The 57,369-nt window shown below is 72.3% G+C and carries 48 protein-coding genes (2 of these 48 running past the window's edge); 26 read left to right on the forward strand and 22 right to left on the reverse strand.

Annotation, left to right across the window (positions count from 1 at the left end):
* From ABZ444_RS10460 to ABZ444_RS10490, 7 genes are all read left to right on the forward strand, one after another.
* Window positions 1-118: the 3' portion of a hypothetical protein gene (locus ABZ444_RS10460; RefSeq protein ID WP_357994707.1), read on the forward strand. The gene continues 86 nt to the left of window position 1, outside the view; only the last 118 of its 204 coding nucleotides appear in the window; the start codon falls outside the window, past its left edge; the stop codon is at window positions 116-118.
* Window positions 119-190: 72 nt separating this feature from the next.
* A complete protein-coding gene (locus ABZ444_RS10465) occupies window positions 191-673 on the forward strand; it encodes a (2Fe-2S)-binding protein (protein WP_357994708.1) in 483 nt (160 codons plus the stop codon).
* Window positions 674-723: 50 nt separating this feature from the next.
* On the forward strand, window positions 724-3,069 hold the full coding sequence (locus ABZ444_RS10470) for a xanthine dehydrogenase family protein molybdopterin-binding subunit (RefSeq protein ID WP_357994790.1): 2,346 nt from the start codon (window positions 724-726) through the stop codon (window positions 3,067-3,069).
* A complete protein-coding gene (locus ABZ444_RS10475) occupies window positions 3,066-3,920 on the forward strand; it encodes a xanthine dehydrogenase family protein subunit M (protein ID WP_357994709.1) in 855 nt (284 codons plus the stop codon). The genes ABZ444_RS10470 and ABZ444_RS10475 overlap by 4 nt, the downstream gene beginning before the upstream one ends.
* Before the next feature lie 76 nt (window positions 3,921-3,996).
* On the forward strand, window positions 3,997-4,695 hold the full coding sequence (locus tag ABZ444_RS10480) for an SRPBCC family protein (protein ID WP_357994710.1): 699 nt from the start codon (window positions 3,997-3,999) through the stop codon (window positions 4,693-4,695).
* Window positions 4,696-4,784: 89 nt separating this feature from the next.
* A complete protein-coding gene (locus ABZ444_RS10485) occupies window positions 4,785-7,418 on the forward strand; it encodes a CDP-glycerol glycerophosphotransferase family protein (protein ID WP_357994711.1) in 2,634 nt (877 codons plus the stop codon).
* Window positions 7,415-8,476 carry a glycosyltransferase gene (locus ABZ444_RS10490; protein WP_357994712.1) on the forward strand — a complete coding sequence of 354 codons (1,062 nt, stop codon included), beginning with the start codon at window positions 7,415-7,417 and terminating at the stop codon, window positions 8,474-8,476. Before ABZ444_RS10485 ends, ABZ444_RS10490 begins: the two co-directional genes overlap by 4 nt.
* Here ABZ444_RS10490 and ABZ444_RS10495 read toward each other — a convergent pair.
* The 3 genes from ABZ444_RS10495 to ABZ444_RS10505 are packed head-to-tail and all read right to left on the reverse strand — an operon-like array spanning window position 8,473 to window position 11,889.
* The gene (locus ABZ444_RS10495; protein ID WP_352362740.1) at window positions 8,473-9,504 is read right to left on the reverse strand and encodes a sulfotransferase; all 1,032 of its coding nucleotides are present in this window, start codon (window positions 9,502-9,504) and stop codon (window positions 8,473-8,475) included. The two genes, ABZ444_RS10490 and ABZ444_RS10495, sit on opposite strands and share 4 nt — an antisense overlap.
* A 21-nt stretch (window positions 9,505-9,525) precedes the next feature.
* Window positions 9,526-10,383 (reverse strand): CDP-alcohol phosphatidyltransferase family protein, encoded by an 858-nt coding sequence (locus ABZ444_RS10500; protein ID WP_357994713.1) that lies wholly within the window; start codon window positions 10,381-10,383, stop codon window positions 9,526-9,528.
* Between the two features lie 48 nt (window positions 10,384-10,431).
* Complete coding sequence (locus ABZ444_RS10505; protein ID WP_357994714.1) at window positions 10,432-11,889, reverse strand: glycosyltransferase; 1,458 nt, start codon at window positions 11,887-11,889, stop codon at window positions 10,432-10,434.
* Window positions 11,890-12,028: 139 nt separating this feature from the next.
* On the opposite strand from ABZ444_RS10505, the gene ABZ444_RS10510 reads away from it, so the two are divergent.
* Entirely contained in the window at window positions 12,029-12,538 is a 510-nt protein-coding gene (locus ABZ444_RS10510) for a GNAT family N-acetyltransferase (protein WP_357994715.1), read from the forward strand.
* A complete protein-coding gene (pseI, locus tag ABZ444_RS10515) occupies window positions 12,535-13,578 on the forward strand; it encodes a pseudaminic acid synthase (protein ID WP_357994716.1) in 1,044 nt (347 codons plus the stop codon). Before ABZ444_RS10510 ends, pseI begins: the two co-directional genes overlap by 4 nt.
* Here the strand turns inward: pseI and ABZ444_RS10520 are convergent.
* A complete protein-coding gene (locus ABZ444_RS10520; RefSeq protein ID WP_357994717.1) occupies window positions 13,571-14,545 on the reverse strand; it encodes a hypothetical protein in 975 nt (324 codons plus the stop codon). The genes pseI and ABZ444_RS10520 overlap by 8 nt on opposite strands.
* Entirely contained in the window at window positions 14,542-15,270 is a 729-nt protein-coding gene (locus ABZ444_RS10525) for a glycosyltransferase family protein (protein WP_357994718.1), read from the reverse strand. The genes ABZ444_RS10520 and ABZ444_RS10525 overlap by 4 nt, the downstream gene beginning before the upstream one ends.
* Window positions 15,271-15,375: 105 nt before the next feature.
* Between ABZ444_RS10525 and pseB the strand changes: the two genes are divergently transcribed.
* Complete coding sequence (gene pseB, locus ABZ444_RS10530; RefSeq protein WP_357994719.1) at window positions 15,376-16,353, forward strand: UDP-N-acetylglucosamine 4,6-dehydratase (inverting); 978 nt, start codon at window positions 15,376-15,378, stop codon at window positions 16,351-16,353.
* Window positions 16,353-17,477 (forward strand): aminotransferase class V-fold PLP-dependent enzyme, encoded by a 1,125-nt coding sequence (locus tag ABZ444_RS10535; RefSeq protein ID WP_357994720.1) that lies wholly within the window; start codon window positions 16,353-16,355, stop codon window positions 17,475-17,477. Before pseB ends, ABZ444_RS10535 begins: the two co-directional genes overlap by 1 nt.
* A 12-nt stretch (window positions 17,478-17,489) precedes the next feature.
* Here the strand turns inward: ABZ444_RS10535 and ABZ444_RS10540 are convergent, their stop codons facing one another.
* From ABZ444_RS10540 to ABZ444_RS10550, 3 genes are read right to left on the reverse strand one after another with little or no spacing between them, the layout of a single operon-like run.
* A complete protein-coding gene (locus ABZ444_RS10540) occupies window positions 17,490-19,370 on the reverse strand; it encodes a glycosyltransferase family 2 protein (RefSeq protein WP_357994721.1) in 1,881 nt (626 codons plus the stop codon).
* Window positions 19,371-19,399: 29 nt separating this feature from the next.
* The gene (locus tag ABZ444_RS10545; RefSeq protein WP_357994722.1) at window positions 19,400-21,064 is read right to left on the reverse strand and encodes a hypothetical protein; all 1,665 of its coding nucleotides are present in this window, start codon (window positions 21,062-21,064) and stop codon (window positions 19,400-19,402) included.
* Entirely contained in the window at window positions 21,061-21,990 is a 930-nt protein-coding gene (locus ABZ444_RS10550; protein WP_357994723.1) for a hypothetical protein, read from the reverse strand. Before ABZ444_RS10550 ends, ABZ444_RS10545 begins: the two co-directional genes overlap by 4 nt.
* Before the next feature lie 162 nt (window positions 21,991-22,152).
* On the opposite strand from ABZ444_RS10550, the gene ABZ444_RS10555 reads away from it, so the two are divergent.
* The 10 genes from ABZ444_RS10555 to ABZ444_RS10600 all read left to right on the forward strand — a co-directional run bounded on the left by ABZ444_RS10555 (window position 22,153) and on the right by ABZ444_RS10600 (window position 33,412).
* Complete coding sequence (locus ABZ444_RS10555) at window positions 22,153-22,401, forward strand: acyl carrier protein (protein WP_357982574.1); 249 nt, start codon at window positions 22,153-22,155, stop codon at window positions 22,399-22,401.
* The gene (locus ABZ444_RS10560; RefSeq protein ID WP_357982577.1) at window positions 22,376-23,134 is read left to right on the forward strand and encodes an SDR family oxidoreductase; all 759 of its coding nucleotides are present in this window, start codon (window positions 22,376-22,378) and stop codon (window positions 23,132-23,134) included. The genes ABZ444_RS10555 and ABZ444_RS10560 overlap by 26 nt, the downstream gene beginning before the upstream one ends.
* Window positions 23,134-24,453: an AMP-binding protein gene (locus tag ABZ444_RS10565; protein ID WP_357994724.1), complete on the forward strand. Its 1,320-nt coding sequence runs from the start codon at window positions 23,134-23,136 to the stop codon at window positions 24,451-24,453. The genes ABZ444_RS10560 and ABZ444_RS10565 overlap by 1 nt, the downstream gene beginning before the upstream one ends.
* Window positions 24,450-25,478 (forward strand): acyl-protein synthetase, encoded by a 1,029-nt coding sequence (locus ABZ444_RS10570; RefSeq protein WP_357994725.1) that lies wholly within the window; start codon window positions 24,450-24,452, stop codon window positions 25,476-25,478. The genes ABZ444_RS10565 and ABZ444_RS10570 overlap by 4 nt, the downstream gene beginning before the upstream one ends.
* Window positions 25,478-26,746 (forward strand): acyl-CoA reductase, encoded by a 1,269-nt coding sequence (locus ABZ444_RS10575; protein WP_357994726.1) that lies wholly within the window; start codon window positions 25,478-25,480, stop codon window positions 26,744-26,746. Before ABZ444_RS10570 ends, ABZ444_RS10575 begins: the two co-directional genes overlap by 1 nt.
* Window positions 26,747-26,938: 192 nt before the next feature.
* Window positions 26,939-29,113 carry a hypothetical protein gene (locus ABZ444_RS10580; protein ID WP_357994727.1) on the forward strand — a complete coding sequence of 725 codons (2,175 nt, stop codon included), beginning with the start codon at window positions 26,939-26,941 and terminating at the stop codon, window positions 29,111-29,113.
* A gap of 105 nt (window positions 29,114-29,218) precedes the next feature.
* Entirely contained in the window at window positions 29,219-30,469 is a 1,251-nt protein-coding gene (locus ABZ444_RS10585; protein ID WP_357994728.1) for a glycosyltransferase, read from the forward strand.
* A complete protein-coding gene (locus ABZ444_RS10590) occupies window positions 30,456-31,154 on the forward strand; it encodes a class I SAM-dependent methyltransferase (RefSeq protein WP_357982596.1) in 699 nt (232 codons plus the stop codon). Before ABZ444_RS10585 ends, ABZ444_RS10590 begins: the two co-directional genes overlap by 14 nt.
* Window positions 31,155-31,248: 94 nt before the next feature.
* The gene (locus tag ABZ444_RS10595; RefSeq protein WP_357994729.1) at window positions 31,249-31,923 is read left to right on the forward strand and encodes a polysaccharide deacetylase family protein; all 675 of its coding nucleotides are present in this window, start codon (window positions 31,249-31,251) and stop codon (window positions 31,921-31,923) included.
* A gap of 28 nt (window positions 31,924-31,951) precedes the next feature.
* Window positions 31,952-33,412, forward strand: coding sequence for a hypothetical protein (locus ABZ444_RS10600; RefSeq protein ID WP_357994730.1), 1,461 nt, complete (start codon window positions 31,952-31,954; stop codon window positions 33,410-33,412).
* A gap of 22 nt (window positions 33,413-33,434) precedes the next feature.
* On the opposite strand, the gene ABZ444_RS10605 is transcribed toward ABZ444_RS10600, so the two are convergent.
* The 4 genes from ABZ444_RS10605 to guaA form a co-directional block, all read right to left on the reverse strand.
* Window positions 33,435-33,899: a response regulator gene (locus ABZ444_RS10605; RefSeq protein ID WP_352318742.1), complete on the reverse strand. Its 465-nt coding sequence runs from the start codon at window positions 33,897-33,899 to the stop codon at window positions 33,435-33,437.
* Window positions 33,896-35,518: a CHASE3 domain-containing protein gene (locus ABZ444_RS10610; RefSeq protein WP_357994731.1), complete on the reverse strand. Its 1,623-nt coding sequence runs from the start codon at window positions 35,516-35,518 to the stop codon at window positions 33,896-33,898. The genes ABZ444_RS10605 and ABZ444_RS10610 overlap by 4 nt, the downstream gene beginning before the upstream one ends.
* Window positions 35,515-36,693, reverse strand: coding sequence for a fused response regulator/phosphatase (locus tag ABZ444_RS10615; RefSeq protein ID WP_357994732.1), 1,179 nt, complete (start codon window positions 36,691-36,693; stop codon window positions 35,515-35,517). Before ABZ444_RS10615 ends, ABZ444_RS10610 begins: the two co-directional genes overlap by 4 nt.
* A gap of 287 nt (window positions 36,694-36,980) precedes the next feature.
* Window positions 36,981-38,528, reverse strand: coding sequence for a glutamine-hydrolyzing GMP synthase (guaA, locus tag ABZ444_RS10620; protein ID WP_357994733.1), 1,548 nt, complete (start codon window positions 38,526-38,528; stop codon window positions 36,981-36,983).
* Between the two features lie 97 nt (window positions 38,529-38,625).
* Between guaA and ABZ444_RS10625 the strand changes: the two genes are divergently transcribed.
* Window positions 38,626-39,579: a hypothetical protein gene (locus ABZ444_RS10625; RefSeq protein WP_357994734.1), complete on the forward strand. Its 954-nt coding sequence runs from the start codon at window positions 38,626-38,628 to the stop codon at window positions 39,577-39,579.
* Here ABZ444_RS10625 and ABZ444_RS10630 read toward each other — a convergent pair.
* From ABZ444_RS10630 to ABZ444_RS10645, 4 genes are all read right to left on the reverse strand, one after another.
* Window positions 39,524-40,408: an SDR family NAD(P)-dependent oxidoreductase gene (locus tag ABZ444_RS10630; RefSeq protein WP_357994735.1), complete on the reverse strand. Its 885-nt coding sequence runs from the start codon at window positions 40,406-40,408 to the stop codon at window positions 39,524-39,526. The genes ABZ444_RS10625 and ABZ444_RS10630 overlap by 56 nt on opposite strands.
* 39 nt (window positions 40,409-40,447) lie before the next feature.
* Window positions 40,448-41,938, reverse strand: coding sequence for a DUF885 family protein (locus tag ABZ444_RS10635; RefSeq protein WP_357994736.1), 1,491 nt, complete (start codon window positions 41,936-41,938; stop codon window positions 40,448-40,450).
* Window positions 41,939-41,948: 10 nt separating this feature from the next.
* Window positions 41,949-43,190, reverse strand: a complete 1,242-nt coding sequence (locus ABZ444_RS10640) for an MFS transporter (protein ID WP_357994737.1) — start codon at window positions 43,188-43,190, stop codon at window positions 41,949-41,951.
* Between the two features lie 117 nt (window positions 43,191-43,307).
* Window positions 43,308-44,306 (reverse strand): LacI family DNA-binding transcriptional regulator, encoded by a 999-nt coding sequence (locus ABZ444_RS10645; protein WP_357994738.1) that lies wholly within the window; start codon window positions 44,304-44,306, stop codon window positions 43,308-43,310.
* Window positions 44,307-44,356: 50 nt separating this feature from the next.
* On the opposite strand from ABZ444_RS10645, the gene ABZ444_RS10650 reads away from it, so the two are divergent.
* The gene (locus ABZ444_RS10650; protein ID WP_357994739.1) at window positions 44,357-45,070 is read left to right on the forward strand and encodes an alpha/beta fold hydrolase; all 714 of its coding nucleotides are present in this window, start codon (window positions 44,357-44,359) and stop codon (window positions 45,068-45,070) included.
* Window positions 45,071-45,405: 335 nt separating this feature from the next.
* On the opposite strand, the gene ABZ444_RS10655 is transcribed toward ABZ444_RS10650, so the two are convergent.
* Genes ABZ444_RS10655 through ABZ444_RS10670 form a run of 4 tightly spaced genes read right to left on the reverse strand, consistent with a single transcriptional unit; the run spans window position 45,406 to window position 49,920 of the window.
* Window positions 45,406-46,146, reverse strand: coding sequence for an MBL fold metallo-hydrolase (locus ABZ444_RS10655; protein WP_357994740.1), 741 nt, complete (start codon window positions 46,144-46,146; stop codon window positions 45,406-45,408).
* A 5-nt stretch (window positions 46,147-46,151) separates the two neighbouring features.
* Window positions 46,152-46,757, reverse strand: a complete 606-nt coding sequence (locus ABZ444_RS10660; protein WP_357994741.1) for a TetR/AcrR family transcriptional regulator — start codon at window positions 46,755-46,757, stop codon at window positions 46,152-46,154.
* Window positions 46,758-46,759: 2 nt separating this feature from the next.
* Complete coding sequence (locus ABZ444_RS10665; protein ID WP_357994742.1) at window positions 46,760-48,418, reverse strand: GMC family oxidoreductase; 1,659 nt, start codon at window positions 48,416-48,418, stop codon at window positions 46,760-46,762.
* Window positions 48,415-49,920 carry a succinic semialdehyde dehydrogenase gene (locus tag ABZ444_RS10670; protein ID WP_357994743.1) on the reverse strand — a complete coding sequence of 502 codons (1,506 nt, stop codon included), beginning with the start codon at window positions 49,918-49,920 and terminating at the stop codon, window positions 48,415-48,417. The genes ABZ444_RS10665 and ABZ444_RS10670 overlap by 4 nt, the downstream gene beginning before the upstream one ends.
* Window positions 49,921-50,044: 124 nt before the next feature.
* Between ABZ444_RS10670 and ABZ444_RS10675 the strand changes: the two genes are divergently transcribed.
* Window positions 50,045-52,201 carry a protein kinase gene (locus ABZ444_RS10675; protein ID WP_357994744.1) on the forward strand — a complete coding sequence of 719 codons (2,157 nt, stop codon included), beginning with the start codon at window positions 50,045-50,047 and terminating at the stop codon, window positions 52,199-52,201.
* Between the two features lie 32 nt (window positions 52,202-52,233).
* A complete protein-coding gene (locus ABZ444_RS10680; RefSeq protein ID WP_357994745.1) occupies window positions 52,234-54,270 on the forward strand; it encodes a beta-propeller domain-containing protein in 2,037 nt (678 codons plus the stop codon).
* Window positions 54,271-54,306: 36 nt separating this feature from the next.
* Here the strand turns inward: ABZ444_RS10680 and ABZ444_RS10685 are convergent, their stop codons facing one another.
* Together ABZ444_RS10685 and ABZ444_RS10690 are read right to left on the reverse strand one after the other, a co-directional pair.
* Window positions 54,307-56,043: a glycerol-3-phosphate dehydrogenase/oxidase gene (locus tag ABZ444_RS10685; RefSeq protein WP_357994746.1), complete on the reverse strand. Its 1,737-nt coding sequence runs from the start codon at window positions 56,041-56,043 to the stop codon at window positions 54,307-54,309.
* Window positions 56,044-56,112: 69 nt separating this feature from the next.
* Window positions 56,113-56,883, reverse strand: coding sequence for a DeoR/GlpR family DNA-binding transcription regulator (locus tag ABZ444_RS10690; protein WP_357982655.1), 771 nt, complete (start codon window positions 56,881-56,883; stop codon window positions 56,113-56,115).
* A gap of 128 nt (window positions 56,884-57,011) precedes the next feature.
* Between ABZ444_RS10690 and ABZ444_RS10695 the strand changes: the two genes are divergently transcribed.
* On the forward strand, window positions 57,012-57,369 hold the start of the coding sequence (locus tag ABZ444_RS10695) for an SIS domain-containing protein (RefSeq protein WP_357994747.1). 515 nt of this gene lie beyond the right edge of the window; only the first 358 of its 873 coding nucleotides appear in the window; the start codon lies at window positions 57,012-57,014; the stop codon falls past the right edge of the window.

The following is a 57,369-nucleotide window of genomic DNA, read 5'->3' on the forward strand; positions in this document are numbered from 1 at the left end:
CATCCTCGTCGTGACCCGCGAGCTCAGGGACGCGCTGGTCCTGGTCGGGCTGACCGTGGTGGGGCTGGCCTTCGCGGGGGTGGTGGCGATCATCGCGCGGGTGGTCCGCGGCAAGTAACCCTTGACCGGGAAAAACACCGGCGTAGTTTCGGGTGTGTCCGCCTTTCCCCCTGCTCCTGAGGGAGGACGTATGCCCCGAATCACCGTCACCGTCGACGGGATCAAGTACGAGGAGGACGTCGAGCCGCGGCTCCTCCTCGTCCATCTACTACGTGAGCGGCTCGGCAGGACCGGCACCCCGGTCGGCTGCGACACCAGCAACTGCGGCGCGTGCACGGTGCTGCTCGACGGCAAGAGCGTGAAGAGCTGCTCCGTGCTCGCCGTGCAGGCCGACGGCGGCGACGTCGTCACCGTCGAGGGCCTGGGCGCGAACGGGTCGATGCACCCGATGCAGCGGGCCTTCCACGAAGAGCACGCGTTGCAGTGCGGCTACTGCACCCCCGGCATGGTCATGGCCGCGATCGACCTGGTCCGGGAGGACCCGGAGCCGTCGGAGGAGTCGATCAGGCACGGGCTGGAGGGCAACCTGTGCCGCTGCACGGGCTACTGCAACATCGTGTGCGCGGTGAAGCGCGGCGCGCAGGAGATGGGGCAGGCGGTGAGGACGCAGTGAGCGAGCTGAGCCCCGAGGCCGTCGCCGGGCAGATCGCCGACAGCGGCCAGATCAACGAGCCGGCCGGCGTGCACGAGGTGGGCCGGCCGCGCCGGCGCAAGGAGGACGCCAGGCTGCTGACGGGGCGTACGCGCTGGACGGACAACCTCTCCAGGCCCGGCACGCTGCACGTGATGTTCCTGCGCAGCCCGATGGCGCACGCCCGGATCACCCGGGTGGACGTGTCGGCGGCCCGCGGCCTGCCCGGCGTGGTGGCCGCGTTCAGCGGCCAGGACTTCGCCGCCGAGCAGGGCAGCCTGCCGTGCGCGTGGCCGGTGACCGACGACGTCGTCATCCCCGACCACCCGCCGATGGCCACCTCGGAGGTCCGGTACGTCGGCGAGGCCGTGGCCTGCGTGGTCGCGACCGACCGGTACCGGGCGGCCGACGCGCTGGAGGCCATCGAGGTCGACTACGAGCCGCTGCCCGCGGTGCTCGACATGACCGAGGCGCTGTCGCCGGACAGCCCGAAGGTGCACGAGGCGGGCAACCAGGCGTTCTCCATGAAGATCACCTCTGGTGACGTCGACGCGGCGTTCGAGGGCGCCGCCGTCGTCGTCGACCGGACGTACGTGCAGCAGCGGCTCATCCCGACGGCCATGGAGCCGCGGGCGGTGCTGGTGGACACCGACGGCGACTCGTTCACGATGTGGACCTCCACCCAGATCCCGCACATCCTGCGCGTCATGCTCGCGGTGGTGACCGGCATCCCCGAGCACGACCTGCGGGTGATCGCCCCCGACGTGGGCGGCGGGTTCGGCTCGAAGTTGCAGGTCACCGCGGAGGAGGTGCTCTGCCTGCTGATGGCGCGCCGCCTGGGCCGGCCGGTCAAGTGGACGGAGACCCGCTCCGAGGGCAACCTGACCGTGCACCACGGCCGCGACCAGCTCCAGCACATCCGGCTCGCGGCCGACGCCGACGGGCGCATCCGGGGCCTGCAGGTCGACCTGCTGGCCGACATGGGCGCGTACCTGATGCTGGTGACTCCGGGGGTGCCGCTGCTCGGGGCGTCCATGTTCAACGCGATCTACAAGATGGACGCGTACGAGTTCGGCTGCAGGGGCGTGTTCACCACCAAGATGCCCACGGACGCCTACCGCGGCGCGGGCCGTCCGGAGGCGACGTTCGGCATCGAGCGGACGATGGACGAGCTCGCCGCCGAGCTGGGCCTGGACCCGCTGGAGGTGCGCCGGCGCAACTGGATCAGGCACGAGGAGTTCCCCTACACGACGATCTCGGGGCTGACCTACGACTCGGGCAACTACGAGGCGGCCACGGAGCGGGCGCTGTCGCTGTTCGGCTACGACAAGCTGCGGGCCGAGCAGGCCGACCGTCGTGACCGGGGCGATCCGGTGCAGCTCGGGATCGGGGTCAGCACGTACACGGAGATGTGCGGGCTGGCGCCGTCGCGGCTGCTCGGGGCGGCGAACTTCGGGGCGGGCGGCTGGGAGCACGGCTCGGTGCGCATGCTGCCGACCGGCAAGGTCGAGGTCATCACCGGCACGTCCCCGCACGGCCAGGGGCACGTGACGGCGTGGAGCCAGATCGTGGCCGACGCGCTGGGCGTGCCGTTCGAGGACGTGCGCGTGCTGCACGGCGACACGGCCGTCGCGCACAAGGGCATGGACACCTACGGCTCGCGCTCGCTGGTCGTGGGCGGCATGGCCGTGCTGCGGGCGTGCGAGAAGGTCAGGGAGAAGGCCAGGAAGCTGGCCGCCCACATGCTGGAGTGCTCGCCGGACGACCTGGAGTTCGACGGCGGCGTGTTCAAGGTGCGCGGCACCGGGTCGGGCCGGACGATCCAGGAGCTGGCCTACGCCGCCTTCCAGGCGCACGACCTGCCCGACGGCGTGGAGGCGCGACTGGACTCCGACGCCACGTTCGACCCGGACAACTACTCCTTCCCGCACGGCACGCACCTGTGCGCGATGGAGGTGGACACCGAGACGGGCATGACCCGGATCCGCTCGTACGTGGCCGTGGACGACGTCGGCAAGGTGGTCAACCCGCTGATCGTCGAGGGCCAGGTGCACGGCGGCATCGCGCAGGGCGTGGCGCAGGCGCTGTTCGAGGAGGCCGTCTACGACACCGAGGGCAACCTGCTGACCGCGACCATGGCCGACTACCTGCTGCCGTCGGCGGCGGACCTGCCGACGTTCACGACGGACCGTACCGAGACCCCCGCGACCGGCAACCCGCTGGGCGTCAAGGGCGTCGGCGAGGCGGGCACGATCGCCTCCACCCCGGCGGTGGTGAACGCGATCGTGGACGCGCTGCGGCCCTACGGCGTCGGCGACATCCGGATGCCGTGCACGCCCGAGCGTGTCTGGCGAGCGCTGGAAGGAGCGCGGCGATGATCCCCGCACCGTTCGACTACGTGCGTCCCGACTCGCTCTCGGCGGCCTGCGCGGAGCTCGCCGCCGACGAGGACGCCAAGGCGCTGGCCGGCGGGCAGTCGTTGCTCCCGTTGTTGCGGTTGCGGCTGGCGTATCCGTCCAGGCTGGTGGACATCGGCCGGCTGCCCGGCCTGAACGGCGTGCACGACCGGGGCGACCACGTCTTCATCGGCGCGCTGGCCACGCACGACGAGGTCATGCGGTCGCCGGTGGTGAACGCCGGCGCCCCGCTGGTGGCGCTGGCCACGGCCAGGGTCGCCGACCCCGCGATCAGGCACCGGGGCACGTTCGGCGGCTCGCTGGCGCACGCCGACCCGGCGGGTGACCTGCCGGCCGTGGTGCTGGCGCTGGACGGCGTGATCGTGGCCGCGTCGGCGCAGGGCGAACGGGAGATCCCGGCCGCCGAGTTCTTCGTCGACTACCTGGAGACGTCTCTGCGCGCCGGGGAGATCCTGGTCGGCGTGAAGGTGCCGAAGCTGGGCGAGGGCTGGGGCTTCCACTACGAGAAGTTCCACCGGACCGCGCAGTCGTGGGCGATCGTCGGCGTGGCGGCCGCGGTCAGGCGCGCCAACGGCTCGATCGCCGAGGCCAGGGTCGCGCTGACGAACATGGGCCCGACCCCGGTGCGCGCCCGCGCGACCGAGACCGCGTTGCGCGGCGTCGAGCTCGGCGACCGGGTGCGGCAGGCGTGCGAGGAGGCGGCGGAGGGCACCTCGCCCCCCGCCGACCTGCACGCCCAGCCCGACTACCGCCGCCACCTGGCCCGGGTGCTGACCCATCGGGCAGTGCGCGCGGCCGCCGGGACCCCCTGAGTGAGGCGGGGGCGCCTCTTCCGGGGCGCCCCCGCCCCGACGTAGTGTCGCAACCAACCTCGGAAGGAGCGGATCGATGGCGATGCGGTTCGAGCACGAGTTCACTGTCCCGGTTCCGGTCGAGCAGGCGTGGGCGGTGCTGCTCGACGTCGAACGGGTCGCGCCGTGCCTGCCCGGGGCGACGCTCGACATCTTCGAGGGCGACGAGTTCACCGGCCGGATGAAGGTCAAGGTCGGCCCGATCACCGTCACCTACCGGGGCTCGGCCAGGTTCGAGGACGTCGACAAAGACGCCCACACGCTCACCATCCAGGCGTCGGGCAAGGAGGCCAGGGGCTCCGGCACGGCCTCGGCCACGGTCAGGGCGCGCATGGCGCCGGCCGAGGAGGGCACGTCGGTGGCGGTGGAGACGACGTTCAACGTGACCGGGCGGCCGGCGCAGTTCGGGCGCGGGGTCATGGCCGAGGTCGGGGCCAAGCTGATCGACAGGTTCGCCGGCAACCTCGCCCAGCTGCTCTCCGAGCCGATGGTGGAGCCGGTCGCATCCCAGGAGCAGCAGCCGCAGGAGGAAGAGCGGCACCTGAGCGCGGTGCCCGTCCCCGAGCCGGACGTGCGGCCGGCGGGCACGCTGCGGACCTCGCGCACGCCCGACGAGGAGGCGCTCGACCTGATGGAGATCGCCGGGCAGCCGCTGCTCAAGCGGCTCGCGCCGATCGCGGGCGGCCTCCTGGCGCTCATGGTCCTCATCTGGGTGATTCGTCGTCTTATGCGCTGATTTTCAGCAAAAACCACATAAAGTCCGGTCAGTTCCCGCCGCCAGGGGGAAGTGCCATTCCCGCAGGTCATTTCTGGGGGGACATGGGCATGCCGGACTGCAGCGTCGTCGTGATCTCGTACAACGACGCGGCCCGCCTGCCCAGGGCCGTGCGTTCGGTGCTGCGGCAGACGTTGCGCGACCTGGAAGTGATCATCTCCGACGACGCGAGCACGGACGGCACGCCCGAGGTGGCCGCGCGGCTCATGGCCGAGGACCCGCGGGTGCGCTACCTGCGCAGGGAGAGCAACAGCGGCGGCTGCGGCGCCCCGCGCAACGACGGCATCGACGCGGCCAGGGCGCCGTACGCCATGTTCCTCGACAGCGACGACGAGCTGCCCAGGCACGCGTGCAAGAGCCTGCTCACCGAGATCGAGCGCACCGGCGCCGACTTCGTGTCGGGGCAGATCTCCCGGCTGTTCGAGCGGGACGGACGGCTGCGCCCGTACTACCCGTCGTTGTTCGCCCGGCGGCGGGTGGTCGAGGGCATCCGCGCGGAGCCCGAGCTCTTCCTCGACTCCTTCAGCACCAACAAGCTCTACAACGTCGCCTGGCTGCGCGACAACGTGCTGCGCTTCCCCGAGGACATCCACTACGAGGACCACGTCTTCGCCACCGAGCTGTACGCGCTGGCCCGCCGGTTCGCGATCGTGCCGTGGGTGGTCTACCACTGGCACCGGGCGAGCTCGAACGAGTCCATCTCCCTGAGCATCGACGAGATGGACAACGTGCGGCAGCGGGTGGTCGCGGCCCGGCTGAGCGACGACATCCTGCGCGGCTACGGCGCGCAGGACCTGGTGCCGCACCGGCAGTACCGGTTCCTGCGCCAGGACCTGCGGGTCTACCTCAACCCGCTGCCCGCTCGCGACCTGGTGTGGGTCAAGGAGTTCGCCTCGGTCGTGCGGCCGTACCTGGAGGAGATCCCCGGCGAGGTGTTCGACCGGATCGAGCCGATGGACCGGGTCTGCTGCCGGCTCATCCTGGACGACCGGATCGAGGACCTGCGCGTGGCGGCCGGCTCGCTGACCGGCCCCCGGGCCGCGCCGCGGGCGGCCGTCCAGGTGGACGGGCGTACGTACTGGGGCACGACGGCCGCGCCGGGGCTGGACATCACCGCGCTGCGCCTGGCCGAGCTGCCCTACACCGACTCCCGGCTGCGGCACGAGGTGACCGGCCTGGCCACGAACGGCGAGCGGGTGCGGATGACCGTGCGCACCTACGACCCGTTCGGCGTGCTGCCGGCCGAGTGGGACGCCTTCCTGGAGGCGGGCCGGGAACGGGTGCCGATCCAGCCGGTCCCCTCGGGCGACGGCGGCTACGTCAGCGAGGTCGTCTTCGCACCCTGCGGCAGGAGCGACCCGCGCATCGGATTCCGACGCCGCTCCGACGGCCACGTCACCACCGACCGGCTGATCGTGGACCCCAACCTGGAGCCGATCGAGCTGCCCGGCTGCACGGTCAAGGCCGAGGGCTACGCCGCCTACCTGTGCGTGCGCACGCACTCGCGGACCCGCTCGGCGCTGCGGCGGGCGCGGCGGCTGCTGCTCAGGAAGCTCAACACGCCGGGCGCCAAGCTGCGCGCGTACAAACTGCTGATCAGGGTGGTGCCGCGACGCGACGACCTCGCCCTGTTCGAGTCGGACGTCGGCAAGGGATACAACGGCAGCCCCCGCGCCATCTACGAGGAGGTGCGGCGGCGCGGCCTGCCGATCGAGGCGGTCTGGTCGGTCGCCAAGGGCCGCAAGAACTTCCCCGCCGACGTGCGGCTGGTCCGCCGGGGAAGCTGGCGCTATCTGTGGACGATGGCCCGCGCCGGGATCTGGGTGGACAGCCACGGCTTCCCGCTGGACTATCCGAAGCCGCCCGGCACCCGCTACCTGCAGACCTGGCACGGGCAGGGCATCAAGTCGATCGGCTTCGACGCCCCCGACCTGCGCGGCGACTTCGACCGGCCGCGCGAGCAGTGGCGGGCCGCCGTCGCCCGGTGGGACGCGCTGGTCTCGCCGAGCGCGGAGTTCTCGCGGGTGTTCCTGCCCTCCAACGGCTACGACGGCAAGGTCTACCGGTGCGGCACGCCGCGCTGCGACGCGCTGGTGCGGGCGCAGGCGGCCGGCGACGTGCGGGCCCGGCTGGAGATCCCGCCGGGACACAAGGTCCTGCTCTACGCGCCCACCTACCGCGACCGGGACAGGATGAGCGGCCGCTCGGTACGCGCCGACCTGGACCTCATGGCCGAGGAGCTGGCCGGCGAGTGGGTGGTGGTGCTGCGTACGCATCCGGTCGAGAAGTACGACCCGCCCGAGCGGCTCAGGCACTTCGTGCGGCCGGCCGCGTCCTATCCGGAGATCAACGACCTGATGCTGGCCTCCGACGCGCTGCTGACCGACTACTCCTCCGTGATGTGCGACTACGCCCTGACCGGCCGGCCGATGGTGTTCCTCATCGACGACTGGGACGACTACCGGCTCTCCGAGCGCGGCGTCTACCACGACCTGCCCGCCATCGCCCCTGGCCCGTGCGTGACGACCACGGCGGAACTGGTGGACGTGCTGCGGAACCTGCCCGAGGTGCACGCCGCCTTCGCCGCCAAGTACGCCGCCTTCCGCGCCCTGTGGTGCGCCGACGAGCACGGGGACGCCTCCGCCCGCATCGTGGACGACTTCTTCGAGGGGCGCACGCGATGACCGTCGTCTTCGCCTGCCTGGACGCCGACACGCTCGGCGGCGTCCAGCAGGTCACCCACACCCTGGCCCAGGGCCTGGCCGGACGCGGCCACGAGGTGCACGTCGTCGGCCTGCACCGCGCCGCCGCGCCCTTCCGCTACGTGGACCGGCCGCGTTACCGGCAGCACGTCGTGGGCGGCCCGCTCGGCGCGGCGGGCCCGCTGGCCAGGCGCCTGGCCGACCGCAGGGTGAGGGAACTGCTGCGCGGCGTCCGCCCCGGGTACGCGGTGCTGACGTCCCCGTCGGTGGTGGCCAGGCTGTCAGGGCTGCTGCCCGCCGGGTTCCGCTCGATCGGGCAGTACCACGGCTCCTACGACCACGCCCGCGACTGCTGGCACCTGGCCTCGATCAAGAAGCACTACCCCGACCTCGACCAGGCGCTCTTCCTCAGCGAGGACGACGCCTGGGCCTTCTCCGAGCACGCCCTGCTGCCCAACGCCTGGACGCTGCCCAACCCGCTGGGCGCCTGGCCGCAGGAGACGTCGGCGCTGGACGTGCCGCGGGTGCTGGGCGTGGGGCGGCTGGAGGGCGTCAAGCGGTTCGACCGGCTGATCAGCGCCTTCGCCCGCGCCGAGCCGCCGCCGTCCTGGGAGTTGCACCTGATCGGCGACGGCGCGGAACGCGAGCGGCTGCGGGCGCACGCGGCCCGGGAGGGCGTCGCGGACCGGGTGGTCCTCCGCGGTCTGGTGCCCGCCCATCGGATGCGCGAGGAGTACCTGAACGCCTCGCTGGTGGCGCTGACCAGCGAGCACGAGGGCCTGCCGGTCGTACTGCTGGAGGCATGCGCCCACGGGGTGCCGTCGGTGGCCTTCGACGTGTCGGGCGGCGTGCGCTCGGCGGGCCCGGTACGGGTGCCGCCGGGGGACGTGGACGCGTTCGCCGCCGAGCTGGCCGCGCTGATGGGGTCGGCGCCGGAGCGGCGGCGGCTGGGGGCCGCCGCCCGGGCACGGGCCGAGGCGTTCCGCCTCGACCACGTGCTGGACCGCTGGGAGCGGCTGTTCGCGCACATCGAGCGCTAGACGGTCACCTCGGGACGCTGCTGCGGGATGCCGGCCAGCGACTTCTGCGTGGAGGTGAGCAGCGCGCCGACCGGGCTGGGCTCGCGCAGCCGGTTGAAGCGGTCGCGCATGGCCTTGCGCGACCGGCTGGCCTTGCGCTTCTGCATGGTCTTCTGGCAGGCCGTCACGTGCTCCTTGGCCGGCCTGGGCGCGCCGGTCAGCTCGTACCCGTTGGCCTGGAGCCGCTCGCCGAGGACGTGCTCGCAGAGCGCGATCTCCCAGTCGTCCAGGCGGTTGGCCCAGCTCCCGACCCGGCTGCGGGTGACCTCGCGATGGGTGTTGCTGTGCCAGACCTTGTGCTGCGGGACGGCCTGGACGGCGGCCTCACGGGGGGAGATCATCGACGGCGCGAAGTCCTCCTCCAGGAAGTGGCAGAGCTTCTTCATCTCGGTCATCGGGTCGTCGGTGAGGTCTTCGTAGCGCAGCTCGTAGTAGGTGTCGTCGGGCAGCGTGCGCCGCAGCCGCTCGCCGGCGTCGATGGCCTCGGCCCAGGTGGAGATCGCGTGGAAGGAGTCCAGCGTGTACCAGGGCATCTCCTTCAGCGAGGCCACGCAGTCGCGGCCGTCCCTGATCAGGTGGATGAACTGGGCGTCGGGGAAGAGGCGCAGCAGCAGGTCGGTCTGCTTGACGTAGCTGGGCCTCTTGTCGCCCCAGCGGGCCTTGTCGAAGCGGTCGGCGTACATGCGGAAGGCGGTGCCGATGACCGAGCCGAGCGAGCCCGGCCCCTCCACGGCCTGCCGGATGAACTCGTCCTTGTCGATCTTGAGCTCGCGGAACTTCGTGCTGCGGTCGGTCGCGATCCACTGCGCCAGTGCCTTGCGCCGCTGGGGGACCCGCAGGTCACCCCATGTGCGGCGCCGGTAATAAGCGGGAACGAGGAAGCGCGTCTCCGGCGGCACCGCCATGCGCGGGTGCGAGTGGAGCATGAGCTGGAGCATCGTGGTGCCGGACCGCGGGCATCCAATGACGAAGACTGGCCGGTCGGACATTTCGTACTAACCCCCGAAAACTTAGACGAGAACGTGCTCTCGGCTCTCCTGGGAGGGCACGCTGTGCCTGCGCGTGAAGAGCCACATCCGGTAGACAAGGAAGATCTCGTTGGCGAGGAGCAGGACGCCGGCGGCCATGGCGAGCGGCATCAGCGCCCACGCCCCCGCGAGCGGCGCCACCACGAAGACCGCGGCATGGAACTCGATGCCGCTGATCAGGTGCGAACGCACCCGGTGCCTGGCCAGGAACCTGTTGAGGCGCCTGAAGAAGGAAGGCAGCCGCCGCCTGCGGCCACCGGGGCGCGGATCGCGCTCCACGAGCAGGTGCAGGTCGAGGTCCGCGGGCGCACACTCCAGCGGGACGGTGTCCTCGCCGGGCAGCTCCGGCTCGCCCCGCTCCTCCCTGACCGCCTCGCGCACCCGCTTCATCTGCGGAGCGTTGACGTACCTGAACAGGTCCAGCACGGCCACCGCCGCGCCGAGCACCACGTAGCGGACATCGTCCGTCAGGACGTACTGCCCGTACGCCAGCCCTCCGGCACACAGGACGACCCTGACCCGGTCCCCCACGTAGTCCAGCCAGAGGCCGAAGGGCGTCCCCGTGCCCTTGAGCCGGGCTATCTTGCCGTCCACGCAGTCGATGGTGAAGCTCAGGTAGAACATCAGGGCGCCGGCGACGAGCTGGTCCAGCGCGAAGCAGGCCGCTGACACCATGCCGAGGACCAGCGAGAACACCGTGAGCCCATTGGGCGTGATCCGGGTGTGGTTGGCGACGGGAAGGGCGACCCGGCAGGCGACCGGATCCACGAAATACACGGTCCACCAGGAGTCTCTCCGCTTGCGTGTCTCGTAGACGTCATCCAGCGAATAGGTCCTCATGGATCCCAGCATGGCTACGGACCGCCGTCTGACGATTACTGTCTGGAACTACTGGGGCATGTCCATGCCGCTTCTTGACCAACCCTGCAGGGAAAACCGCCACGCACCGTGCGCGTCTCCGTCCCTGAACGAGCCCTTGAGCACGAGCCCGCGGGTCTCGGCCTTGACCAGGAGCCGCCAGGTCGGGCCGCCGCCTTCGAGCGCCCTGGGGTCGATGTCGGCCACCACGCCGTACCGGCCGGCGCGCCGGACCTCCAGGGGCACCCGGCGGCGGCCGTCGCTCAGCCACACGTTCACCTTGCCCACCTTGCGCTCGACCCGGTGGATGGCCACCTCGCCGCGCAGGCGGAACCCGGCGCCCGTCCAGGAGCAGTCGTCCACCCTGGCGATCAGCTTGAGCTCGTCGCGGGCGTCGTAGACCTCGTCGGGGATGCCGAGCCGCCGTCGCCGCCGGAAGTAGGGGTAGTCGCCGTACCAGTTGACGGTGCGGAAGCCGCGGGGGCGCACCCGGGTGCCGTCCACGCGGCTGCGGCGGAAGTCGCGCACCGCGCGCAGCTCGTCGATCATGCCGCGCCTGACCAGGTGCAGCTCCAGGCGGCGCAGCGAGGGCGCGCCGGCCAGCGCGCGCGGGCTCAGCTCGTCCAGCCAGGCGTCGGCCAGCCCCAGCAGCGGCAGCAGGTCCTCGCCCGCCTCCCGCGCCGACTCCAGCGCCTGGAACAGGAAGACGATGTCCTTCTCCAGCACCAGGGCGTCGAACTCGGGCAGCAGCTCCGGCGCGCCGTCGTCCAGGAACGCGCGCACCGCGCGGATGGCGGCCAGGCGCTCGTGCAGGTTGGGCAGCTGCGAGCGGCGTTGCGTGATCGAGGTCTCCCCCTCGTCGCGCCGCCGCCAGTGGTAGACGACGTCGTCCACCATGTCGACGCTGGTGGCCAGGACGTGGGCCTGCATGGCGACCGGCACGTCCTCGTAGATGCCGACGGGGAAGCGCAGCCCGTGCCGCCGCCAGAAGTCGGCCCGGTAGACCTTGTTCCACACCGTACGGTCCCTGACCAGCACCTTCTTGTCGGTGATGTGGGTGCACAGCACGGGCCTCCGAAAGACGCGCTCGTGCAGGATCGACTCCTCCAGCACGCCGTCCACCATGCGCCTGACCGCGCCGCACGCCAGGTCGGAGCCGGTCTCCCCGAGCTTGGCGAGCAGCACCTCGTACGCGTGCGGCGGCACGACGTCGTCGCTGTCGGCGAAGGCCAGATAGGTGCCCCTGGCCCGCCTGACGCCCTCGTTGCGGGCCGGCCCCGGCCCCATGTTCTGCTGCTCGACCAGCGTGAAGCGGGGATCTCGGGCCACGAAGTCGTCGGCCAGCCGCCGGCTGCCGTCGATCGAGCCGTCGTCGACCATGATGACCTCGAAGTCCTCCATGGTCTGGGCGGCCAGCGATTTCAGGCACTCCGTCAGGTACGGCTCCACGTTGTGGACCGGTACGACGACACTGAGCAGGGGGATCATGACGCTCCTTGGCTTTCGTGGAAGGCGGTCGAGGGCAGCATGCCGTGGCCGCCTCGCCTGTTCCGCGTTCGATGCCCGTCCCTGATGAGCTCTTTACCCGGGACGGAATCCGCTACGTTGTGCAATGAGTCGAGCACGAATGGTAGGGGGAGCGGTGCTGAGACGCGTCCGGGACGATGATCTGCCCGTTATGCGCCACTGGCGCAACCATCCGAAAGTGCGCGCCGCCAGCTTCACCGGCCACGAGATCTCCGAGGACGAGCACGCCCGCTGGTGGTCCGCCGTCCGCGCGGACGCGACCAGGCAGGTGCTGATCTACGACCACGCCGGGGCCCGCGCCGGGGTGGTGACGTACTCGGAGCTCGGCGGCGACAGCGCCTACTGGGGCTTCTACCTCGACCTCGACGGCCTCGAACGGTCCGGCGCGGTGCTGAGGGCGTGGGTGGGCCTGGAGCGGGCCGCCATCGACCACGCGTTCGGCCCGCTCGGGCTGACGACCCTGCGCGGCGAGGTGCTGGCCGACAACGAGCCGGTACGGCGGCTGCACAGGCGCTTCGGGTTCGCCGAGGTCGCGACCTACCGGATGCCGGTCGACGGGGTGCCGCGCGAGGTCGTCGCCGTCCAGCTGACCAAGGAGGAACAGGGATGATGTCCATCGGAGGGCGGGCGATCGGGGCCGACCGGCCGCCGTTCGTGATCGCCGAGATGTCCGGCAACCACAACGGCAGCCTGGAACGGGCCCTCGCCATCGTCGACGCGGCGGCGGCCGGCGGGGCGCACGCGCTGAAGCTGCAGACCTACCGGCCCGACACGATCACCGTCGACGCCGACGGCCCCGCCTTCCGCGTGGGCGACGGGCACGAGTTGTGGGGCGGCGAGAACCTCTACCGGCTGTTCGAACGCGCCCACACGCCGTGGGAGTGGCACGAGCCGATCTTCGAGCGGGCCCGCGAGCACGGCCTCCTGGCCTTCTCCGCGCCCTTCGACCCCACGGCCGTGGAGCTGCTGGAGAAGCTCGACACGCCGGCGTACAAGATCGCGTCGTCGGAGATCGTCGACCTGCCGCTGATCAGGCTGGCCGCCTCCACCGGCAAGCCGCTGATCATCTCCACCGGCATGGCCACGGCCGGTGAGATCGAGGCGGCGGTGACGGCGGCCCGCGAGGCGGGCTGCACGCAGCTCGCCGTGCTGTCCTGCACCGCCTCCTACCCCGCCTCCCCCGCCGAGAGCAACCTGCGCTCGCTGCCGTTGCTGGCCGCGCTCACCGGCGCCGAGGTCGGCGTCTCCGACCACACCCCCGGCATCGGGGCCGCGCTGGCGGCGGTCGCGCTGGGCGCGTGCCTGATCGAGAAGCACGTGACGCTGTCGCGGGCCGACGGCGGCGTCGACGCGGCCTTCTCGCTGGAGCCGCCCGAGCTGGCGGCGCTGGTGGAGGAGAGCGAGCGCGCGTGGCAGTCGCTGGGCCGCCCGGTGCTCGGGCCGCGCGCGTCCGAGCGTGAGGGCCTGCGCTTTCGCCGCTCGCTCTACGTGGTGCGCGACGTACGCGCGGGCGAGGCGGTGACCGGGGAGAACGTCCGGTCGATCCGCCCCGCCGGCGGCCTGCGCCCCGATGCCATCGACGAGGTGACCGGCCGCCGCTTCACCCGCGACGCGCCCCTCGGCACGCCGCTGACCTGGGACCTCATCTGATCCACAGGTCGAGGAAGGCGTCGGCGACGCGTTCCCTGCCCTTGCCGTCGACCAGCCCGCCGCCCCGCCTGCCGTGCTCCTCCCGCAGCGCGGGGTCGGCGAGCAGGCGGGCGAGCACGCCGACGGCCTCGGCGTCGGCCACCCGGCCCAGCCCGGCGGCCACCCCCCGGCCCACCAGCGCCCGGTAGCCGACGAGCTGGTTGTCGGCCACCCAGCTGAGCGCCGTGGGCACGCCGAGGTGCAGCAGCTCCCAGATGGCCGACCCGGCGGCGGTGACCACCAGGTCGGCGGCGGCCATCAGCTCGGGCAGGCGGTCGGTAGGCGGGATGACGGTGATGCCCTCGCCCGCCTCGAACGGCTCCGGGCTGACCAGCGTGGCCTGGAACGGCACGCCCGTGCAGGCCAGCGCCTCCGCCCAGGCGGGCGCCACGCCCGCGCTGTCGGTGCCGCCGAAGAAACAGAGCACCCGCGGCACCGGCCCCGGCTCCCGCACCCTGCGCCGCCCCCGGACGCTGTCGCGCAGCAGCGCGTACCGGGTGCCCGCGAGCCGCCAGGAGTCGCGCGGCAGCGGGAAGGGCCGGTCCTCGGCGCCGAGGTTCTGGTCGAGGTAGAGGTCGGCCTCCTGGCCCAGCGGGTCGCCGTCGACGATCGCCAGCACGGGGAAGCCCACCGCCCGCAGCGCCCCGCCGGTGCCCTCGGGCAGCTCGTACGAGTCCAGCACCATGGCTTCGAGCCGCAGCTCACAGGCCAGCGCGGCGAGCCGGTCGGGCCGCTCGGGGGCGGCCACCAGCGGCAGCCCGCGGCTCCTGAGCTGGTCCATGGCCCATTCCGAACCGGAGACCGCGCCGAGGAAGACCACCTCGACGCCCCGCGCGCGCAGCTCCTCGGCCAGCGCCACGCACCGCACCAGATGTCCGGCCCCGCTCCCCGCCGCGGCGTCGCAGCGCACGCCCACCCGCCCGCTCATGCGTCCTGCAGCTCCTTCTGGCGCACGTGGGCGTTGAGTTCGCAGACCTCGGGCCGGGCCCGCAGCCAGCTCACCAGCGTGCGCACCGGGACGCAGGCGTCGCCCAGCTCCTCGACCACGCGGGCGATGAGCCGCCAGTCGTCGTCGGTGTCGAGGGTGACCCGCAGGTCGTCGGCCGCGGGCTGGTGGGCGAGGCCGAGCAGCCGCGACTCGCCCGGGTGCGCGTAGACGTAGGAGGTCACGTGGGTGCGGTGGAAACCGGTGGCCTCGGCGTCGGCGCGCTCCAGGGCCGCCCGGCCGACGATCTCCACGTCGAGCCCGCGCGGCAGCGTCCTGGCCAGGCTCGTGCTGAGGTAGTCGAGGCCCGGGACGGCGCGGAAGACCAGCGCCGCCTCCCTGATCACGACGGGGTCGAGCAGCGGGCAGTCGGCGGTGAAACGCATCACCGCCTCCGCCTCCCGCCCGGCCAGCACCTCCATGAACCGGGTGAGCACGTCGTCGACGGGGCCGCGATGGCAGGCCACGCCGAGCCGGTCGCACTCGGCCGCCACCGCGTCGTCGGCGGCCTGCGTCGTCGTGGCCACCACGAGGTCGTCGAGCGCCCGCGACTCGCGCGCGGCGCGCACGACCCAGCCCAGGACGGAACGCCCCCCGAGGTCGCGCAGCACCTTCCCGGGCAGCCGAGTGGAGCCCATCCGAGCCTGGATGATTCCGACAATACGCATCAAAACCACATTCCCCCGTGTGACCATACGTGGTTGACCGGTCGCGCTATGCTACCGGCCAGCTCTAACGACCACAGTTCGTCAGCGCGATTTTCAGGGGGCCGCGTGAGCATTCTCAGTGGATCGTCCATTCTGATCACCGGAGGCACGGGGTCCTTCGGGAAGGCGTTCATCCGCCACGCGCTCGACTCGCTCGGGGTGCGCCGCCTGGTGGTCTTCTCCCGCGACGAGCTCAAGCAGTACGAGCTCAAGCAGCTCTTCCGCGACGACGACCGCCTGCGCTGGTTCATCGGCGACGTACGCGACCGCGACCGCCTCACCCGCGCCATGCACGGCGTCGACCACGTCGTCCACGCCGCCGCGCTCAAACAGGTCGACACCGCCGAGTACAACCCGTTCGAGTACGTCCGCACCAACGTCGCCGGGTCCCAGAACGTGGTCGAGGCGGCCATCGACTGCGGCGTGCGCAAGGTCGTCGCCCTGTCCACCGACAAGGCGTCCAGCCCGATCAACCTCTACGGCGCCACGAAGCTGGTCGCCGACAAGCTGTTCGTCTCGGCCAACCACTACGCCGCCGCCCACGAGACCCGCTTCGCCGTCGTCCGCTACGGCAACGTCGTGGGCAGCAGGGGCTCGGTGGTGCCGTTCTTCCTGCGCCTGGCCGAGCAGGGCGGCAGCCTGCCGATCACCGACAAGCGCATGACCCGGTTCTGGATCACCCTCGACCAGGCCGTGCGGTTCGTGGTCGACTCCTTCGACCTCATGCAGGGCGGCGAGCTCTACGTGCCGCGCATCCCCAGCATGCGCATCACCGACCTGGCCGAGGCGCTGGCCCCCGACAGCCCGGTCGAGGAGATCGGCATCAGGCCGGGCGAGAAGCTGCACGAGGAGATGATCGGCCCCGACGACGGCCGCCGCACCCTCCGCCTGGCCGACCGCTACGTCGTCCAGCCCACGATCGCGACCTGGGGCTACCAGGCGCCGCAGACCGGCGAGCTGCTGCCCGAGGGCTTCTCCTACCGTTCCGACACCAACGACCGGTGGCTGTCCGTGCGCGACCTGCGCGACATGGTGGCCGGCTGATGCTGCCCTACGGACGGCAGTCCATCATCGAGTCCGACATCGAGGCGGTGGCTGAGGTGCTGCGCGGCGACTGGCTGACCACGGGCCCCGCGGTCAGGCTGTTCGAGGACGAGCTGGCCCGGTGGACCGGCGGCGTGCCCTGCGTGTCGGTCACGTCCGGCACGGCCGCGCTGCACGTCGCCTACGTGGCGGCCGGCGTCGGCCAGGGTGACGAGGTGATCACCTCGCCGCTCACGTTCGTCGCCACGGCGGCCACGGCCGTGCTGCGCGGCGCGCGGGTGGCCTTCGCCGACGTCCAGGCCGACACCGGCAACATCGACCCCGACTCGGTCGCCGCGCTGCTCACCCACCGCACGAAGGTCGTCACCGGGGTCGACTACGCGGGCCATCCCGCCGACTACGACGAGCTGCGCACGCTCGCCGAGCAGGCCGGCGCGGTGCTGGTGGCCGACGCGGCCCACTCGATCGGCGCGTCGTACAAGGACCGGCCGGTGGGGTCGGTGGCCGACCTGACGACGTTCTCGTTCTTCCCGACCAAGACCGTGACGACCGCCGAGGGCGGCGCGGTGGCGGTGGCCGACCCCGGCCGGTTCGAGCGGGCCGCCCGCTTCCGCAACCACGGCCTGGTCCGCGACCCGGCCGGGCAGCGCGACCCCGGCCACGGCGGCTGGCACCAGGAGGTGCACGAGTTCGGCCTCAACTACCGGCTGCCCGACGTGCTCTGCGCGCTGGGCGTCAGCCAGCTGCGCCGCCTCGAACGGTTCCGCGCCCGCCGCGCCGAGCTGGTCGCCCGGTACGACACGCTGCTGCGCGACGTGCCCGGCCTCACGCTGCCCGGCCGGCGGGCCTACGTCACGCCGAGCTGGCACCTGTACCCGGTCCGGGTGCGCGACGGCCGCCGGCGGGAGGTCTACGACCGCATGCGGGCCGCGGGCATCGGCGTGCAGGTCAACTACATCCCGGCGTACTGGCACCCGGTGTTCGAGGACCTCGGCTACCGGCGTGGGCTGTGCCCGCGCGCGGAGGCGTACTACGCCGAGGAGCTGTCGCTGCCGTTGTTCGCCGACCTGACCGACGGCGAGCAGGACCTCGTCGTCGAGACCCTCACCGCGATCCTCGCCTGAGGAGCCCGGCCCTCAGCGCTCGGCCAGCAGCAGGCAGCCGTCCTCGCTGCGGTCGATGAGGAAGCGCCGGTCGTCCACGGTGGCGACCTGGCGCTCGGCCCGCCGGACGAGCGGGCGGATGGGCCGGCCCTGGTCGATGACCACCTCCCACCACGACTCGCGGCCGACGCACTCGTCGATGCCGGCCAGCGGCACGCGTGCGGAGAAGTCCTGGCCGGCCAGCGCGACGGGGAAGTACATCTCCTCGCCGTCGCTCTTGCGCCGCAGCCGCACCACCGGCTCCCCGTCGCCGAGGTCGTTGATCCGGCCCGAGAACACCAGGTCGCCGTCGTCCACGTGGCACTCGCCGATGAGCGCCTGGGCGTTGCGCAGCCGCAGTCCCCACCCGCCCTTGGAGCCGCGCGCCGGCACCAGCCACACGCCTGACCTGCGGCGCGGCGCGGGCACCTGCGGCGGCAGCCAGCGCGGCCCGGCCACCCTGGCGTCGAGCCTCAGCCCGTGGCCCCGGAGCTGCACGCGCAGGTCCCAGTGGCCGCGCCGGGCGAGCTGGGCGGGCGTGAACACCGCGGGATCGACCGCGAAGGCGAACGGGAAGGCGTGCTCGGGCGCCGCGACGCCCTCCGCCAGCTCGACGGTCTCCCAGACGGGGGCGCTCACCTCGTCCGACAGGCGGATGATCTCGCCGGTCGCGCGTTCGGCCAGCCAGGCGCGCAGGCGCACCCGGCGCAGCGCGCCGGCGTCGAAGCGGCCCAGCGCGGCCCGGCCCGCGCCGGTCAGCACGCCGTCGCGCCACTCCAGCGACACCAGGCGGGCGGTCAGGGTCAGCTCCTCGGAGACCTCCGACAGGTGCGCCGGGATCGCCGGGTGGCGGCCGTACCAGCGCCTGCGCAGCAGGCCCGCCGGTCTGACGCGGGGCTGCAGCCGGCCCTCGCGGGCCTGCTCGTGCACCCCGGCCAGCTCCTGCAGCCGCCGCCGGTGCAGCAGGTGCACCTGGATCCGGTGCTCGAACGGGAGGCTCAGCCAGGACTCGCGGGACACGCCGTCGAGGTAGCGGACCATCAGGTCGAGCAGCTCGGGCCGCACCCCGGTCGTGGCGGCCGCCTCGACCGCCACCGTCATGTCGATGTCGAGCGTGTCGCGGTCGAAGTCGGGTTTGAGCCCCGGCGCGTCGCGGGCCAGCAGGTCGGCGGTCTGGAGCACCGACAGCAGCCGGTCGCGCAGGTTGCCCGGCTCCAGGCGGCGCTGGGTGATCGAGGAGCCGGGCTCGTCGCGCTGCCGCCAGTGGTAGACGACCTTGGACAGCACGTCCACCGACCGGGCGCCCACGTGGGCGGCCATGGCGACGGGCTGGTCCTCGTACATGCGCTCGGGGAAGCTCAGGCCCAGCCGGTCCCAGAAGGACCGGCGGTAGACCTTGTTCCACAACATGCGGTCGCGGATCAGCAGCGGGTGGCGGGTGATGTGGGTACGCCTCATCGGCGTCGCGAACGCCTCCCGATGGGCCCAGGAGGGGATGAGCAGGTTGCGGTAGAGCCGCATGACGTTCCCGCAGGCCAGGTCGGAGCCCGTGGACTCCAGCGAGGACACCAGCCGCTTGAACGCCTCCCGCGGCACGGTGTCGTCGCCGTCGACGAAGGCCAGGTAGCGGCCGGTGGCCTGGGTCAGGCCGACGTTGCGGGCCCGTCCGACGCCCTGGTTGGGCTGCCTGATGAGACGGATCCGGGGATCGGCCGCCTGCCTGGACTCGACCTCGGCGCAACCGTCGTCGCGGCTGCCGTCGTCGACGCAGATGACCTCCAGGTCGGACATCGTCTGACCGGAGATGGAGTCCAGGCAGGGACCGATGTACTTCTCGACGTTGTGGAACGGGACGATCACCGAAAGAACCGGCACATGCACTCCTCAGCGTTGTCGTCGGCTCGTCAGCCGGACAGCAGTCGGAAGACCCGGCGGGCGACCTTGCGCGGGCGGGCCAGACGGCGGGAGAGGCGGTACCCGAGCGTGCGCCGGTGGGCGGCGGCCTTGCGCTGGGTCCTTCTCAGCTTGGACCTGGCCCTCACCAGCTCGCGCTCGCGGTAGGAGAGCTTGGTCTCCAGCCGGGAGACCCTGGCCAGGGCGGCGGTGAGCTGGTCGGCCAGGCGGTCACGGGCGCCGAGCAGGTCACGGTAGGTGGGCGGGTCGGCGTGCTCGGCCGGGTGGCCCAGCTCGGCGTCGAACTTGCGGGCCAGGTCGAGGTCGCCCTGGTCGCAGGGACGTCCGGCCATGCCGCAGAGGGTCAGCGTGAGCTGGTCGGCCTCCAGCGGCCACGGCCACGGGTGGTGGTGGCCCGCCGCGAGCAGCCGTACGGCGAACCGCCACAGGACCCTGCACAACACCACGCGCGGCTCGGGCGGCACGGCCGGCGCGGCGGTCTGCACGATGGCGGCGAACCGCTCGCCGTCGTGGACCAGGCCGTCGGCGGTCACGCACGGGCCGCCGTCGGCCTCCAGCCAGTCGGCCAGCGCCGACAGCAGCTCGCGCACGGCCTTGGTGTCCTCGCGGGCGCACGCCTCGACCAGGATCTCCTCGACCACCCGGCCGGCCGGGACCGGACGCTCGGCGCCGTCGGGCAACCGCCGCATGCCGCCCCTGGTCAGCTCGTGGACGACGGCCCCCTCCTCGATCAGGCCGAGCGGCAGCTCGACCGCACCCTCCGCCCCTTCCGCACCAGCCGTTCCTTCTGTGCCTTCCGTGCCTGGCAGGTGCGGGGCGGACGGCGGCCGGGTGGCGACGGCGAGCCACAGCGGGGCCAGCTCCTCCCCCAGCCGGTGACGGAACACCAGCCGGGTCAGTCGCAGCGGGTCGGCCACCAGCATGCGGTCGCCGCCCTTGGCGCTCAGCGGGAACGTGATCGCCTCCGGCAGGTCGAAGGCGAGCGCCTCGCGAGCCAGCAACGCCCGGGGGGCCTGCCGCCCCGGATAGGCCGCGTAGCAGCGCTCGACGCTCAGCCCCGCCCCCTCAAGAGCGCCGTCGAGGGCGCCCGGCCCGCTCGGGTGGCTCGGGTCGAACCCGTGCGGGGCCCACTTGTCGTCGCCGCCCTCCCGGTCGGCGGGCCTGGCCTCGATGAACCGGTCGACGCCCAGGTCGTTGCGCACGCCCAGCACCAGCCGCCCGCCGGGCGCGACGAGGGCCGACAGCGCGTGCAGCGACTCGATCCACGCCGCCGCCGGCGCCTCGGCCGAGTGCGTGCGCAGCAGCCCGTCGAGCGCCAGCACCAGCTCGTACGGCTCGTCCGCGTCGAACAGGTCGAGCCGCCCGCAGTGGACGGCGAGCCGCGGGTGCCGTTCGCCGAGGGCGCAGGCGTCGGGGTAGGACCGCAGCAGCACGGCCGTCTCGCCGGCCCGGTCCACCACGTCGTCGACCAGCACCTGCGGGTGCGGCCCGACCAGCAGCACCCGCCCGGTCGCCGGGATCACGCGGGTGACCAGCTCCAGGGCCGCGCCGCGCCAGTCGGTGACGCCGGCCATGTTGGACAGGTCCGACCACAGCAGCATCTCGCCGCCGATCAGGCGCACGTTCGCGGGCGCCTCGCTCACGCGCTCGCTCATGACATCACCCCGTGGAGCGTCCGCCCGGAGGCGGTCGCCTGCACCCAGGGCCCGGGACGTCCGGCTGCCGCCGCGCCTCCTCCTGCCGGCGCTCCCCCGGGCACCCGCTTCCATCCGAACATTCGCCGTAGCTCCTCCGGTGTCGCCTGATATTCGAATCCCAGCTCCTGCCGCGCCACCTCGGCGGCCAGCTCGGGATCGACGTGCGTGCCGTGCAGCTCGGGCCAGAGCCGCATGCGGCGCGCCGTGCCGCCGTACTCGGGGCGCTCGTCCTCGTACTGCATCGGGTCTCCGTACACGGCGACCTCGCAGCCGACGGAGGCGCCGTAGAACAGCGCGCTGCCGAGCCGGTTGGAGGCCACCCTGCGGTGGCGCCGCAACTGGATCAGCTGCCGGCGCAGGAAGTCGCGCCCCTTGCTCTCCCACCGGGAGCCGCGCTCGCCGTGACAGATGACCTTGAATCCCCTCGATTCGTACGTCCGCCGAATGTCCGGATTCGCATATTCCAGCCAGTAAAGGCAGACGGTTACCGGTCCGGTCTCGACATTTCGGATTTCGTCGGCAAGGAGGGCATGGTCTCCCGTCACGGAGGACTTTTCCCAGCCATGAAAGGGATACCAGATCGTACCCTTCCGTTCGGAGACCACGCCGAGCTCAGGCTCCAGGTGAAGCAGGTAGATCCAGGGCGCGCCGATGAGGTAGTGGCCGCGTCTGCCCATGGACCAGCCCCGACGACGAAGCACGTCAGACCAGATGAAACGGGGATATCCGGGACTGCACCAGTGGTCGTTCGGGGGAAATCCGTGGAGATAGTTCCATCCGTGTTGGAGGAAGCCCTGGATTCGCTTCGGCGTCTCGTCCGGCAGCTCGCAGTACCTGCCCAGAATGCGCGAGTGCCCGTACCAGTGATTGGATTCGTCCATCATTCCCCCTGTAGCGGTTGGCGCGCCCCTTGGGACATTCCCAGCCCCGAACGAGGGGCACGCGCCGTTATACGCTTCCATTACTCACGTCGGGGGTTTGGTTTCTCCTGCCACCGCAATCCCCGCTACACTGCGTCGTGGCTTGAGGACAGAGAGTGAGACATTATGAGTCATCTCGACCGCCTGCGGGCCGTCTTCCGCACGGCGCTCAACCTGCCGGCCGACGCACACGTCGACCGCCTCGAATACCGCGGCATCCCCCAGTGGGACTCCCTGGCCCACATGGCGTTGATCGCGGCGATGGAGGACGAGTTCTCCATCATGATCGACACCGACGACATGATCGACATGAGCTCGTTCGCCAAGGCGGGCGAGCTGCTGGAGAAGCATGGAATCGGCGCAGCCGCGGTCTGAGGCCCGCGTCGCCCTGGTCACGGGGTCGACGAGGGGCATCGGCCGCGCCATCGCCACCACCCTGGCCGCCACGGGCCACACCGTCGTCCTCCACGGCCGCGACGCCGAGCGGGCCGAGAAGGCCGCCTCCGAGGTGGCCGCGGCGACCGGCGGCCAGACGTGGTCCGTCCACGGCGACGTGGCCGACCGGGCCGCGGTCGCCGGCCACATGCGCGAGATCACCCGGCGCCACGGGCGGCTCGACGCCCTGGTGGTCAACGCCGGCGTCTACGCCTCCGGCCCGCTGGCCATGACCCGCGCCGAAACCCTCGACGAGCTCTACCGCACCAACGCCCTGGCCCCGGCCCACACGCTGCAACTGGCGTTCCGGCTGCTGCTGCGCGGGCAGGGCCCCGCCGTCGTGCTGGTCTCCTCGCTCATGGGCCGCGCGGGCGGCGCCAACCAGGCGGCCTACTCCGCGACCAAGGCGTCCGTCATCGGGCTCACGCTGGCCGCCGCCAGGGAGATGGGCCCGGCGGGCATCAGGGTCAACGCCGTGGCCCCCGGCTACGTCGAGACCGACATGCTGAAGACGCTGCGGCCCGACGACCGCGAGACGGCGATCTCGGCGACCCCGCTGCGGCGGCTCGGCCGGCCCGACGACGTCGCCCAGGCGGTGGCGTTCCTGCTCTCGCCCGGCGCGTCGTACATCACCGGCCAGGTGCTCGGGGTCGACGGCGGGCTGGTGTCGTGATGTTCCCATCCCGGCAGGCCGGGCTCGTCGTCGCCGGCGACTCGGAGGGGCTGGCCGGCGACGAGCTGGCCCGGCGCGTCGCCCGCGTGGCCGAGGCCCTGTCCCGGCTGCGGCCGGGGCCGCTGTTCTGCGGCATGCGCAACAACCTGGCGTCCGTGCTGCGCTATCTCGCCGCCTGGCAGACCGGCAGGCCGATCGCGCTGCTCGACCCCGACCTGTCGGCCGCGGCCCTGGCCGACCTGGTGAGCCGGTTCCGGCCGGCGGCGCTGGTGGGGTTCACCCACGCGCCCGACGGGCCGCCGGGCGCCCGCGACCAGGCCCCCGACCCGCATCCCGACCTGGCCGTGCTCCTGGCCACCTCGGGCTCGACGGGCAACCCCAAGCTGGTGCGGCTGTCCCGGGAGGCGGTCTCGGCCAATGCCGCGGCCATCGCCTCGGCGCTGTCGATCATGCCCGGCGAGATCGCGCCCACGAGCCTGCCGCTGCACTACAGCTACGGCCTGTCGGTGCTCAACAGCCACCTCCACGCGGGGGCCACGGTCGTGCTGACCGAGGCCGGGCTGCTCGAACGGTCCTTCTGGACCCACCTCGACGAGCACAAGTGCACCTCGCTCGCGGCCGTGCCCTACCAGTACGAGATGCTGCGCAGGCTCCGCTTCGACCGCGCCGAGCATCCCACGATCCGCACGCTCACCCAGGCCGGCGGCCGGCTCAGCCCCGAGCTGGTGTCCCTGTTCGCCGCCCAGGCCGACCGCTTCTTCGTCATGTACGGGCAGACGGAGGCCACGGCCCGCATCACCGTCCTGCCGCCCGACCGGCTCGCCGACAAGCCGGGCTCGGCCGGGCAGGCCGTCCCCGGCGGGCGGCTGACGATCGACGGCGGCGAGGTCGTCTACCACGGGCCCAACGTGATGATGGGCTACGCCGAGACCGCCGCCGACCTGGCCAGGCCCGACGACCTGGGCGGCGTGCTGCGCACCGGCGACCTCGGCCGGCTCGACGACGAGGGGTTCCTCTACGTCACCGGGCGGCTCAGGCGCATCGCCAAGATCTTCGGCGTACGGGTCAACCTCGACGACGTCGAGGTCCTGCTGCGCGACACCGTGCCGGTCGCGGCGACCAGCGGCGACGACCGGGTCACGGTGTGGGCCGAGGGGCTCGACGCGGCCGGGTGCCGCAACCTGGCCCGCCGGCTGGGCGCCGAGCTGCGGCTCCACTGGAGCGGCTTCGACGTGCGCGCCGTCGAACGGCTGCCACTGCTGCCCACCGGCAAGATCGACTACCGGGCGCTGGAGTCGGCCGCGGAGGCCGGGCGGTGAGCGTGTTCACGCTCGACGCGGCCGCGCGGGAGGAGGTGCTGGCCGGGGAGCTGGCGGCGCTGACCGAGCGGCACCGGCGGGCGTGCCCGCCCTACCGGCGGATACTCGACGCGATCGGCGCCCACCCGCCCTACGAGCGGGTGGCCGACCTGCCGTGGTTGCCGGTGCGGCTGTTCAAGACCCACGAGCTGCGCAGCGTCCCGTCCGAGGCGGTGTTCCGGGTCCTGACCTCCAGCGGCACCACCGGGCAGCGGCCGAGCCGGGTCTACCTCGACCGGGAGGCGGCCGCCGCGCAGCCGCGCATGCTGGCCGCGACCCTGCGGGCGGTGCTGGGCGAGCGGCGGCTGCCGATGCTGATCGTCGACGGCCGCTCGGTCGTCCGCGGCCCGGCCCTGAGCGCCCGGGGGGCCGGGGTGCTCGGGATGATGAACTTCGGCAGAGACCACACCTTCGTTCTCGACGAGCAGGGCGAGGTCGACGCGGCGGCCGTCGAGGCGTTCCTGGCCCGCCACGGCGGGGAGCCGTTCCTGGTCTTCGGGTTCACGTTCATGGTCTGGCTCTACCTGCTCGGCCTGGGGGCCGACCTGTCCCAGGGGGTGTTGATCCACTCGGGCGGCTGGAAGCGGCTGGCCGAGCAGGCGGTCGACAACGACGCCTTCCGCCGGCGGCTGGCGTCCGAGTGCGGGCTGACCAAGGTCCACAACTTCTACGGCATGGTCGAGCAGATCGGCACGGTCTTCCTGGAGGGCCCCGACGGCGACGGGCTCTACTGCCCCGACTTCGCCGACGTCGTCATCCGCGATCCCGGCACCTGGCGGGAGGTCCCGCCCGGCGAGCCGGGGCTGATCGAGGTGGTCAGCACCCTGCCCACCTCCTATCCCGGCCACGCGCTGCTGACCGAAGACCTCGGCATGGTGCACGGCGTCGACGACGGCCACTGGCCGGGCAAGCGGTTCACCGTGCTGGGCAGGCTGCCGCGGGCCGAGGCGCGCGGTTGCAGCGACACGTTCGGGCAGGGCGGCTGATGACCGATCGATCGATCACCACCCGGATCCCGCGGGTGGGCGACGCGGGTGGGGTCGTGGTGCGCTTTCCGCCCGGCGGCTCGCCCGTCCCCGTCGAGGAGCTGGTCGCGCAGGTGCGGCAGGGTGCGCCCCTTGAGGTGGGCGACGAGCGGATGCGCGCGTTCCTGGCGGCGTTCGGCAAGCGGCTGCTGCGGCCCGCGCTGGCCCGCCGCCATCCCGAGCTGGGCTCGCTGGGGTTCTTCCTGCGGCCCAGCGAGCTGGCCCGCACCCTCGAAGAGCTGCGCACCCCGCACGTACGCGTGCCGCGCGGCCTGGTCTTCCATCTCCCTCCGGCCAACGTCGACACCGTCTTCGTCTACTCCTGGGCCCTGTCGGCCCTGATGGGCAACCGCAACGTCGTCCGCCTGTCGCCGCGCGCGGGGGCGGTCGCCGCGGTCGTCATCGACACGCTCAGGGAGGCGCTGGCCGACGCCGATCCGGTGGTGACGGCCACGCAGCGCATCGTCTCCTACGACCGGCGTGCCGAGGCGGTCACCGCCGCCCTGTCGGCGTCCTGCGACCTGCGGGTGATCTGGGGCGGCGACGACACCGTACGCGAGGTGCGCCGCCACCCGCTCGCGCCGCACGCCCGCGACCTGACCTTCCCCGACCGCTCGTCGTTCGCGGTGGTGAACGCGGCGGCCTGGCTGTGCGCGCCGCGCGCGGCCAGGGTGGCGGCGGCCGAGGGGTTCGTCAACGACAGCTACTGGTTCGACCAGGCCGCCTGCTCCTCGCCCCGCACCGTGTTCTGGGTGGGGGCCGACGGCGACTGCGAGGCGGCCCGGGGCGACTTCACCGAGCAGGTGTCGCGGGTGCTGGCCGGGCGCGGGTGGGACGTCGACGCGGCGATGGCCGTGGAGAAGCGGGTCTCGGTCTACGGGCTGGCCGCCGACGGGCTGGTGGACCTGATCGAGTTCCGGGGCAACGCGCTGGCCAACGTGACGCTGGCGGCGGCGGCCGCCATGCCGCGGCGGTGGCTGGGCGCGGGCACGTTCGCGCACGCGCGGGTGCGGACCCTGGCGGAGCTGATCCCGATGGTCGAGCGCAAGGACCAGACGTTGACCCACTTCGGCTTCTCGCTGGGCGAGCTGGAGGAGCTGGCCCGGGGGCTGGCCGGGCGCGGGGTCGATCGCATGGTGCCGGTGGGCAGCGCGTTGAGCTTCCACCGGGTGTGGGACGGCGTCGACCTGCCGGGCGAGTTCACGCGACTGGTGACCGTGGTCAGATGAGCCCCCATCGGACGAACCGGCCGCGCACGGGGCCGGAGCACCGATGACGACCGTTCCTCCGCAGGCTGCCGAGGGTCCGCCGACGGCCATCGTGCCGTCGGACGATGAACCACCCGTGATGTCCGGGGCTGCCTCGAAGGTGTCTCGCCGGGGCGGGTGCGGGGCTCGGAGGCAGGAGGGGGTGGCGGTGGGATGACGGCTGTGGTGGCGGAGGCCGCGGTCAGGGAGCGGCGGGCACCGGGGTGGCCGCGGCGGCTGCTCGCGGGGTGGCTGCCGGCCGGGGTGGTGCTGGCCGGGACGGCCTGGGTGTTGTCGTGGTGCGGGGTTCCGGCAGGCGATCTGGTGGCCTTCGCCGCGTACGTCGTGCTCGGGGTGGCGCTGCCGGGGACGTTGCTCTGGCGGGCCCTCACCGGCGGCGGCCGGTCGTTCGCCGAGGACGTGGCCGCCGGGCTGGCCCTCGGGTACGCGGTCGAGGTCCTGGTCTACATCCCCGCCCGCGCGGCCGGCCTGCCGCTGCTCGTCCTGGGCTGGCCGGTCACCGCCGTCGCGGCGTTCCTCGCGGTGCCGCGGTTGCGGCGTCACTGGCGGGGCCGGGCCGAACGCGAACGTATGCCCTGGTGGTGCGCCTGGTCGCTGGCCGGGGTCGCCGGCTACCTGCTGGCCTTCTGCGCCCGGTCGCTCTACCGCGTGCCGATCACCGAAGCGTACGTCGACATGCCCTACCACCTGGCGCTGCTCGGCGAGGTCAGGAACCACGTGCCGCCCACGGTGCCGTCGGTGCTGGGCGAGCGGCTGTCCTACCACTGGTTCGTCTACGCCGAGATGGCGGCCACGAGCTGGGTCACCGGGATCGAGCCGGTGACGCTGGTCTACCGGCTGGCCACGTTGCCGATGACGTTCGCGATGGTCGTGCTCGTGGCGGTGCTCGGGCGGCGGCTCGGCGGGCGGTGGGGGGCGGGGGTGGCGGCGGTCGGCGTCACGTACTTCCTGTTCGCCCCGGTGTTGCAGGAGGGCGTGGTGTTCACCTCGCGGTCGATGTTCACCGCGTGGGCCAGCCCGACGCAGACGTTCGGCGCGTTGTTGTTCGCGCCCGTGGTGCTGGTGCTCACCGCCATGCGGCCGAGGGGGTGGGCGGCGGTGGCCGTGCTGCTGCTGGCGCTGACGGGGGCGAAGGCGACGTTCCTGCCGTTGCTGCTGGCCGGGCTGGTGTTCGTGCTGGTCGTGCGGTTGCCGGTGGACCGGCGGCTGCGGTGGGAGTGGGTGGTGCCGGCGGCGATCACGTTCGGCTGCCTGCTGATCGCGCAGTTCGTGGTGTTCGGGCGGGGGGCGCAGGGCACGGTGGTGGCGCCGTTCGCCACGATGCGCACGTTGTGGGGGGTGGTGGCGGACGTGCAGCCGCCCGCGCTGGCCGCCGAGCCGTGGGGGCCGGTGCTGGTGTTCGCCGGTGTGCACCTGTTCTGCCTGTTCTGCGTGTGGGGCGGCGTGGCGGCGCTCAAGGCCCGGCTGCTGGACCCGGCGGTGCTGCTGCCGGTCGGCGTCGGGCTGGCGGGCATCGGCGCGATCATGGTGCTCGGCCATCCCTCCGACGCGCAGCTCTACTTCCTGGAGGGGGTGCGGCCGTACCTGTCGGTGGCCGCGGTGTGCGGGGTGGTGGCGGCCGTGGAGCGGCGGCGGGTGCCGTGGGCGGTGGTCGCGGGCCTGGCCGGGGCGGGGGCGGCGGTGGCCGTCGTGGCCTCGCGGCTGGTGCCGCCGGGTGCGGCGCTGGTGCGGGTGCTGGTCCCGTACCTGGTGCTCGCGGGGGTGGCGGTGGTGGTGCTGGCGTTGCGGCGGAGGGGGTTCTCGCTGGCGGTGGTGGCGCTGCTGGCGGGGTACGCCGTGCCGACCTCGCTGCGGGAGGCGGTCGTGCACATCGCGCCCGAGCCGTGGGAGCGCGAGCGGCTGATCCCGGCCGGGGCGCTGGAGGCCGGACGGTGGCTGCGCGACCATTCCGCGCCCGGCGACGTGGTGGCCACCGACCTCCACTGCCGCAACCCGGCGCCCCGCCGTACGTGCGACAGCAGGCACTTCTGGGTCTCGGGGTTCACCGAGCGCCGGGTGCTGGTCGAGGGCTGGGCGTACGCCGAGAGCACGCTGTCGCGCGCCGAGATGTTCGTGACCCCCTACCTCCAGGTGCCGTTCGCCGACCAGGCCAGGCTGGCGGACAACGACGCGGCCTTCCGCGAGCCGTCGGCCGCGAACGTCCGCAGGCTCCGGAGGAAATACGGCGTCAAATGGCTGTTCACCGGCAATGATCCGGCGTTGGAGACATACGCCGAACTGCGCTTCCGCAACGCCGACGTCTCCGTGTACGAGCTCACGACCAGGTAAAGCTTGTCCCCGTTCATGGAATGGTGAGGAGAAACGGCACGCGCCCCGCTGGACGCCCCCAGCACCATTTCCGTGAACCTACCGCCGCAAGCGATCAGGAATTCTATGGACACGCGTGCCGCCATGGACCCGAGCCCCAACGTCCTGGACACTTCGGCCGGCCTGGCGACCGTCGACATCGTCATCCCCGTGCTCAACGAGGAGCGGGCGCTGCCGGGCTGCGTGCGCACGCTGGCCGCGTTCCTGGAGGACAGGTTCCCGCTGCCGTGGCGCATCACGGTCGTGGACAACGGCAGCACCGACGAGACGTGGACCATCGCCACCCGGCTGGCCGCCGAGCACGACCGGGTGCACGCCCGCCGGCTCGACATCCGGGGCCGCGGAGCCGCGCTCAAGGCGGCCTGGCGGGAGAGCCCGGCCGACATCGTCGCGTACATGGACGTCGATCTGTCCACCGACCTCGGCGCGCTGTTCCCGCTGGTCGCGGCGGTGGCGAGCGGGCATTCGGAGATCGCCATCGGCACCCGGCTCGCGCACAGCGCCCGCACCCTGCGCTCGATCCGCCGCGAGGTGGTCTCGCGCAGCTACAACGCGCTGCTCAGGTACGGGTTCGGGGTCAGGTTCAGCGACGCCCAGTGCGGGTTCAAGGCGGCCAGGACCGACGTGGTCCGGCCGCTCATGGACAAGATCGAGGACGACGCCTGGTTCTTCGACACCGAGCTGCTGCTGCTGGCCGAGCACAACGGCCTGCGCGTGCACGAGGTGCCGGTCGACTGGATCGAGGACACCGACTCGCGCGTCCGCGTGGTCAGGACGGCGATCGACGACCTTAAGGGCCTGGCCAGGGTCGCCTGGTCGATGTCGACGGGCCGGGCCGACGTCGAGGTGACGCGTTCGGAGCTGCGGCCCACGCATCCCGACGCGGTGGTCGCCCGGCCGAGGGCGGTGACGCTGGCGAAGTTCGCCTCGTTCGCCGCGATCGGCGTGTTCTCCGTCCTGCTGTACGCGCTCATCTACCTGCCGTTGCGCGGTGTCTGGGCGCCCGCCCCGGCCAATTTGGGCGCGCTCGTGCTCACCGGGTTCGTCAACACCGAGGCGAACCGGCGCTGGACGTTCAACCGGCTGGGCGGACGGCGTACCGCGATGCACTTCCGGGCGGCGCTGCTCTTCCTGGCGAACTACCTCCTGACCACCTCCGCCGTGCTCGGCCTGCGCAGCGTGTCGCCGGGGGCCGGGCGGCTGATGGAGATGAGCGCGGTGGTCGCCACGTACGGACTGCTCACCCTGATCCGCTTCACCGCTCTGGACCGCTGGGTCTTCTCCCGTACAAGGAACCAACCACATGGAAACCACTGAGATCCGCCGGCTGCTCGACCTAGAGGACACCCACTGGTGGTACCGGGAGCGCCGGGCGATCCTGCGCAGGGAGCTGCGCGAGCTGGGCCGTCCCGGGCGGGCGCTCGACGTCGGCGCGGCCGGCGGCGGGAACACCCGGGTGCTGGTCGAGGCGGGCTGGGACGCCACCGCGACCGACTACTGCGAGACGGCGGTCGAGGTCGCCAGGGAACGCGGGCTCAAGGCCGTGCACGCCGACGCGCGGGCGCTGCCGTTCGAGTCGTCGAGCATGGACCTGGTGACCGCGTTCGACGTGCTCGAACACATCCACGAGGACCATCTCGTCACCGAGGAGATCGCCCGGGTGCTGGCGCCCGGCGGGCACGCGCTGATCGCCGTCCCGTGCGACATGGCGCTGTGGTCGGCGCACGACGACGCCGTGGGCCACGTACGCCGCTACGGCCGCGACACGCTGACCGTCGTGGTGGAGAAGGCCGGGCTGAAGGTGGACCGGCTGTGGAGCTGGAACGTGCTGCTGCGTCCGCTGGTGGCCCGGCACCGGCGGCGGTCGAGGGGCAGCGACCTGCAGCGGACGCCCGCGGTGGTGAACGCGGGCCTGTCGATGGTGGTGCGCGCCGAGCGCTATCTCCCGGTCAGGTCGCTGAAGGGCGTGACGCTGTTCCTGCGGGCCAGGCTGGGTAGGTGACGGGTCCCGAACCACATGGGGGGAAGGCCGGGGTCAGGTCTCAAGTCGATGTCCGGTGACGCGGACGGGCCCGGATGGTTCTAGGCTGTCGCGTGTGGTGATTCACGCCCTCCTCGCGGCCACCCTGGCCCTGACCGCCACGCCCGCGGCCGCCGCCCCGAAGATCGACTGTGCCCGGCTCAAGTGCCTGGCGCTGACCTTCGACGACGGCCCGAGCGAGCACACGGCGACGCTGCTCAAGGCACTCAAGAAGGAGGGGGCCAAGGCCACCTTCTTCCTCGTCGGCAAGCAGGTCGAGCGGCGCCCGGCGCTGGCCCGGCAGCAGGCCGCGGAGGGGCACGCGATCGGCGACCACACCTATTCCCACCCCTCGCTGCCGACGCTGGGCGACAACGCCATCATCGAAGAGCTGCGCACCACCCAGGCACTCATCGAGGACGCCACGGGCCAGCGGCCGAAGATGTACCGCCCGCCCTACGGGCACACCGACGAACGCGTGCTGCGGATGGCCGACCAGCAGAATCTGGCCGAGATCCTGTGGACGGGCACCACGCTCGACTGGAAGCTGCGCGACGCCAAGAAGATCAAGGCGACCGTGCTGAAGCTGGCCAAGCGCGACGGCGTCATCCTCATGCACGACACGGTCCCGCAGACCGTCAAGGCGATGCCCGAGATCCTCAAGGAGCTCAGGAAGCAGGGCTACACCCTCGTCACGGTCCCGACGCTGCTGCGCGGCAAGGGGCCCGACTCCGGAGTGAGCTACTTCTGAGCACGTCTCCCTCCTGAGTGCCGGAACCATGGAGAGTGTCAGCCCCACCGCCGCACGTCCCAGGCCTTGGGCCGCCCTCGTCACCTTCCTGATCATTCAGGCGGTGCTCGCCTGCTGGTGGGCGGCCTTCTACCCCGGGCTGTTCAGCCGCGACTCGGTGCTCTATCTCAGCCACACGATCGTCGGGCCGTGGGTGAGCGATCATTCGGTGGCCTACGACGCGTTGTTGTGGCTGAGCTTCACCAAGACGGGTGACCTCGGGGCGGTCTCGTTCGCGCAGACCACGGCGATGGCGGGGGCGCTGACGTACCTGGCGCGGTCGCTCGTGGCGCTGGGGGCGCCGCGGTGGGCCACGACGCTGGTCGCGGTGCTGGCGCCGGTGACGCCGACGGTGGGGGCGTTCACGGTCACGCTGTGGAAGGACGTGCCGTTCACGATCTGCGCGATCATGATCGCGGGGGTCTGCGCGCGCATGGCCGCGCGGCGGCGGGTCTCCCTGGCCGGGCTCGGCGTGCTGATGACGCTGCTCGGGCTCTTTCGCGCGAACGGCTTCCTGGTGGTGGGCATCGCCGTCGCCGTCCTGCTGGTGGTCGTCGCCACGCGGCGGGTACGGCTCGCGCTCGTCGGCACGGTGGCGGCCGCCGTTCCGCTGCTGCTCACGAACCTGTTGTTCCCGCGGTTCGGCATCACGCCGCCGTCCAGCACGTACGTCTACCACACGGCCTTCGCCGACGTGGCGGTGGCGTTCAGGGAGCGTCCCGAGCTGTTCACCGAGCAGGACAAGGCGCTGATGACCTCGGTCGCGCCGCTCAGCAGGTGGTGGGAGGGCGGCACCTGCGCCACGGTCAACCTGCTGATCTGGCGTCGCGACTTCAGCTGGCCGGCCGCCGACGCGCACGCGGGCGAGCTGCTCGGCCTGTGGGAACGGTTGCTGGCCGACGATCCCGGGATGATCGTCGGCACCCGCCTGTGCCGGGGAGCGATCGCGTGGAGCCCGGTCCAGGACCCGTACGTGGTCGGCGGGATGACGTACCGGTTCTCGCGGCGGCCCAGCGCCGACACGTACGTGGGGCCCGGCAAGGTGCCGGACTTCGCCGGTCGGGGGGTGTTCTCGCTCCGGCCGTTGTCGGCCGAGCTGAACCAGGTGGCCGAGCCGTGGCTGACGGAGGCGCTGCTCCCGCAGTGGGACTGGGTGTTCTGGCGGGGGGCCTCGTGGGCCTACCTGTCGTACGCGGCGGTGGCGCTGGGGGCGCTGGCCCTGCGCAACCGCTATGTGGCAGGGGTGGCGGCGGTCGTGGCCGGGCAGCAGCTCGCCGTGCTGGCCAACATCTCGGCCCAGGACTTCCGGTACATGGCCGCGCCGATCTTCGTCGGGCTGCTGCTGGTGCCGCTGCTCGTGGCGAGCGTCGGGCGGCTGCTGCTCGCCGCGGCCCGGTCGGCACGCCGCGCGCTGTGCCGACCGGCCCCGCCCGCCGCCGAAGGCGACTAGGCCAGGCAGCTAGGCCAGGCGGCTAGGCCAGCCCCTGGCCGTCGGGCAGCCGGGTACGGCCCGGCAGCCGCACCACGGTGACGAAGAACTCGTCGATCTGCCGGATGACGGCCATGAACTGCTCAAGGTCGACCGGCTTGGTCACGTACGCGTTGGCGAACAGCTTGTAGCTGCGCAGGATGTCCTCCTCGGCCGAGGAGGTGGTCAGGACGACGACCGGGATCGCCCGCAGCTCCGGATCGCCCTTGATCTTCTCCAGCACCTGCCGCCCGTCGTACTTGGGCAGGTTGAGGTCGAGCAGGACGAGGTCGGGCCGCGGCGCGCCCACGTGCGCCCCGCGCTGGTAGATGAAGTCGAGCGCCTCCAGGCCGTCGCGGACGACGTGGAGGTTGTTGCGGATCTTGTTGTCCTCGAACGCCTCGCGAGTGATGAGCTCGTCACCGGGATCGTCCTCCACCAGGAGCACTTCGATGGGCTGGACGGTCATGCGGTTGCTCCTTCGTCGGTGACGGCGGGCAGGGTGAAGCTGATCCGGGCTCCCTCGGTGTGGCCGGTGTCGAGCCAGATCGTACCGCCGTGGTTCTCCACGATCTTCTTGCACATCGCCAGGCCGATGCCGGTGCCGCTGTAGGCCTCCCGGCTGTGCAGGCGCTGGAAGATGATGAAGATCTTATCGGCGAACTCGGCCTCCACGCCGATGCCGTTGTCGGTGACCGAGAACAGCCACTCGTTCTCCCGCTGCTCGCAGGTGATCCGGATGCGGGGGGCGCGGTCGGGGGCGCGGAACTTCAGCGCGTTGCCGACCAGGTTCTGCCAGAGCATGCCCAGCATGGTGGGGTCGCCGATCACGTTGGGCAGCGGGTCGGGCCGCTCGATCTCGGCGCCGGTCTCCTCGATCACCGCCGACAGGTCCACCAGCGCCTTGTCGAGCGACTCCTCGAGCTCCACCGGCTTGCGGTCGTCGTACAGGCGGCCGACGCGGGAGAAGGTGAGCAGGTCGTTGATCAGGACCTGCATGCGGGTGGCGCCGTCGACGGCGAAGTGGATGTACTGGACGCCGCGCTCGTCGAGCACGTCGCCGTAGCGCTTCTGGAGGAGCTGGCAGAACGTGGCGATCTTGCGCAGCGGCTCCTGGAGGTCGTGGGAGGCGACGTAGGCGAACTGCTCCAGCTCGGCGTTCGACCGCCGCAGCTCCTCGGCCTGCGCGTCGAGGCCGGCCGCCTGCTCGCGCAGCAGGACGTGCTGCTTGCGGAACTCGTCGAGGGCGAAGACGATCTTCGTCCGCATCGACTCCACGTCGCGGGCGACCTCGCGGATGTCGGCCGGCCCGCTGGCGGGGATCGCCCGGTCGAAGTCGCCGGCGGCGATGTCGCGGGCGGCTTCGCGCAGCTCGTCGAGCGGACGCCCGATCGCCCGCCGCAGCAGCACCGCCATCGCGACGCCGGCCACCAGGAACAGGATCAGCATGACGACGAAGGCCAGGTTGCGCACCTGCTCGACCTGCCGCAGCTCCTCCTGGGCGCGCTGCCGGGCCTTGGCCAGCCGGTCGTCCTGCCGGTCGAGCAGCGTCCTGATCTGGTCGAAGGCGTGCTTGCCGCTCTCGATGCGGCTCGCGGAGATGACTCCGTCGGCCCGCTTGTCCGCGGTGAGCGGCTCGGCGTAGTCGCGCCGCCAGGTGTCGGCCGCGTCCCTGACCGCGTTCAGCTCGCCGACCAGCTCCGGACGGTCGCCGATGAGCGCGGCGATGCGTTCGCGGCTGCGCCGCTCGTCCGCCACGCCCGCCGTGTACGGCTGCAGGAAGACCTCGTTGCCGGTCAGCAGGAAACCGCGTACGCCGGTCTCCTGGTCGATCAGGGTGCTGCGCAACTGGGCGGCCTCGATCCTGGCCGGCGAGATGCGCAGGATGACCTGGTCGGACAGCCGCGCGGTGCGGTCGAGCATCACGGTGGCGACCACGACGCAGGTGACCACCAGGACCGACACGGCCGCGATCATCAGCACGAACCAGCCGTGGACGGTCAGCCGCCGCCAGCCCTGCTCGCCGCCACGCGTACGGGAAACCTTCTGCACGGCCTGCCTCTCCAGCACGGACGCCTGTTCGCTCACGATTCGTCTTTCCAGCGCAGGTGCACGACAGCGACGTCGTCGGTCGCCGCGTCGTGGACGGAGGCCGTCTCGACGTCGGCGAGGATCGCGTCGAGCAGTTCCTCGCTGCCCAGGCCCGTCCATCGGGAGGACAACTCCAGCAGGCCCTCCTCGCCCAGCCACCGCGGCGTGTCGCCCGGCAGCCGGCGCTCGAAGAGGCCGTCGGTGTAGAGCGTCACGCCGCCGCCCTCGGGCAGCTCCAGCAGGTCCTCCTCCCACTCGGCCTCGATGGGCAGGCCGAGCGCGGGCCCCTGCCGCGGGTCGGCGAGGACCACCGAGTCGGCCGCGTGCACCAGCAGGCCGGGATGCCCGGCGCGCCAGACGCGCATCGTGTGCCGGTCGGGCTCCAGGACGACCGTGGACATCGTGACGAAGATCTCCGAGCCGGCCCGCTCGGCCCGGAGAATACGTTCGAGCTGGCGCAGCAGCGGGACGCCGGTCATGCCGTTGAGCACCAGCGCCCGCCAGGCGATGCGCAGGCAGACGCCGAGCGCCGCCTCGTCCGGCCCGTGGCCGCAGACGTCGCCGATCACCGCGTGCACGACCTTGTCGTCGGTCTCGACGACGTCGAAGAAGTCGCCGCCGAGCGTGGCCGAGCCGCGGCTGGCCCGGTAGCGGGAGGCGACCTCCAGGGGCATCTCCTGCAACAGCGGCGTCGGCAGCAGGCCACGCTCCAGGCGGGCGTTCTCCTTGGCGCGCATACGTTCGGTGTGCAGCGCCACGGCCGCCTGCTCGGCCTGCTTGCGCTGCATGGCGTAGCGCAGCGTGCGGCCCAGCCATTCGGCCTCGACCCGGCCTTTGACCAGGTAGTCCTGGGCTCCGGCGGTCACCGCGGCGAGGCCCGCGCTCTCTTCGGCCAGGCCGGTCAGCACGACGACCGCGGCGTCCCCGGCCTCCTCCAGCACCGACGACAAGGCGGAGAACTCGTAGGAGTCCGGCAGGCCGAGGTCCAGCAGCACACACTGGGGACGCAGGCGGGCCAGCGCCCTGCGGGCCTCGTCCACCGAACGCGCCCACTCCAGCCGGACGGCAAGGCCGCTGTCCTCCAGCAGCTCCTGGACGATCAGCGCATCCTGCGGGTCGTCCTCCACGAGCAACACCAACGGCTGCCGGACATCCTCACTCGCATGGGCCATGTTGGCAATTGCACCCTTCGTCACCGGCACCGAGCTCTAACGAATCGACGCCTCAGGTGCCCCACTGCCCACTACGGCCAAGAAGTGGCCCAAACTCACGCACTTTTCCCAAGAAACTTTCCGGTATGCGTCCACAAGCTGAGCAATCGTAACGGGCCGGGGTCCAGCGGGTCTGGCGAATCGACCTCCTTCACCATAACCAACGCTCTGACCTGCATTAACCGCTCATGGCCGGACATGCGAACGGCCCGGAACCGTAAGCCGGTCCGGGCCGTTCGCACACGGCGTTATTCCCACTCGATGGTGCCCGGGGGCTTGCTCGTGACGTCGACCACCACCCGGTTGACCTCGCGCACCTCGTTGGTGATGCGGGTGGAGATGCGCGACAGGACGTCGTAGGGCACCCGCGCCCAGTCGGCCGTCATCGCGTCCTCGGACGTCACCGGCCGGAGCACGACCGGGTGGCCGTAGGTGCGGCCGTCACCCTGCACGCCCACCGAACGCACGTCGGCCAGCAGCACCACCGGGCACTGCCAGATCTGCCGGTCGAGGCCGGCGCGGGAGAGCTCTTCGCGGGCGATGGCGTCGGCCTCGCGCAGCAGCGCCAGGCGGTCGCGGGTGACCTCGCCGACGATGCGGATGCCGAGCCCGGGGCCGGGGAACGGCTGCCGCCAGACCATGGCGGGCGGCAGGCCCAGCTCTTCGCCGGCCCTGCGGACCTCGTCCTTGAACAGCGCGCGCAGCGGCTCGACCAGCTTGAACTGGAGGTCTTCCGGCAGCCCGCCGACGTTGTGGTGGGACTTGATGTTGGCGGTGCCCGTGCCGCCGCCGGACTCGACGACGTCGGGGTAGAGGGTGCCCTGGACCAGGAAGTCGACCGGGCCGTCGGCCATGATGGCGCGCTGCTCGTCCTCGAAGACGCGGATGAACTCGCGGCCGATGATCTTCCGCTTCTCCTCCGGGTCGGTGACGCCCTCCAGCGCCTTCAGGAAGCGGTCGGCGGCGTCGACGACGCGCAGCTTGACGCCCGTGACGGCCACGAAGTCGCGCTCGACCTGCTCGGCCTCACCCTTGCGCAGCAGGCCGTGGTCGACGAAGACGCAGGTCAGCCGGTCGCCGATGGCCCGCTGGACGATCGCCGCGGCCACCGCCGAGTCGACGCCGCCCGACAGCGCGCAGATGGCGCGGCCGTCGCCGACCTGCCGGCGCACGGCCTCGACGGAGTCTTCGACGATGTTGAGCATGGTCCACGACGGACGGCAGCCGGCCGCGTCGAGGAAGTGCTTGAGCACGGCCTGACCGTGCTCGGAGTGGAGCACCTCGGGATGGAACTGCACGCCGTAGAGGCCGCGCTCGGGGTGCTCGAAGGCGGCGACCGGCGTCTCGCTCGTGGAGGCGGTGACCGCGAAGCCCTCGGGGGCCGCGGCCACGCTGTCGCCGTGGGACATCCAGACGGTCTGCGCGGCGGGCAGCCCCTGGAAGATGACGCCCTCGTCGAGCACGTCCAGGGCGGTGCCGCCGTATTCGGCGACGCCCGTGCGGGCGACCTCGCCGCCCAGCGCCTGGGCCATGGCCTGGAAGCCGTAGCAGATGCCGAACGTGGGCACGCCGGTCGTGAACAGGCCGTGCGGCACGGGCGGCGCGCCTTCGGCGTAGACCGACGACGGGCCACCGGACAGGATGATCGCCTTCGGCTTCTTGGCCATCATCTCCTCGACGGACATCGACGACGGCACGATCTCGGAGTAGACGTGGCACTCGCGCACCCGCCTCGCGATGAGCTGCGCGTACTGTGCGCCGAAGTCGACCACCAGCACTGTGTCGAATTCAGACACCGTGAGAACCCCCCAAAGGCGAAATGCGGTGCCTTCATTGTATCGGCCTCGGGTATTACGCCTGGCCTCACACCGTCACTCGTGCTAACACAGAACGGTGGATCTTGTCTGGCCGGCCTCGGCGTGGGCCCTGTGGTTCGCCGCGCTGGCCGCCGCGTTCGGGTTGACGACGCGCCGGGCCGCCGCGCCCCCGGCGGCCCCTGCTCCCCCGGCGCCGCCCGCCGTCGTCGAGCTCTTACGCGGGCTGCGGGCCGGCGAGGTCTTCCACGCCACGGTCTTCGAGCTGGCCAGGCGCGGGTTCCTGGCGATCCGGGGCGACCGGCTCACGCTCTCCGCGACGGGCGAGGGGCAGGTGTGGCCGTACGAGCGATGGGTGCTCGACCGGGTGGCCGCGCGGATGGGCGGAGCGCCGCAGGCGCCGGTCGCCGCCCTGATGCCGGACAGCGGCGACCTCGACGCCGAGTTCGTGCCCCTGGTCCGGCAGAGCGCCATCGACCTCGGGCTGGCGCGGCGGCGCTGGCAGAGCATGCTCGTTCCGCTGCTGCTGGCCGCCGGGCTCGCCGTGCCCTGGTACGTCACCATCTCGCAGGCGGGCGTGTCGTGGCCCGGCTGGATCGCCACGGCGGGGGCGTTCGTGGCGGGGGCCGCGCTGCTGCTGGGCGGGCGCGGGTTCGTGCTGACGCCGCTCGGCCGCGAGGTCGCCGGGCCCGAGCCGGCTCCGGTGGACCCGCGGCAGGAGTGGATCTTCACCGGCGACGGGTGGCGCGGCGTCCTGGTCGAGCCCGCTCCTCGTGACGGCGGCGCGCCCAAGCGGCAGGAGGTCGAGGGGCGGGTGGTCAAGCGCTGGATCGTGACCGAGCACGGCGACGACCTGTCCTCCTCGCGCACCTGCTACCTGGCGGTGCACGACGGCACGTCGGAGCGGGCGCCGGCGTACCGGGCCAAGGAGCGTGTCTACCAGGACGTGCTGCCGGGCGACTTCGTCCGGCTGCTGGTCAATCCGCGGCGCGGGAGCGTGGTGAGCGTGCTGGCCCACGAGCGCCGCTGGTAGCACCGGGCAGCTCGCCGGCCAGCAGCAGCTCGGTCTGCCTGCGCAGCCGGTCGGCGAACTCGGGGTGGGTCAGCACGAGGAATCGTTCCTCGTGGATGGCCCGCACGACCAGCGCGGCGACCTCGGCGGGCTCGACGCCGCGCGCCATGGCCGCCCCGACGGCCTCGCGCGCGGCCGTCTCGTCGTCCGTCGGGGTGGTGACCAGGCCGGCCGGGCGGGACCGGGCCGAGTCGTCGATCCGCGTCCTGACCGCACCGGGGCACAGCGCGCTCACGCGGAGCTTGGAGCCCACGGCGGCGAGGTCCTGGGCCAGCGACTGCGAGGCGGCCAGCGCGGCGTACTTGGTGACCGCGTAGCCGCCCGCGCCCGGCCCGGCGAGCAGCCCGGCCACGGACACGGTGTTGACGACGTGCCCCTCGGTGTCCTGCCCCATCATGCGCGGCACGAACGCGCGCACGCCGTGCAGCACGCCCCACAGGTTCACGCCGAGCAGCCAGGCGAAGTCCTCGGCGGTCCTGGTCCACAGGCGGCCGCCCTGGTGGACGCCGGCGTTGTTGCAGAGCACGTGCACCGCGCCCAGCTCGCCGAAGCTCCGGTCGGCCAGGTGCTGCACGGCCGCCGCGTCCGAGACGTCGGTGACCTGCGTGAGCACCTCGCCCGGCCCGGCGGACGCCTTCCGCGCGAGCGCGGCCGTCTCGGCCAGCCCGCCGGGATCGACGTCGGCCAGCATCAACGCCATGCCCTCGGCGGCGAACCGGACGGCCAGGGCCCTGCCGATGCCGCTGGCCGCGCCCGTCACCACCGCGACCCTGCCGGACAGTTCACGCATCGCCTGAACCTCCCTAGCGCTCGCTCGGCTCCCCCGACGCTACAGGATCGCGCCGATCAGGCCCAGGGGCGGCGAGCCGAGGTCGAACAGCGCCTTGTGGAAACGCTGGAGCGTGAAGCCCGCTCCCCACTGCTCGCGCGCCTGCTCGCGCAGGTCGAGGATGAGCAGCTTGCCCCAGGTGTAGCGGCCGTACGTCGGGTCGAAGGAGGCGCGGCGGGCCTCCGACAGCGCGGCGGGACCGGCCAGGTGGGTGTCGGACTCGAAGCGCCGCGCGCCCTCCTCGACCGTCATCTGCCCGGTGTGCACGCCGATCGCGCAGGCCAGCCGGGTGACCCGGATCAGGGCCTCCACCCAGACGCCGATCTCGAAACGCGGGTCGTCGGGCGCGTAGCCCTCCTCGACGCACAGCTCCTCGGCGTAGTGGGCCCAGCCCTCGACGAAGGCCATCGACTGCAGCAGCCGCCGCACGTCGGAGGGGGCCCGGCGCAGCGCGCGGGCGTGCGAGAAGTGGCCGGGGGCCACCTCGTGCACGTTGATCGCGGGCAGCGTGGTGGCGCTGAAGACCTCCAGCCACTCCTCCTGGTCGCGCTCGCTCCAGGACGCGTCCGGCGGCGTGATGTGGTACCAGGACGGCCCCTCGGGCTCGCCCGGCGAGTTCCACGCCATCATGGCCATGGCCCAGCGGCGCGACTCCGGCGCCAGCCCGACCAGGCACTCGCCGTCGTGGTAGGGCACGAGGTCCTTCTCGCGGGTGAAGGCGATGGCCCGTTCGGTGCCGATCCTGGCCGCCTCGATCACGCCGTCGGCGTCGGGGTGGTCCTTGACCAGCTCGCGCACGACGTCGAGAGGCCGCTCGGAACGCCCGAGCTTGGCGCAGGACTCGGCGAGCAGCCCCATGAGCCGGTCGCGTTCGGCGTCGGCGCGCTCGGCCAGCCTGCCCAGGTCGACCGGCAGGCCCTCGGCGCTGCTCATCAGCTTGACCAGGGCCGCGCCGCCGAGCGCGGCGTCGGGGTCGCCCTCGGCGGCGGCGCGGGCCACGTGGGCCACGAGCCTGCCGTGTGCCTCGATCGCGGCCTCGTCGGTGATGCCCGCGGCCAGGCCCTTGACCGCGCCCAGCAGGGACGTGGCGACCGGGGCCGCGACCTGGTCGAGCGCGGCGATCGCGGCGTCCACCGCGGCCGGCCACTGCGCGAGGTGGGCGGCCCTGGCGGCGGTGCGCTCGGCCTCGGGGCCGTAGTCGCGGTCGTAGCAGGCCAGGTCGAGGTTGGACAGGTGGATCAGGGGGTTCTTGCGGTGCAGCTCCAGCTCGCCGAGCTGGGTGCGCATGGTCTCCTCGAAGATCTGCAGATGCTCGGCGTCGTGCGGGTCGGCCGGCGCGTCGCCCTTGCCCAGGCGCGCCAGACCGGCCTGTACGCCCGCGGGCGACAGGTCCTGGATCTGGCCGTCGTACTCGTGCCTGCCGCCCCCTTCGCGCGCCTCGGACACCATCAAATCGGTGATCGCGCGCAATCTGGGGTCAAGTTCCGTCATGCCGCCGACGCTAGCGCACACCCCTGATCTTGAGGACCCCGACGGAGCCGACCAGCGAGATCACGATGCCCACGACGAACAGCGCCGGGTAGCCGCCCGTCCCCACCACGACGGCGGCGAGGGCGGGCGCCAGGATCTGCGGCCCGGCGTTGGCGATGTTGATGACGCCCATGTCCTTGCCCGCGTCGCCGGGGTCCGGCAGCACCTTCGTCACCAGGGCCATGTCCACGGCCAGGTAGACGCCGAACGCGATGCCGTGCGCGACGTTGTAGACGATCATGCCCTCGAACGTCGGCATCGCCAGCGGGATGCCCAGGAACGCCGCCGAGGACAGCCCGGCGACGAGGGCGAACAGCCGGAAGCGGCCGAGACGGTCGGAGATCGGGCCGATCACGAGCACCGCGAGCAGCGTGGCGGCCTGGCCGATGAGCATCAGCAGGCCCATCGTGGCGACCACCTCGCCCTTGGGGATCTTGATGAAGTCCTCAAGGAGGAAGAGGTTGAAGGTGAAGATGACGAAATATCCGAGCATGACGCCGAAGCGCGACACGAAGGCCCAGGTGAAGTCCGGGGTCCTCAACGGCCGTACGAACCCGGCCAGGAACGCGCGCAGCCTGAACGGCTCGCGCGCCATCCCCACCGAGGACGTGTCCGGCGTCGCGACCACGACCAGCACCGCCGCGACCAGCAGCAGCGCCATCGCCACGTAGTACGCCCCGCCGGCGGCCAACTGCGGGAACATGATGAACATGATCGCCGCCGCGATCGTGGCCAGCGGCGTGCCGAGCCCGAACAGGCCGGAGTAGGTGCCGTACCGGCTCGGCGGGACCCGGTCGGGCAGGATCGCGGTCATGGCGGCCTGGTAGCCGTTCATGATGGTCTGCACGCCCGCCCAGCTGATGCCGAGCATGAGCACGCTGCCCGCGCCGGCCTGCGCGAACAGGGCGAGCACGCCGAGCAGGACGCAGCCGAGTATCCACGGCGAACGGCGGCCGAAGCGCGATCTGGTCCGGTCGGAGATCTGGCCGAAGACGGGGTTGGCGAGGGTGGCCATGAGCGGGCCGATCGAGTTGGCCAGGCCCAGCGCGGCCACGTCGTTGACGCCGGTGATGCGCTGCACGTGCACGGGCAGGACGAACGCGCCCACACTCAGCCACAGGAACATGACGGCGACGTTGGCCAGCGGAAGCGTCAGGTAGAGCGGCCCGGGGCGCCGGGTGTCCCTGAGCGCGCCGCTCAGAGTTTCAGCCATGGGGGGACCTTTCCGAGCGGTGATGATACGTATCACCGACGATTGCTCTGGACTGTAGGTCGCCCGGGAAGGGCTGACAAGACGCGCGTCCAACTCGTTACGCGCCCGGCGGCGGCCTCAGGCGCTGGCCCGGGCCACCAGCCGGGGCTCGAACCGGGCGACGACCTCGCCGGCCACGGACGGCCGCACGCCGCGGACGATCCCGTCGATCTCGCCCGCCAGGTCGGCCGGGCTCGCGGTGGCGTCGAAGTGCACGGTGGTCAGCCGGGGCCGCATGAGCGTGCAGATCGGCAGGTCGTCGGCGCCCACCACGGCGACGTCGCCGGGGACCCGCAGACCGGCGTCCTGCAACGCGCTGATCAGCAGCATCGCATACTCGTCGTTGTAGGCGAAGACGCCGTCGGGCAGGTCGCCCGCGCGGACGATCCGCCCCGCCTCCTCCTCGGAGAAGGCCAGGTCGATGCGTGCGGCCCCGGGAACGACCGCCCGCACCCCCGCCAGCCGGGCCCGTCCCATGGCGTCGATGCCCTCTTCCCGGGGAACGACGGCCGCCAGCCGCCGGCTGCCCCGTTCGACCAGGTGGCGGGCGGCCACGGCGCCGAGGGCCCGGTGGTCGAACACCACGGCCGGCACCAGGGGCGAGGGCTGGTCGGACAGGCCGATGACGGCCCGGACGCCCGAGGCGTGCAGCAGGTCCACGGCGGGCCTGGTCAGCCGCGCGGCCTCGACGAGGACGGCCGAGGGCCGCAGAGCGAGCCAGCTCCTGGCCGCCGCCACGCCCTTGAGGGTGCGTTCGCCGTACTGGACCAGGGTGTAGCCGCGGGCCCTGAACTCCTCCTCCAGTTCTTCGGACACCTGCTGCGCCAGCCGGCCCGTCCTGGCCCGTGACAGCGGCATGAGCACGATGTCGCTGCGGCCCGTACGCAGCGCGCGGGCGGCGGCGTCGGGCACGTAGCCCAGCCGGGCGGCGGCGTCGCGGACCCGCCTGCGGGTCTCCTCGCTCACCCGGGCGTGGGGGTTGTCGGTGAGCACGTAGGAGACCGTGGCCTGCGAGACCCCCGCGGCCCTGGCCACGTCGACACTGGTCGGCGGGCGGTCCCCCCTTGTCGTGTTCACGGGGTGGATGGTATCAACTGCTTATACGTATAAGCAGGAGAGGCTGCCGCATGAAGCTGCACACTCGTGAATGGGGTTCGGGCGACCGCCTGGCCGTCCTCGTCCACGGCATCATGGCCGACTCGCGATGCTGGTGGCGAGTGGGCCCCGAGCTGGCCGCGCGCGGCTACCGGGTCATCGCCGTCGATCTCCCCGGCCACGGCGAGAGCCCCCGCGCCGACGCCTATCCGCCCGAGCTGTTCGCCTCGTCGCTGGCGGAGTCGGTGCCCGCGCGCCCCGAGCTGGCCATCGGGCACTCCCTCGGCGGCCTCACGCTCGGCCTCGCCGTCGAACGGCTCATGCCCGGACGGGCGATCTACTCCGACCCGGCCTTCCGCCTGCCGACGACGGAGAGCGGCGCCCTGGAGTCGATGGCTGACTTCACCGACGAGACCGGCGAGCTGATCGCCGCCCTGCACCCCGGCTTCTCGGCCGAGGAGGTGGCGGTCGAGGTCGAGATGCTCGCGCGCTGGGACCGCGGGTCGGCGCTGTCGCTCGTCGAGGCGTCGGGCATGGACTTCACGCCCGCGCCCGTCGTGCCGTCGCTGGTGCAGGTGGCCGACCCGAGCTTCCTGGTGCCGCCGGCGTTCCAGGAGGAGTTGCGGGGCAAGGGATTCGAGGTGCGCGTGGTCACGGGGGCCGAGCACACGATCCACCGCCACCTGTTCGAGGACTTCCTGGCGGGGCTGGAAGGCTGGATCAGACCCGCTGCCGCAGCTCGGTGAGTCGGCCGGCGACGTCGAGGGCATGCCGGTGGCGTAGTCGGGCACGTCGAGGATCCAGCCCGGGAAGTAGGCGGAGTTGTCGGGATCGGCGACCGCCACCCGGCAGCCGTGCTCCCTGGCCGCGGTGACCAGGCCGTCGAGCACGGCCCGCCGGAACAGGGCCCTGGCGTGCCGGTGCCGCAGGCTGCCCGTCGGCCGGCCGGACTCGTCCTTCAGCAGCAGGCGCACGCCAGGAACCCGGACGGGGAAGTCGATCAGCCTGGTCGGCGGCCCGGGGGCCAGCGCGTCGAGCGCGCGCGTGCTCCAGCTCACCGGACCACCGTGTCAGGACGAGGTCAGGAAAGCTCCACCTGTTCGCCAGGGGCGAGCAGCACGAACCGCTCACCGAGCCCCGCGAACGCCTTCTCCAGCGTGTCCCTGCCCTGCGTGAAGTGCGCCCACTGCTCGAAGTGCAGCGGGACGACGTGCCGCGCGCCCAGGATGTCGGCGGCGGTGACGGCGTCCTCGCTGGTCAGCGTCAGGAACCCGTCCACCAGCGGGGTGCGCGCGCCGCCCGCGAACAGCAGCGCCACGTCGATCCGCGGGAACCTGGCGGCCACGGCCCGTACGACGTCGAGCGAGGCGTTGTCGCCGCTCACGTAGACGGTGGGCAGGCCCTCGCCGCTGAGCACGAAGCCGGTGACCTCGCCCGTCAGGTGCTCGGTCCCGTCGGGGCCGTGCTGGGCGGGCACGCCGGTCACCCGCAGCGGGCCGACCTCGGTCTCGCTCCAGTTGGGCAGGGCGCGCACCGGCTCGCCCACGCGCTCGGCCGCCGAGGCGGTGGACAGCGCCAGCGGCGCCGTGGCGAGGAACGCGCGGCCCGCGTCGTCGAGGTTGTCGGGGTGCTGGTCGTGCGAGAGCAGCACGGCGTCCACCGGGCCCACCTCGTCGGGGCCGAAGGCGGGGCCGGCCGTCTTCTTGAGCACCCTGGCACCGACCGGGTGGTCGCCCGGCGCGTCGAAGGTGGGATCGACCAGCAGCCGGACGCCGCCCAGCTCGATGACGGCGGTCGGGCCACCGGCGTAACGAATCTTCATGTCCGTCAAGGACAAAGGGGCACAGAAGGTTTATTCCGCACGCCGTTGAGCACCCGGGTCACCGTGCGGTGGCACAGGGCGCGGAAGTCGGGCTCGGCCATGCTCATCCGGCCGCTCAGGTACTGCTGGACCAGGCCCTGGGTGCTCGCCGTGACCGCGAGCGCGGTCTCCAGCGGGTCGTCTTCGCGCAGCACGCCCGCGCGCATGCCCTCCTCGGCCAGCGCCACCACCACGCTGAACGGCGGGCCCTGGCCGTCGCGGAAGTCGTCGGGGAAGCGGCGGGCCCGCGCCCAGGCGTCGGAGGTGAGGAAGTTGTACAGATGGGGGCTGCCGAGCGCGAAGTCGAGGAAGTCGTCGAGCGCCGCCATGATGCGCTCCTCCAGGTCGCCCGTGCCGGGCCTGCGGGCCCACGCCTCGGCCAGCTCGCGGGCGGCGGCGTCGGCGACGGCGCGCAGCAGGGCGTCCCTGTTGGGGAAGTGGCGGTAGATGGCCATGGCGGTGACGCCCACGGCCTCGCCGACGCGTCGCATGCTGACGGCGTCGGCGCCCTCCTCCAGCAGGATGCGCCGGGCCACGGCCTCGATGCGCGCGGCCGTCCCTGGTTCGCTCACGTTTACAGTGTATACAGGCGGAGTGCGCCCGGAGCCCGCTCCGGCACGGCGGGACGGCGGGGAGCCACCGGGGGCAGCCGGACGTACGGCGAGCCCGTGGCGGGCCTGGGATCGGGGTCGCCGGCGTTGGGCCACAGGGACATGGCCCGCTCGGCCTGCGCGGTGATGGTGAGCGACGGGTTCACCCCGAGGTTGGCCGACACCGCCGAGCCGTCCACGACATGCAGCCCCTCATGGCCGTAGACGCGGTGGTAGGCGTCGATCACGCCGGTCGCAGGCGAGTCGCCGATCACGCAGCCGCCGAGGAAGTGGGCCGTCGTCGGGATGTCGAACAGGTCGAGCCAGGTGCCGCCGGGCACCCCGCCGATCTCGGCCGCCGCGTGCCGGACGGCCTCGTGCCCGGCCGGGATCCAGGTGGGGTTGGGCTCGCCGTGGCCGCGGGCCGACCGCAGCCCCCAGCGGGTGCGCCGGATGGTGATCGAGTTGTCCTTGGCCTGCATGACCAGCGCGATGACGGTCCGTTCCGACCAGCGGCGCAGGTCGAGCAGCCGCAGCGCCTCCAGGGGCCGCGCGGCGATCTCCCGGAACAGCGCCGGCCACCTCGGCTGGCCGCCGTCCACGAGCAGGGTGCGCAGCAGGCCCATGGCGTTGGAGCCGTCGCCGTAACGCACGGGCTCGATGTGGGTCTCGGCGTCGGGGTGGATGGAGGAGGTGATGGCCACGCCCCTGTTGAGCTTCTCGCCGCCCGCCGACGTGCGCTCGAAGCCGAGCAGGGCCTCGGAGTTGGTCCTGGTCAGCGTGCCGAGCCTGGGCGACAGGCCGGGCAGGTCGCCGGTGGCGCGCAGCTTGTGCAGCAGGCGCTGGGTGCCGTACGTGCCGGCCGCGAAGATCACCTGCTTGGCCGTGAACGAACGGCGGCGCAGCGCCGACCCCGTCCGGCGGGCGACGACCCGGTAGCCGCCGGAGGGCAGCGGGCGCACCGAGGTGACCGTGCACTCGGCGTAGACCCGGGCGCCCGCCCGCTCGGCCAGGTGGAGGTAGTTCTTGACCAGCGTGTTCTTGGCGCCGTGGCGGCAGCCGGTCATGCACTGCCCGCACTCGATGCAGCCGCGCCGCCGCGGCCCCGCGCCGCCGAAGTACGGGTCGACGCCGTCCTCGCCGAAGTAGACGCCGACCGGGGCCAGATGGAAGGTGTCGCCCACGCCCATCTTCTCGGCGACCCGGCGCATGACGTCGTCGGCCCGGGTGAAGGTGGGGTTCGTGACCGCGCCGAGCATGCGTCTGGCCTGGTCGTAGTGGGGGGCCAGCTCCGACTTCCAGTCGGTGATGCCGGCCCACTGCGGGTCGCGGAAGAACGGGTCGAGCGGCTCGTAGAGGGTGTTGGCGTAGACCAGCGATCCGCCGCCCACCCCGGCCCCGGCCAGCACCATCACGCCGGTGCCGCGCTCGCCCCGCAGCACGTGGACGCGCTGGATGCCCTTCATGCCGAGCCAGGGCGCCCACAGGAAGTCGCGCAGCTTCCACGAGGTGGCCGGCAGCGTGGACTCGTCGAACCGACGGCCCGCCTCCAGCACGCCGACCTTGTACCCCTTCTCGCTCAGCCGAAGCGCCGAGACGCTGCCGCCGAACCCCGACCCGATGACCAGAACGTCGAACGTCACTTGATCCGCAGCTTCCGCATCGCCTTGAGGGTGCCGGCCAGGACGTCGGCCCACGTCTCGTACGTCAGGTCGAAGGGCGGCTCGAAGCCCAGCCAGGACGCCTGCGAGGCCACGGTCTTGGACTCGGTGTAGCGCAGCAGGCCCTCCGCGCCGTGCCGGCGGCCGAGACCGGACGCCTTCATGCCGCCCATGGGCGCGTCGTAGGAGGCGTAGGCCGAGCCGTACCCCTCGTTGATGTTGACCGTGCCGGCCTTGACGCGGGCGGCCAGGGCGCGGCCGCGGGCCGGGTCGGTGGTCCAGATGGAGGCGTTCAGGCCGTAGATGGTGTCGTTGGCCAGCTCGATCGCCTCCTCCTCCGAGTCGAAGGGGTAGAGGGCGACCACGGGCCCGAACGTCTCGTTGCGGCACAGGTCCATGTCGTCGCGCACGCCGGTGAGCACGGTCGGCTCGTAGAACAGCGGGCCGAGGTCGGGCCTGGCCCGGGCGCCGGTCAGCACGGTCGCGCCCTTGGCCACGGCGTCGTCCACGTGGGCGCTGACCGCGTCGAGCTGGCGTTGCGAGGTGAGCGAGCCCATCTGGACCGACCAGTCGTGGCCCGCGCCGAGCTTGAGGTTGCCGACCTGCCTGACCAGGCGCGCGGCGAAGTCGTCGAACACGGACGCGTGCACGTACAGCCGCTCGATGGACAGGCAGAGCTGGCCGGCGTTGGTGAAGCAGGCCCGGATCGCCCCCTGGACGGCGAGCGGCACGTCGGCGTCTTCGAGCACCACCATCGGGTTCTTGCCGCCGAGCTCCAGCGAGCAGCCGATGAGCCGCTTGGCCGCCTCCTCGGCGATCTTCCTGCCGCCCCTGGTCGACCCCGTGAACGCGACGTAGTCGGCGTCGTCGAGCAGCGCGTCGCCGATCTCGGCGGGCTCGCCCAGCACGACCTGCCAGATCTCGCGCGGCATGCCCAGCTCGGCCAGCAGGTCGATGGTCCACAACGTGGACATGGCGGTCTGGGTGTCCGGCTTGTGCACCAGCGCGTTGCCGGCCAGCAGCGCCGGCACGGCGTCGGTGACGCCGAGCGAGAGCGGGTAGTTCCACGGGGAGATCAGCGCGACCACGCCCTTGGGCTGGCGCAGCTCGGTCACCCGGGTGGCGCCGGGGAAGATGCCCTTGCGCGTGCGCGGCGCGAGCAGGCCGGACGCCCGCCGGGCGTAGTAGAGGCTGCACCCGGCGACGTCGAGCACCTCCTCGAAGGCGTGCTTGCGGGCCTTGCCGGTCTCGTTCTGGACGATGTCGAGGATCTCGTCCCTGCGGTCGAGGATGGCGTCGTGCAGCAGCAGGAACGGTCTGGCCCGCGCCGCGGCGGGCCTGGCCGCCCACTCGGCCTGGGCGGCCCTGGCTCGCTCGTAGGCCAGGCGTACGTCGTCGGCTGTGGAAATGGGCAGCTCGGCGAGCGGCTCGCCGGTGAAGGGGGCGGTGATCTCCCGGGTCTTGCCGCTGGACGTGACGTGCATGCCCGAAGGATATTCCGCTCGGCTACCGGCGGGTAGTTTTTGCGGATTCGCGGGGTGGGGTCAGAATCCTCTTATGCCATCGTTCGCTCCGCTACGCCCGGGGGATCCGGGGAGTCTGGCCGGCATGGATCTCCTCGGCAGGCTTGGCGAGGGCGGCCAGGGCGTCGTCTACCTCGCCAAAGATCATTCCGGCGCGCACGTCGCCGTCAAGTGGCTGCGCCCCGACCTGTCCGGCGACGACGTGAGCGTCGAACGGTTCCTGCGCGAGGTCCAGGTGGCCCAGCAGGTCGCGCCGTTCTGCACCGCGGCCGTCCTCGGCACCGGCGTCGAGCTGGACCGGCCGTTCATCGTCAGCGAGTTCATCGAAGGGCCCTCGCTGCAGCGGGTGGTGCAGGAGGAGGGGCCGCGCACCGGGTCCACGCTGCACCGGCTGGCCATCGGCACCGCGACCGCGCTGGCCGCCATCCACCAGGCCGGCATCGTCCACCGCGACTTCAAGCCCGCCAACGTCATCCTGGGCGCGGACGGCCCGCGGGTGATCGACTTCGGCATCGCGCGGGCGCTCAACGCGACCTCGACGATCAGCAGCATGGTCGTGGGCACGCCGTCGTACATGCCGCCCGAGCAGATCATGGGCCACACCGTCGGGCCGGCGGCCGACATGTTCTCGTGGGCCAGCGCGATGGTCTACGCGGCCTCGGGGCGGGCTCCGTTCGGCAGCGACACCATGCCCGCGGTGATCAACCGGGTCCTCAACCAGCAGCCCGACCTGGGCGTGCTCGACGGCGCGCTGCGTGACGTCGTGGCCGCGTGCCTGGCCAAGGACCCGGCGCAGCGGCCGACGGCCGAGCAGGTGATCATGCGCCTGCTCCAGCACCCGATGCCGGCGAACTCGCCCATCCTCGCCGCGGCCGCCGCCGAGGCCGTCCCCGCCGCGCCGCCCAGGACCGGACCGGTGGCGGGGCCGATGACGGTGCCGCCGCAGCAGCAGCCGCAGGGACCGCAGGGACCGCCGCACGGGCCGCCGCAGGGACCGCCGCACGGGCCGATGACCGGGCCGGTGCCGGGCGGCCCGCAGCCGTACCCGCAGCAGCAGTGGCACCCGCCCGGCCCGTACGCGCAGCCCACCCATCCGGGCGTCCAGCCCCGGCGGCCGGCCGGGAAGAGCAGGGCGCCACTCATCATCGGGGCCACGCTGGGCGTCGCCTTACTCGTGCTGGCCGGGCTCGTCGTGCTCATCACCAACAACAGGACGACCCTGGCCGCCGACGGCGGCGTCACGACGCCCGCCTCCGCCCGGCCGTCCGGCCGCAGCGTTCCGCCCGCCACGCCGTCGGTCACGCCGTCGGTCGCGCCGGTCTCCGTCCCCGCGGAGGGGCCGCGCAAGGCGCTGCCCGGCGCCGCGATCGGCCTCTACGAGAACACCTCCGACGCGATCGTCCTGACCTCCTACGAGATCTACGACAAGAAGAAGGACGACTGGGTCGACCACGCCAGGGACTCGCTGCGCGGGCCGTTCCGCAAGTACGCCGGCAACTGGGAGTCGAACGTCTCCCCAGGCGGCCGCTACCTGGCCACCCGCGGCCGCAAGTACACCGACGACAACTACGACTACATCATCGTCAGCGACCGCCAGACGGGCGAGCGCACCACGATCAAGACCGTCCGCGGCCCGCTGATCGCCAGCATCCGCGGCTGGTCCGAGGACGGCTCCAAGATCCTGCTCAACATCGAGCGGAAGAGCGGTGAAACCTGGACCTACCCGGGCTTCGTCATCGTGGACGTCGCCACGAAGAAGGCCAGAACCGTCATGGTGGACGACTCCGCCGTCCGCAAGACCGCCTTCGGCTGGGACAGTGCAGGCGAGGGCGTGATCAACATCTTCGGCCCGGAGAAGAACCGCAGCCTGCGCTTCTTCGACGCCGACGGCAAGGCCACCCGCGACCTGCGCTCGATCGGCACGCTCCCCGCCGGCACCCAGGACGTCTTCTCCCCCTCGGGCGAGTCGCTCCTGTCCGGGTGCCCCAACGGCAGTGACGGCGACACCTGCGTGTGGGACGTCAAGTCGGGCGACCGCACGCACAAGTTCACCTCCGACTGCGACAAGGTGCTCGGCTGGTACGACGACACCCACCTCTACTGCTGGGAGCAGGACAACAACACCAAGGACGAGATCCAGGTCGTCGACCTCAAGGGCACCCTGCTCCGCAGGATCCTCGACGTGCCCGGCGACGTCGACTTCAGCCCGGTCTTCACCGCCAACCCGGCCAAGGGCTCCTGAACCATCCGGCCCGCGCAGCCGTCATGGAGGTCATGAAGACGCTGTTCCGTACGGCCGTGACCGCCGCGGCCCTCGCCATGGCCACGACGGCCTGCACCTCGGCGGCCACGGGCCAGGCGCCCGTGCCGAAGGTCACGCTCGACGGCGTCCGCCTGGTCGCCTACGACAGTTGCGACGACATGCTGTCGGGCCTGCGGGAGCACGCCGCGGAGAAGGTCGGCCCGTGGGGTTTCGGCGGCCCGCAGATCATGTACATGGAGGACACCGCCGCCACCGCCAGGGCGAAGACCACCTCCGACACCCCAGAGCACTCCACCACGAACGTGCACGAAGCGGGCGTGGACGAGCCCGACCTGGTCAAGACCGACGGCAACCGGATCGTCACGGTCGTGGACGGCACCCTGCGGATCATCGACACGGCGACCAGGAAGGTCACCGCGTCGCTCAAGCTCACCAAGAAGGACGAGCCCACCTTCACCCCCGCCGACCTGCTGCTCTCCGGCGACCGCGCGCTGGTGCTGTTCCGCGGCGGCGACATCATGGTGAAGTCCTTCGCGCCGCCCGGCGAGACCCGTTACGTCGTGGTCGACCTGGCCGGGCAGCCGAAGGTGCTGAGCACGATCCGGGCGCAGGGCTCGTACGTGGACGCCCGGATGATCGGCTCCACGGTCCGGCTCGTCACCCGCAGCCAGCCCGACATCACCTTCCCCGAGCCCAAGAGCCCGGACGCCTCCGAGGCCGACCGCAAGAAGGCCAACCAGGACGTCGTCCGGCGGGCGCCGCTGTCCGCCTGGCTGCCCACGGTCGAGATCACCGGCGGGTCCGGCGCGGTCAGGAAGGACACGGTCAAGTGCGAGCGGGTCAGCCACCCCGCCGACTACACCGGCACCTCGCTGCTCACCGTGCACACCATCGACCTGGCCCAGGACGTCGCCGCGACCGGCACCGAGCCCATCAGCCTGGCCGCCGACGGCGACACCGTCTACGGCAGCGGCAAGAGCCTGTACGTCGCCAGCAACCCCCGCTGGTGGTTCCCGGTGGTCACCGAGCCGATGCCGGTCGAGCCCGTGCCGACCGCCACCGACGGGGCGGCCCCGGCCGTCGAGCCCACCCCGAGCGACCCGGCCGTGACGAGCAGCGCCCCGAGCGACCCTGCCGTGACGAGCAGCGCCCCGGCCACGCCCGCCACGCCGGCCACCTCCGAGCCTGTGCCCGACCCCACTCCGACGGCGCCGCCCGAGGAGACCGAGGTCCACCGGTTCGACATCAGCGCCGCCGGCGCCCCCTCGTACGTGGCCTCCGGCAAGGTCCCCGGCCGCCTGCTGAACCAGTACTCGCTGTCGGAGTACGAGGATCACCTCCGCGTCGCCACCACCCTCACCTCCACCGACGGCAAGAACAGCGCCAGCAGCGTGTACGTGCTCGACGCCGCCACCATGGCCAAGGTCGGCGAGGTCGGCGGCCTCGGGAAGGGCGAGCGCATCTACTCGGTCAGGTTCATCGGCCCGGTGGGCTACTGCGTGACGTTCAAGCAGGTGGACCCGCTCTACACGCTCGACCTGCGCGACCCGGCCGCCCCCAAGGTGACCGGCGAGCTGAAGATCACCGGCTACTCGGCCTACCTGCACCCCGGCGCGGACGGCAGGCTGATCGGCATCGGCCAGGAGGCCAGCGACAAGGGCCGGACGCTCGGCACGCAGGTCTCGCTGTTCGACGTCAGCGACCCGGCCGCCCCGCGCAGGCTGTCGCAGCTCTTCCAGAAGGAGTCGGGCTCCGAGGCCGAGTGGGACCCGCACGCGTTCCTGTACTGGCCGAAGACCGGCCTGTCGGTGCTCCCGCTGATGACCCCCAAGGAGTCGGGCGCGCTCGTGCTGAAGATCGACGACTCGGCCGTGACGAAGCTCGGCATGATCAAGCACCCCACGCACCAGGACAAGGACTACGCCTACCAGCCCGGCATCCAGCGCTCGATCATCATCGGCGACGCCCTCTGGACGCTGTCCTGGGACGGCCTCCAGGTCAACGACGCCACGACGCTGGCCCGTCAGGCGTGGATCCCGCTGCGCTGACCTCCGTGAGGGCGGGTGACCGGTCCGGTGGACCGGTCACCCGCGCTCCGGCGCGACCACGGGCACGATCTCGGGGGCGCCCAGCCGGATGGCGTCGGCCTCCTGGTCGGAGTCCTGCTCCTGCGAGCGCCGCTCGGCCTCGACGCGCTTGGTGTAGTACTCCACCTCGCGCTTCACCTGCTCGGCGTCCCAGCCGAGCGGCCCGGCCAGCAGCTCGGCGGCCTCCTGCGCCACGGCCAGGCCGCGATGGAAGGTCTCGATGGAGATGTGCGTGCGCCTGGTCAGCACGTCGTTGAGGTGCCTGGCGCCCTCGTGGGTGGCGGCGTAGACGATCTCGGCCCGCAGGTAGTCGTCGGCCCCGGCCAGCGGCCGGCCCAGCGACGGATCGTGCTCGATCAGCTCCAGCACCTCGTCGATGAGCGAGCCGTAGCGCTGGAGCAGGTGCTCGATCCGGGCGACGTGCAGGCCCGCGGAGTGGGCGAGGCGGTGGCGGGAGTTCCACAACGCCTGGTAGCCCTCGGCCCCGGCCAGCGGGATGCGGTCGGTGCACGAGCGCGGCACCCGCTGGTCGAGCCCGTGCGCCACCGCGTCCACCGCGTCGCGGGCCATGACCCGGTACGTCGTGTACTTCCCGCCGGCGATCATCACCAGCCCCGGCACCGGATGCGCCACGACGTGCTCGCGCGACAACTTCGACGTCTGGTCGGACTCCCCCGACAGCAGCGGACGCAGCCCGGCGTAGACGCCCTCGACGTCGTCGCGGGTCAGCGGCACCGACAACACGGCGTTGACATGGTCGAGCAGGTAGTCGATGTCGGCCCGGGAGGCCGCCGGATGGCCTTTGTCGAGCGTCCACTCGGTGTCGGTGGTGCCGATGATCCAGTGGCGGCCCCACGGGATCACGAACAGCACCGACTTCTCCGTGCGCAGGATGATGCCGGTGCGGGAGTGGATGCGGTCGCGCGGCACCAGCAGGTGGATGCCCTTGGAGGCCCGTACGTGGATCTGGCCGCGCCCGCCGACCAGCTCCTGGATGTCGTCGGTCCACACGCCCGTGGCGTTGACGACCTGCTGGGCGCGTACGTCGAACTCGGCGCCGGTCTCCAGGTCGCGCGCCCGCACGCCGGTGACCCGCTCGCCCTCCCGCAGGAACCCGACCACCTGGGCGCGCGGCGCGATCCGGGCGCCGTACGTGGCCGCGGTGCGCAGCATGGTCATCACGTAACGGGCGTCGTCGACCTGGGCGTCCCAGTACTGGACGGCGCCGGTGAGGGCGCTCTTCTTCAGCGCCGGGGCCAGCCGCAACGCCCGTGACCTGGACAGATGCCGATGCCCCGGCACACCGCGGGTGAGCCCGGAGGCGAAGCCGAGCGTGTCGTAGAGCGCCACGCCGGCTCCCACGTAGGGACGTTCCCAGCCGAAATGGGTCATCGGGAACAGGAACGGCACCGGCCGGACGAGGTGCGGCGCCAGGCGCTGGAGCAGCAGCGCCCGCTCCTGCAGCGCCTCGCGCACCAGGTCGAAGTTGAGCTGCTCCAGGTAGCGCAGGCCACCGTGGATGAGCTTGGACGAGCGCGACGAGGTGCCGGAGGCGAAGTCGCGGGCCTCCAGCAGGGCCACGTCGAGGCCCCGGGTCGCGGCGTCGAGCGCGGTGCCCGCCCCCACCACGCCGCCGCCGACCACGACCACGTCGAACTCCTGGGCGGACATCTCCGCCAGCGCCGCCGCGCGCTCGGTGGGCCCGAGCCGGGCCACGCTCCTACCCGCCGTCATCGTCTCCCCTTGCGTCGACTGCGGTCAGTACCTACCCGTACGCCCGGTTCCATGTAACGCATGGACGGCTCAGGCGCGTACGACCTTGACGCCCGCCTCGGTGAGCCGTCCGGTGAGCTCGTCGGAGAGCCGCTCGTCGGTGACCAGCGTGTCGATCTGCTCGATCGGGCAGATGCGGGAGAAGGCCCGCCGGCCCACCTTGGAGGAGTCGGCCACCACGACGACCTGGGCGGCCCGGCTGATCAGCAGGTTGTTCACGCTGGCCTCGCCTTCGTGGTGGGCCGAGGCGCCCAGCTCGACGTCGATCGCGTCGACGCCGAGGAAGGCCACGTCGAGGGTGACCTGTTCGAGCACGCCCGAGGCCAGCGGCCCGATCAGCTCGTACGACTGCTGCCTGGCCACCCCGCCGGTGACCACGATCTTGACGTGCTGCCGCACGGTCAGCTCGGCGGCGATGTTCAGGGCGTTGGTGACGATCGTGAACCCGCTCTCCAGCGTGGACAGCGTGGCGAGGGTGCGGGCCAGCTCGGAGGTCGTGGTGCCGCCGTTGAGCCCGACCACGGCGCCCGGGCTCACCAGGTCGGCCGCCGCGGCCGCTATGCGGTGCTTCTCGTCGGCGTGCCTGGCCGTCTTGTAACGCAGCGGCAGGTCGTAGCTGACGCTCTGGGCGACGGCTCCGCCGCGCGTGCGCATGAGCATCTGCTGCTGGGCGAGCTGGTCGAAGTCGCGCCGGATCGTGGCGGTCGAGACGTCGAGCGCCTGGGCGGCCTCCTCCACCGACAGCCTGCCCTCCTGGGCGAGCAGCTCCAGGATGGCGTTCCAGCGGTCGTAGCGGGACACGAAGCCTCCAATGAGATCCCTACGGGATCAAGCGTGGCACAGGCAGGGAGGTGAGAGCGACCACTGCACAAAACTGCGCTTTTACTGTATAAAAAAGGCAGAAACAAACACCAACGGGGAGGAACGCGGTGACCACCCACACCGAAGCCGAGATCGAGTCCCAGCCGTCCTGCTGGCGCCGCGCGGTGGCCGACGTGCCCGCAAGCGCGCTGCCCGAGCCCGGCGAGCGGGTGGCCGTCGTCGGCTGCGGCACGTCATGGTTCATCGCGATGGCCTACGCCACGCTGCGCGAGCAGGCCGGGCTGGGCGAGACCGACGCGTTCGCCGCCTCCGAGGCGCCGGTCGGCCGCTCGTACGACAGGGTGCTCGCGCTGACCCGGTCCGGCACCACGACCGAGGTGCTGGAGCTGCTGTCCAGGACGAACGCCCGCACGACGGCCATCACCGCCGACCCGAAGACGCCGGTCATGACGGCCGCCGACGAGG

The organism is Nonomuraea sp. NPDC005730 (genome assembly GCF_040630865.1).
GTDB lineage: Bacteria > Actinomycetota > Actinomycetes > Streptosporangiales > Streptosporangiaceae > Nonomuraea.

Bases quoted from the DNA above. Each gene is read 5' to 3' on its own strand.
- ABZ444_RS10465 (WP_357994708.1), top strand. From the start codon at position 191: ATGCCCCGAATCACCGTCACCGTCGACGGGATCAAGTACGAGGAGGAC.
- ABZ444_RS10475 (WP_357994709.1), top strand. From the start codon at position 3,066: ATGATCCCCGCACCGTTCGACTACGTGCGTCCCGACTCGCTCTCGGCG.
- ABZ444_RS10480 (WP_357994710.1), top strand. From the start codon at position 3,997: ATGGCGATGCGGTTCGAGCACGAGTTCACTGTCCCGGTTCCGGTCGAG.
- ABZ444_RS10485 (WP_357994711.1), top strand. From the start codon at position 4,785: ATGCCGGACTGCAGCGTCGTCGTGATCTCGTACAACGACGCGGCCCGC.
- ABZ444_RS10490 (WP_357994712.1), top strand. From the start codon at position 7,415: ATGACCGTCGTCTTCGCCTGCCTGGACGCCGACACGCTCGGCGGCGTC.
- ABZ444_RS10495 (WP_352362740.1), bottom strand. From the start codon at position 9,504: ATGTCCGACCGGCCAGTCTTCGTCATTGGATGCCCGCGGTCCGGCACC.
- ABZ444_RS10500 (WP_357994713.1), bottom strand. From the start codon at position 10,383: ATGAGGACCTATTCGCTGGATGACGTCTACGAGACACGCAAGCGGAGA.
- ABZ444_RS10505 (WP_357994714.1), bottom strand. From the start codon at position 11,889: ATGATCCCCCTGCTCAGTGTCGTCGTACCGGTCCACAACGTGGAGCCG.
- ABZ444_RS10510 (WP_357994715.1), top strand. From the start codon at position 12,029: ATGGTAGGGGGAGCGGTGCTGAGACGCGTCCGGGACGATGATCTGCCC.
- pseI (WP_357994716.1), top strand. From the start codon at position 12,535: ATGATGTCCATCGGAGGGCGGGCGATCGGGGCCGACCGGCCGCCGTTC.
- ABZ444_RS10520 (WP_357994717.1), bottom strand. From the start codon at position 14,545: ATGAGCGGGCGGGTGGGCGTGCGCTGCGACGCCGCGGCGGGGAGCGGG.
- ABZ444_RS10525 (WP_357994718.1), bottom strand. From the start codon at position 15,270: ATGCGTATTGTCGGAATCATCCAGGCTCGGATGGGCTCCACTCGGCTG.
- ABZ444_RS10535 (WP_357994720.1), top strand. From the start codon at position 16,353: ATGCTGCCCTACGGACGGCAGTCCATCATCGAGTCCGACATCGAGGCG.
- ABZ444_RS10545 (WP_357994722.1), bottom strand. From the start codon at position 21,064: ATGAGCGAGCGCGTGAGCGAGGCGCCCGCGAACGTGCGCCTGATCGGC.
- ABZ444_RS10550 (WP_357994723.1), bottom strand. From the start codon at position 21,990: ATGATGGACGAATCCAATCACTGGTACGGGCACTCGCGCATTCTGGGC.
- ABZ444_RS10555 (WP_357982574.1), top strand. From the start codon at position 22,153: ATGAGTCATCTCGACCGCCTGCGGGCCGTCTTCCGCACGGCGCTCAAC.
- ABZ444_RS10560 (WP_357982577.1), top strand. From the start codon at position 22,376: ATGGAATCGGCGCAGCCGCGGTCTGAGGCCCGCGTCGCCCTGGTCACG.
- ABZ444_RS10565 (WP_357994724.1), top strand. From the start codon at position 23,134: ATGTTCCCATCCCGGCAGGCCGGGCTCGTCGTCGCCGGCGACTCGGAG.
- ABZ444_RS10575 (WP_357994726.1), top strand. From the start codon at position 25,478: ATGACCGATCGATCGATCACCACCCGGATCCCGCGGGTGGGCGACGCG.
- ABZ444_RS10580 (WP_357994727.1), top strand. From the start codon at position 26,939: ATGACGGCTGTGGTGGCGGAGGCCGCGGTCAGGGAGCGGCGGGCACCG.
- ABZ444_RS10585 (WP_357994728.1), top strand. From the start codon at position 29,219: ATGGACACGCGTGCCGCCATGGACCCGAGCCCCAACGTCCTGGACACT.
- ABZ444_RS10590 (WP_357982596.1), top strand. From the start codon at position 30,456: ATGGAAACCACTGAGATCCGCCGGCTGCTCGACCTAGAGGACACCCAC.
- ABZ444_RS10600 (WP_357994730.1), top strand. From the start codon at position 31,952: ATGGAGAGTGTCAGCCCCACCGCCGCACGTCCCAGGCCTTGGGCCGCC.
- ABZ444_RS10605 (WP_352318742.1), bottom strand. From the start codon at position 33,899: ATGACCGTCCAGCCCATCGAAGTGCTCCTGGTGGAGGACGATCCCGGT.
- ABZ444_RS10615 (WP_357994732.1), bottom strand. From the start codon at position 36,693: ATGGCCCATGCGAGTGAGGATGTCCGGCAGCCGTTGGTGTTGCTCGTG.
- ABZ444_RS10630 (WP_357994735.1), bottom strand. From the start codon at position 40,408: ATGCGTGAACTGTCCGGCAGGGTCGCGGTGGTGACGGGCGCGGCCAGC.
- ABZ444_RS10635 (WP_357994736.1), bottom strand. From the start codon at position 41,938: ATGACGGAACTTGACCCCAGATTGCGCGCGATCACCGATTTGATGGTG.
- ABZ444_RS10640 (WP_357994737.1), bottom strand. From the start codon at position 43,190: ATGGCTGAAACTCTGAGCGGCGCGCTCAGGGACACCCGGCGCCCCGGG.
- ABZ444_RS10650 (WP_357994739.1), top strand. From the start codon at position 44,357: ATGAAGCTGCACACTCGTGAATGGGGTTCGGGCGACCGCCTGGCCGTC.
- ABZ444_RS10655 (WP_357994740.1), bottom strand. From the start codon at position 46,146: ATGAAGATTCGTTACGCCGGTGGCCCGACCGCCGTCATCGAGCTGGGC.
- ABZ444_RS10670 (WP_357994743.1), bottom strand. From the start codon at position 49,920: ATGCACGTCACGTCCAGCGGCAAGACCCGGGAGATCACCGCCCCCTTC.
- ABZ444_RS10675 (WP_357994744.1), top strand. From the start codon at position 50,045: ATGGATCTCCTCGGCAGGCTTGGCGAGGGCGGCCAGGGCGTCGTCTAC.
- ABZ444_RS10680 (WP_357994745.1), top strand. From the start codon at position 52,234: ATGAAGACGCTGTTCCGTACGGCCGTGACCGCCGCGGCCCTCGCCATG.
- ABZ444_RS10685 (WP_357994746.1), bottom strand. From the start codon at position 56,043: ATGACGGCGGGTAGGAGCGTGGCCCGGCTCGGGCCCACCGAGCGCGCG.